This is a genomic window from Clostridium sp. AWRP, from assembly GCF_004006395.2.
Classification (GTDB): domain Bacteria; phylum Bacillota; class Clostridia; order Clostridiales; family Clostridiaceae; genus Clostridium_B.
The window spans coordinates 3,748,646-3,806,316 of sequence record NZ_CP029758.2 but is presented as its reverse complement, the minus strand read 5'-3'; the positions used below and the strand labels follow the sequence as shown (position 1 = coordinate 3,806,316).

The window sequence follows — 57,671 nt, the reverse complement described above, 5'->3', positions numbered from 1 at the left end:
TACTGAAGAAATGAGGAAAAAGCATACTATATTATGTCCTCAGATGTCACCTATACATTTTCAATTTCTGCAGGAAGCTTTTAGGGCATCTGGATATAACCTGGAGGTACTACCTTCTGTAGATAAGAAAGCAGTAGATGAGGGACTTAAGTATGTAAATAACGATGCCTGCTATCCTTCCATAATAGTAGTTGGACAAATGATAGAGGCACTAAAGTCTGGAAAATATGACTTAAATAATACTTCTTTAATAATTTCTCAAACAGGGGGAGGATGCAGGGCTACAAACTATATAGGTTTCTTAAGAAAAGCACTTAGAGAAGCTGGTATGGAAAATATACCTGTAATATCCCTTAACACAGTGGGATTAGAAAAAAATCCAGGATTTAAAATTACCCTTGGACTTGTAAATAAGGCTATGATTGCGCTTTTATATGGAGACTTGTTTATGAGAGTGTTGTACAAAGTAAGGCCTTATGAAAAGATACAGGGATCTGCAAATACTCTTTATAGAAAATGGGTTGATAAATGTAAGGAGAGTGTTAAAAGTGGAAGTCACAGCGAATTTAAAAAAAATATATACAGTATAGTAGAAGACTTCGACAATCTTGAATTAAATAAAGTTAAAAAGCCTAAAGTTGGAGTAGTAGGGGAGATATTAGTTAAGTTCCATCCTACAGCTAACAACAATATTGTAGATGTTTTGGAAAAAGAAGGTGCGGAAGCAGTAGTTCCCGACTTGACAGATTTTCTTTTGTATTGTGCTTATGATGCTGAATTCAAATATAAATATTTGGCTGGAAGTTATAAGGACAATATCGTAAATAAATGGGCAATTAAATGTATTGAATATTTTAGAAGGCATATGCGAAAAGCTCTTGAAAATAGTAAAAGGTTCACTCCACCATCAGATATTGAAGAACTGGCAAAGTATGCTTCTAAAGTACTTTCTATAGGAAATCAAACAGGTGAAGGCTGGTTTTTGACAGCTGAAATGATAGAACTTATAAGAAGTGGAACAAAAAATATCGTATGTATGCAGCCTTTTGCGTGTCTGCCTAACCATGTAACAGGTAAGGGAATGATAAAGGAATTAAAGAGAAGATACAAGGGAAGTAATATTGCTGCTATAGACTATGATCCAGGAGCAAGTGAAGTAAATCAGTTAAATAGATTAAAACTTATGCTGTCTGTGGCATTTAAATCTATGGAAAATGAGACTCCTATTCGGAAACAGAAAGAGAAATTAGCACCTAAAGCAGTGCTTGTACAAAGTGGAACTAAATAATATGGGGTTTCTAAGCAAAAATCAACGTATACTCCACATATTTTTTACAATCCTCAGCTCGATTAAATATTTTGATAAGACTAAGTAAAAAATTCTAAAATCTAAGGGCTTTTGAAAACTCGTACCTCAAACAATTCGAAAGTCCTTAGATTTTCAAAATACCGAGCTTTAGACTTGTCGAAAGTTTTTATGGCGTTGAAATTTGTTATTATATGATTTGTATAAGTTAATTTTCATTTAGAAACTCTATAGAGTTTCTAAACATTTTAACATAATTGTAGTATTTTTCATATTAATAATATAAATATTAATGTTTTTTGGAGGATTTTATGACTAGAAAGAAGTTTTGCATAAGTTGTATTTTACTCTCATTTATATTTATAGTTACTATTTTTACAGGATGCGGTGGTAAGAAAGATAGCAAGGCATTAGTTACAGTAAAATTGAATGAGGTAGCAAGATCTGTATTTTATGCGCCTATGTATGTGGCAATAAATAAGGGAATGTTTAAAGATCAGGGGATAAATATAGATCTAACAACAGGTCAAGGTGCAGAAGCTGCCATATCAAAAACACAAGAAGACGCAATCTGTGAAATTACGTCTTCTTAATATTGGTATCACATCCAATAAGATTTATTTGTAAAATTTCATCTTTACCATACCAAACTATATTTTTTATTAAAGACTTTAAAAGCAATTTTTTACTGTCAATATCCATTGCAGCAAAGAACTTTTTAAAATCCAAAAGCTGATCTTTTATTGAATTTAGAAATTCTTTAGAACAGACAGTTGAATTTATAGAAGTTGATAATTTGGTTATTTTATTTTCCAAATCCACATTTTCTTTTCTTATATCAGACATTTCCTTTTTTATTATTTGCAAAATATCTATATTGTCATCCAGAAGAGAGAATTTTTTAATCAAACCTTTAAGAATTTTGCCATTAGCATCAATCTTTTTTTTAAATCTAAGCATTTGTTTGGAAGATCTATCTCTATTTATCTTATTTGACGAATCTGATTTATAAATACGTAAAAGAGCAGATATATCCAAATGCAAAAGATATTTTTCTACGTATTCTTCTGCCTTATAGGCATTTAACATTTTATTTTTGCATCTGCTGCTTGCTCTATTTTTTAAATTGCACCTGTAATAGCGTTCTAAGAAATCTTTCTTTTTATTGTAATGAGACCAGGAGGACATTCCTGATCCGCATTCACCACAAATAATCATCCCTGAAAGCAAAAATTTTCTGCCAGTGCCACAGCGAGGAGAAGATTTTTTCTTACTTTCCTTTAGTATATTGCGGCACCTTATCCATATATCAGAGCTCACAACGGCTTCATGTTTGCCCACAGATACAATCCATTTATCTATAGGGTTTTCTTTTTTGCCTCCTGTTTTTTTATTATATACCATAAGTCCGTGATTTCCGTCAGGAATTCCACAAGTTAAAGCTCCTTTACTTTTAAACCAGTTAAATATTCTTTCATCTGCTGTACAGTATACAGGATTTAGTATTATTTGCTGTACGGTTCCTCGGGAAAATTCTCCTCCGTTTTTACCTTTGTACTTATTTTTACAAAGATAACTTGCAGTGGAACTGAAATTTTTTTTACTCAAGTATAGGTTATAAATGAACTTTACAAGATTTATTTCAGCTGGTACACTGCTTAACTTAAACATTTTTTTCCCTTTACCGTTAGAGTTGGCATATTTTACAGGTTCAGATTTAAATCCAAGAGGTGAAGTGCCTCCAAGCCATCTACCTGTTTTAGCAAGTTCCAGCATATTATCCCGCACTCTTTCTGCTATGGTTTCTCGTTCCAGTTGGGCAAATACTGCAGCTATGTTCATCATCGCCCTGCCCATGGCGGAAGATGTGTCAAATTGTTCTTTAATGGAAATGAAAGATACATTATATTTATTTAGAATTTCAAGAGTCCCTGCAAAATCAGCTACATTTCTTGATATTCTATCAAGTCTGTAGCATATTAAGTGAGTGAATTTTTTCTTTTTTATATCTGACATCAATTTTTGAAATTGAGGTCTTTTAATATTAGAACCACTAAAGCCCTCATCTTCATATATCTTTATTTCCTCAATATTGTCATACATCCTGTTTAAATATTCCCGGCACATCTCTACCTGGTTTCCTATGGACTCACCTTTGTCTGTGAATTTTGATTTCCTTGAGTATATGGCAGCCTTTATTATGATTAACACCCCCATCTATTTATATAATATTAATCACCTTTTAAAATTAATCTCATATTATGGTAAAAATGCTAAAAGGGGTATGGTTATGACCATAAAAGTTATAGTTAATTATCCAAAAACAGAAGAGGCTGTAGAAAAATTAAAGGCTGTTGAAGCTAAGATAGTTCTGGATTATCTTAAACGTATATTAAGTTTTGAGGATTTAAATAAGCTTATGCGAATGTTTGAAGATGAAGTTTCAAAAATTATAAGTAAATAAGAGAGCCTAGAAATTCCCTACTACGATGTAATAATTGTAGTAGAGAATTTTTTTATAATTTTCTATTGACAGAGCACATATATTGATATATTGTATATATATGATATATACAATATACATGAAATACATAATTTAAGATAAGGGGTGATTAGTTGGATATCATCATAAGCAACTCCAGCGATAAACCAATTTATGAACAAATATCAGCCCAAATAAAAAACATGATTATAAGTGGTTCACTGCCTGAAGGATATGCTCTGCCAAGCATGAGGCTTTTGGCTAAAGAACTGAGGATCAGTGTTATAACTACAAAACGTGCCTACACAGATTTAGAGAGAGATGGCTTTATTGAAACAGTAAAGGGAAAGGGAAGTTTTGTAGCAGGCAAAAATATGGAGATTATAAAAGAAGAACAGCTGCGCCTTGCAGAAGAACATTTACAAAAAGCTGTAGATCTTGCAAAGGTAAGTGGCATTAGATATGAGGAATTAGAAGATATTCTAAAATTATTATATAAAGGAGAATAATTATGGATGAAGCAATAAGTGTTAGGGGATTAAACAAAACTTATAAAAATTTTAGCTTGAAAAATGTTTCATTTTCTGTACCTAAAGGCAGTATTGTAGGATTTATAGGTGAGAATGGTGCGGGAAAAACTACTACATTAAAAGCTATTTTAAATTTGATTAGCAGGGAAAGTGGAGAGATAAAAATACTCGATCGTGACAATATAAAAGATGAAAAGTATATAAAAGAACAGATCGGTGTAGTTTTTGATGAAAGTAATTTTCATGACACTTTAAATGTAAAAAACATTTCAAAAATTATGGCAAAAATTTATAAGCAGTGGGACAGCAATCTCTTTTTTAGCTACCTGGATAAATTTCAAGTACCTAAAGATAAAATTGTAAAAGAATTTTCAAGAGGAATGAAGATGAAATTATGTATTGCTGCTGCACTGGCTCATAAGCCAAAACTTCTGATTTTGGATGAAGCAACAGGAGGCCTTGATCCTGTTGCCAGGGAAGAAATTCTTGATATATTTTTGGATTTTATTCAAGATGAAGAACATTCCATTTTGCTATCATCTCATGTAACCAGCGACCTTGATAAGATAGCAGATTACATTACTTTCATTCACGATGGACAGGTAGTTTTTAGCAAAAGCAAAGATGATTTGAGAGAGAATATGGGTATATTGAAGTGTGGAGCTTCAGATTTTAATAATCTTTCTAAAGAAGAATTTATAAATTATAGAAAAAATCAATTTGGGTATGAGGTTTTAATAAATGACAAATACGATTTTATAGAGAAGCATCCAAAACTTGTGGTGGACAACACTTCCATAGAAGATATCATGTTATTTTATATTAGGGGTGATAAATAATGAATGGGTTAATTTTGAAAGATTTATATAATTTGAAAAACAATGGAAAAAGTATAATTTTTGTGATTGTAGTGTTTAGTTTTGTATTTTTTTCACAGAATAATATAGGGTTTTTAACTGGTTATACAATACTTTTAGCAAGTATGCTTGTTATAAATACTATGTCATACGACAACATAGCAAAGTGGGACAAATATGCACTTACCATGCCAGTTACAAGAAAAGGCGTAGTATTCTCAAAATATATGGTTTCTATTATATCAAGTCTTATAGGGGCAGCAATAGCAGTAGGTTTATGTTTTGCCCAGGGAATTTATAGGCATAATTTAGATGTTATAGAAATATTAACAGTTACTGGAGTTGTACTGGCAATGGGATTTCTATTTATAAGTTTTATGTTACCTATTGTTTATAAGTTTGGAGTGGAAAAATCACGTATTTTTATATTTATAATATTCATTATACCTTTTGCTGTCATAATAGTTGGAAAATCTAAATTTGCAAAATTAAAACTTAGTCCTTTAGCTATACAGTATATGAACGTTATTTTGCAGTACTTGCCTATTATATTACTCTTAATAGCAATCTTAGTTATGGTAGTTTCCTATTCCATATCCGTAAAAGTATATAGTAACAAAGATATGTAACAAGTCTTATGACAGACGGATATCATGTTATTTTACATTAGGGGTGATAAATAATGAATGGGCTGATTTTGAAAGATTTGTATAACTTAAAAAATGGTGGAAGATCTTTGCTTATTGCAATTGTGGTCTTTAGTTTAATATATTTTTTACAGGGCGATAATTATAATATAGAAGTTTGGAATATATTTATAATACTTTTTGGAAGTATACTTATTGTAAACACTATGTCCTACGACAATACAGCAAAGTGGGATAAATATGCACTTACCATGCCGGTTACAAGAAGAGATGTAGTTCTCTCAAAATATATGGTTTCCATCATTGTAATTTTTATCGGAGTAGTACTAGCAACAGCTCTGAGTTTTGCCCAGGGAATTAGTAAACATAATTTAGATGTCATAAAAATATTTACAGTCAATGGAGCAGCCCTAGCAGGTGGGTTTTTCTTTATGAGTGTTACGCTGCCTGTTATTTATAAATTTGGAGTGGAAAAATCACGTATTGTTATATTTTTAGTTTTTTTAGGATCTGGTAGCGTAGCTATTGGCAGCTCTAAATTTGATAAATTAAGGTTTTCTTCTTTAACTGTACAGTATATACATATTATTTTGCAGCATTTGCCTGGTATAGTACTTTTAATAGCAATTTTAGTTATGCTGATTTCCTATTCTATATCCCTTAGGATATATTCTAATAAAGATATGTAAAAAAATCTAATGAAAAGATTACTTTTTAATGGTTTGTATATAGTTAAAAAGTAATCTTTTTTATTATTGAAAAATGTAGAAATTTGCAGAGTAAAGGATTACAATTATACTATAAAAAATGCAAAATTGTCTTATAAAAGATATACTTTGAGAAAAAGGAGAGATTTAAAGATGATTAAGACGAAAATTGGAAGAGGAAAATCTAATAATCTCCAGTCAGCATTAGAAGAAGCTACTCAAGATTTTGTTACTCCTAAGTTGATAGTTTATTATACGAGCAAGGGACGATTTGAACAATTTAGCAAATTACTACATGACAAATTTCCAAATTCCATATTAATTGGTTCTTCTGCATATAGAGAAATTTGCAGGTACGGACTTACGAACGGTGCACTGCTTGCCATGAGTTTTGAAGATGGTATAGAATGCTTTGCAGGTGTAATTGAAGATATAGATAAGTATCCAGTGAAGTATATTCAGAGGGTACAAAATTCCATCAGTAAATTAAAAAATACAGATAATACAGTATGTCTTGAATTTTGTGTTGGGACAACCAATAGTGAAGAAAAGGTATTGTCAACTATTAATTCTTTGTTAGAAGTATATGGAATACCTCTATTTGGAGGAACTTCAGCAGATGACGGAGAATTTCAAACTACTTATGTAGGATTAAATGGAAAGGTATACAGTAATAATTGTGTATTTGTGCTAATCAGAAACTTAGGTGGAAAAATAAAAATATATAAGGAAAATATATTTAAGAAAACAAATCACTCCTTTTTGGTTACTAAAGTAGATCCCAAAAAGAGGATTGTGTATGAACTTAATGAAAGACCCTGTGCTGAAGTCATTGCTGAAAGTTTAAATGTTCCTGTAAGTAGTATTAGAGAACTACTTGATACTCATCCACTGGGAAGAGTTGTAGGTAATGACCTATACATTTCAGCAAATAGGAATCTAATTGATGATAAGGCAATTTCCTATTACAGCAGAATATATAAAAATACCAGTGTGATTTTACTTGAGCCGGATAATTATAAAGAAATATTAAAATCTACCATAGCTAAAATAAATAATGATTTTGACCATATTTCATGCGCAATTATGATCAACTGTGTTGCGAGAACTATGTTTTTTGAACAGGAAGGGTTCGCAGAGAAATTTGCAAAACAATTAGGTGAACTTGGAGATTATATAGGATTTGCAAGCTATGGTGAACAAATGGGGGATTATCATTTTAATCAAACTATGGTAGTTGGTGTTTTTGAATAAATACAAGGGAGGACATGTATGCTTAAAATATTTAAAAGAAATGAAGAAGAGGATATGGTAGATAGCAGCTGCAGTGAAGAAAATAGAGTTAAGTCAAATGTTGATATTGATGAGAATAAATACATTAATTATAGTTTGAATTATATACAAGAAAGAATGTCAAACCTTATGGATAGTGAAATTACAATATCAAAGGCTGTACATGATGTTTCAAATACATTTAATCAAGTTTCTCAAAGTATAAGTAAAATAGAAGATGTACTAAATAACTTCAATGATAATTTCAGTTATTTTACGACAAGTTCAAATAATATAAATGCGGCTGCAGATAATTCCATAAAATCTTTAGATGATGCCAAAGTTATTGTTGGTGATTTAGAGAAAAAAATGAGTAATATTCAAAGCAGTATGAATGAATTTACAGATATGTTTAAAACACTTGAAAGTTCTTTTAATGATATAGGAGAATTATCAAGCAATATTAGTGACATAGCTAATGAGACAAATCTCTTGGCTTTAAACGCTAATATAGAAGCAGCAAGGGCTGGAGAAGCAGGAAAAGGATTTGCAGTTGTTGCTGGAGAAGTTGGAAAACTTGCAGATTCAACTAAAGAATTGGTAGAAGGAATAAATAGAAAGATGGCAGGTATGAATGACAACTTGGTCAAATTATCTGGAGCTATAAAAAATTCTAGTTCAGCTTTAAATGAAGGAATATCCTCCGCAGAAAGTACAGAACAAGTTTTTAAAGAAATTCTTAATTCATCTAAAGAAGTAAAAGAAAGATCGGGAGAAATTAGTGGTTCTATAAATAGCAATGAGAAACAAGTTGAAGAAATATCAAATGATATAAGGAACATAGTTAATTCTTCAAGAATTGTAAAAAATGAAATTGGTGATTTAAATATGCAGTCATCTCAAAAATCAGCAATATTTTCAGATATAATCAATTTTTTAGAACAGCTTGATTCTATTTTTGTAGAAAAGATGAAAGAGAAGTAATACAGATGAAATTAAAAAATACCAGGTGATTCTTACTGGTATTTTTTACATAATGTTATGATTGAATTTGTGATTTCTTGTTTCTATACTCTTCTTCAGTTAATTCTCCTCTGGCATACCTTTCATTAAGTATGTTTAAGGCATTATTGTTTCCAGACGACGGTTGATTATTTGGCTTACTTGATTGATGAAGGTAGCGTATAAGAGCCACAGCAGCTAAAATTGTTAAGGCAATCATACATATCATCATAAAAATTCCCCAGCCGTATCCCATCATTCCATATCCATAATAACCCATTATTAATATCACCTTCACTTTTTATTGAAAAATAGTTATTAATTTAATTATTTGAATCATATATAAAAATTATTCCTATAAATTTTTTGGTATTTTTTATTGACAAGAAAAGAAAAATAAAATATAAAGAGATTAGGAATATAGAATACTAACTATTAAAAACTCAACTTTCACAGCAACTATTAATTCTTCATTCTTAACTATTAATTAAAATTTCATATATCTGAAGATTGAGTTAAAAAAGTAGGTCTTGAAAGGGGTAATAAAATGGAAGTTTTAGAATGCATTAGCAGTAAAAGAAGTGTTCGAGCATATACAGATGAAGTAATATCTAAAGAAACTATAACTAATCTTATAGAGCTTGGAACAAAAGCTTCAACTGGATCAGGTCTTGAACCATGGGGATTTGTAGTTATTCAGGACAAAAAGGAAATAGATTCTTTATCTGAAGCTACTAAACAGTATTTATTGAAACATATTGAAGAATATCCCCACTTAAGTCAGTATGAAAGTTGGCTAAACAATCCTAAATATAATATATTTAATAATGCAGGTACAGTACTAGTTATTTACGGAAATAAAGAATCTCACTGGCATGTTTATGACTGCAGTCTTGCAGCAGGAAATATTATGCTTGCAGCTCACAGCATGGGAATTGGAACTTGCTGGATTGGATTTGCAGAAGTTCTATTAAATACAAAAGAATTTAAAGAAAAACATGGTGTACCTGAAAACTACGAATTGGTTTCTACCATGAGTATGGGATATATGAAAACTAAATTGACTCCACCAGAAAGAAAAAAACCTTTAATATTTTCTAAGTAAAATCTTTATAGAGTTTTCAGATTGAAAGTTAGCTTATATCGAATCATGTAATAACAAATTTTATCACTATAGGTATCAAAGAGATTACAGCTTCAATAATTAGCTGTGAACTCTTTGATTTTTTTCTTAGAACTCCTTTATTGTAAATAGTTTTAAGATTATAATAAAGGAAGAAATAATATATAATACATTATGAAAATGGTGAAATTAGTCTTAAGTTTTTCTTAAGACTTTCTTTAATATTATTTATTGAAATTGCGGTATAATTTAGGTATATAGGAAATTAAATTATACATTGACATATATATCATTAAATGCTTTATTTACAATATATCATTTAATGATATATTGATAAGGGGGGAATTTTATTGAAGGCAAGTCACATTTGTAAAATGCAATCCCTCAATCAAAAATTTGAAGGGATGGATGTGTAAATGATTAAAAAGTGTATATCAGGTCTTCTTGTATCGCTTACCCTTGTTACTTATTCAGCTGTAACGCCTGTAAGTGCACAAGTAATTGTTGCGACAGGAACAGCTATAACTGCATCTAAAACTAGTTCAATTGTAGTAAAGGTAAATGATAAGGTAATTGTATTAGATTCAAAACCATACGTGGATTCAAATTCAAAAATTATGATGCCGCTTATTCCAATACTTCAACAAATCAGAAGTGATGCTGTCTTACAGGTTAAAGGTGGTAATATTACAATAAAAGGTTCTAATTTAAATGTTACATTTAAAAGTGGATATAAGGAAGTAACTGCTGATGGTAAGGCTATTACGCTTTCCACAAAGTCAATGGTAAATAATGGACAAGTTTATGTACCACTTGAGTTTTTTAGTGAAGTATTTAATGAATTAGTTGATTGGGACAGTACTACTCAGATAGTCAAAATATCTGATATGAAAAAAAATACTGAAGATAGCTTCAATAAGCAATTAGTTTATGCAAATGATAAAATAATTGCTGCAAAGTTGGATGATTATTTAACTGCCTTACAAAAATCAGATAACTTTCATGGCAGTGTTTTAGTTGCTAAGGATGGAAATATACTCTTAAATAGAGGGTATGGTATGGCAAACTTCGAACAAAATATTAAAAATACATCTCAGACTAGATTCTTGATAGGATCAATGACAAAACAATTTACAGCAATGGCAATAATGCAGCTTGAACAAAAGGGACTCTTAAGTGAACAAGATAAACTTTCAAAGTATGTACCTGATTTTCCGCGTGGAGATGAAATAACTATCCACAATTTACTTACTCATACATCTGGTATTAAAAGTTTAAATGAGATGCCTGGATTTTTGAATATGAAGCCTGAGGACTTGCAAAATATAAATACTGCAATTAACTTTTTTAAGAATAAACCTCTTGATTTTAAACCAGGTACTCAATTTGAATATTCTAATTCGGGATATTTATTGCTTGGATATATAATTGAAAAAGTAAGTGGAATGAATTATGAAAACTATTTAAATAAAAATATATTTAAACCACTGAATATGAATGATACGGGAATTGGCTATATGGGAAAAGAAAAAATGTATAATTCAAGTGGATATCAAGGATACTTAGATGTAACACCAATAAGTGATGAAATTATAGTTGATGGTGTACATGGAGCAGGTAATTTATATTCTACTACAGAAGACTTATATAGATGGAATATGGCACTTGATACAGAAAAGCTTGTAAGCAAGAAAACTATGGACAAAGTGTTTTCAAAGTATGTTGAAATGGCAAAAGGAAGCGGCATCTACTATGGATATGGCTGGATGATAGCTGACGGAGATAATGGTCATGAGGTTTTTCATGATGGAAATGTACTTGGCTTTACAAGCAATATAGCAAGGTATACAGATAAAGGCTTAAGTATAATAATACTTACAAATTCAGGGTACTATACTATAAATCCGCTTACATACGTGCTTTCAAATATAGCACTTGGAAAAAATAATTATAGTATGCCAAAAGCAAAAAATGTTATAAAACTTGATAATAGTGTATTAAATAAATATGTAGGTAAATATAAATCTAAGGATATGGGAAATATTTCAATAACAAATAAAGGTGGACACCTTTATTATTTAGCAGATGGAACAAATCAAAAATACGAGCTTTTTGCTGAATCTCAAGATAAATTCTTTATGAGAATTTTATATGGAGATACTACATTTGATAAAAATTCAAATGGACAAATTACAGGTATTACCATTAACATGCCTGGTTATGGAATGCAGTATCATGGTGATAAAATTAATTAGAAATTAAACAATATGTTATGAAAATGGGGGAATTAATTGTGAAAGATTTAGAAAGCATACTTGATTATTATAAGAATGAATTGAAATGGGATCCGCCTTTTGCTAAGGCTCTATCTAAATATTGTCCTGATGGATTAAAGGGTTATTTAACCATGCGTGAATCGGTTCAAGAAGGACATTTACCTAAAAAAACAAGAGAATTAATTTTTGCCATATTGGATAGTTTAGATGATGAAGTAAGTGGTGCAAAGTCACATGCTGTTGCTGCCATAGAAGCAGGTTTGACTATGGAAGAATTAGTAGAAGCATTTGTGATTGTAACTATTGTTAAAGGTATTAATGTTTTATGTAAAGCAGGCGTGGAGGCAATAAACGCAGCAGAGAAAAGATTTGAAGAAATAAACTCCTAATGCATATGCTTAAAAGTGGGACTTACTGTGATAAAGTAAGTCCCTATATTTTTAATTAATCATTATTCATTACAGCATTATATAGATGCTGCATAACAGAACTTGGTTCAATTCCCAATTCAGTTTTATATAGTTTCTTTATATGATTATAATGTCTGATAAATGATATTCGGTCTTTCATAATGAAATATAATTTTAGACACATTTCATTTACGTATTCGTCTAAAGAATATATTTTAAAGGCATTGAGAATTGTTTTTTCAGCCTCAATATAATTATTTGTTTTCATATAATAGTCCATTAAAAGTTTTATTAATTTATGATATTTTATTGAATATAATTCTTTCTGAGTAAAAGACCAGACAAAGTCATTTCCTTCCAAATAGCGATTTTTATATAATAAAAATGCTTTTTTATATTTTCCTATTGTATTTTCAGTTATGTTTGTATAGGAATTTACAATATAATCAAATTCTATAATGTCAATATATACATTTGAAAGAGTAAACCAATAGCAGCCGTTTATGAATTCAATATGGAAATTTATATTAGCTGAATTTAAAGTTTGTTTCATCTTATACAGGGTTGTATGTAATCGATTGTTAACTTTATCAGGGCTGCATTCCGCCCAAAGGGTATCACAAATTTCCCATTTAGAAATTTTTTGATTGCGATTCTGTAATAAATATGCAAATAATTCTTCGGATTTTTTTGTACGCCATTTTATAGGAGAATTACTGTTATTTCCGTAAACCAATAATTTTCCAAAGCAATATATGCGGCTTTTATTGGCTAGATTTTCATTATAAGCTACGGGTCTTGATACACCTAGAATGTCAACACTATTTGTTTCCTCATTATGGATAAACTTGGTTGAGATTTCTATTTTTCTTATTGTTCCATCTTTGCAATATTGATCATATATATCTGTAATTTCACGTCTATCTCCAGCCAGAAAATTGGACAACTTATCCAAATGCAAAGATTTTGCCATCTTAAGTGATTCAGGAGTCAAACAATCCTCAAGCTTTTCATTCATTGCTTCCTCTACAGTTAATCCTCTTAAATTAAAAATAGAAGGACTAATATATTTAAATCGCTTATTTGCCCAATCAAATAACCATATACATTCAATTGTGTTCTCCGCAATTAGTTTATATTTTCTTATTAATTTTAAGTATTCTTCTGAACTATCAAAAGTATCCATACTTTTCACCTAATTTTTATTATTTCCTGTTAATCAATGCTTTTATGCAGTTTAAATTTATACTAATCATAAGTCGCATATTTAGAAAATACAAGAATATTGGAATAACATCCAATAAATTTCTAGTAAACACGTAACATTTTTAATGTGCCCAAAAAAGAAGATTTAAATTGCCAGCATGATGACAGTGTTCAGAAAATGTTCAGAATATATCTGTATAATTAAAATAGAAGTATATATGGTGTAATAGATTCAGAGGAGGAAATTTTTGATGAAAAAACTTTCGGAATGTACAGTTTTAATTGTAGACGATACAGAAGAAAATTTAGACATTCTTGTAGAGGCACTTGCCGATGATTATGAAGTTTCAGTAGCAACGGATGGAGAAACTGCACTAGAAAGTGTGAATATGGAAATACCAGATATTATTTTGTTAGATATTATGATGCCAGGAATGGATGGTTATGAGGTGTGCAGGCGGATTAAGGCAAATGAAAATACAAAAGATATTCCTATTATTTTTTTAACAGCCATTACAGATGTAAAGAGCAAAGCAAAGGGATTTGAATTGGGGGCTGTGGATTATATAATAAAACCTTTTGAAATTCTTGAGGTGAAAGCCAGGGTACGTACTCATTTGTCTCTGGAGTTTGTTAAATATGAGCTGTCACAAAAAAATCAAATTCTTCGGAAAAAAACAGTAGAGCTTCAAGCTGCAGTTAATGAACTTGAAGCTTTTTCCTATACTGTATCCCATGATTTGAAATCACCTATAAGAGCCATTCAAACATATAGTAAAATAATTCTTCAAAAGCATCATAAAACACTAGATGATGATACAAATGAAATGGTTAGTGATGTTGAAAATATATGCAGCAATATGATTTGTATGATTGAAAAACTGCTGGAATATTCCAAGATGGCCCATTCAGATGTTTGTAAAGAATCAGTAGATATTGGTAAAATGTTTAATGACGCTTTTCAGCAGTGTAAATCTGTTTGCCCAGAGCGGCTTATTGAGTTTGAATTTGAAACTGGAATTCCTACTGCTTTAGCAGATGCAATTTTGATAAAGCAAGTTATTTACAATGTAATTTCTAATGCCATAAAGTTTACTAGAAATAAGAAAAGAGCACTTATTGTTGCTGGCTGCGAAAGGGGAACAAACGAATATATTTTTTATGTACGGGATAATGGTGCAGGAATCAATATGGAGTTTTCAGGAAAATTATTTGGAATTTTTCAAAGGTTGCATTCACCAGATGAGTTTGAAGGAAATGGGATAGGACTTGCTACAGTGAGAAAAATAATTCAAAAACATGGTGGAAGAACATGGATTGAGGGTAAAGTGAATGAAGGAACAACATTATATTTTACTTTACCAATTAGTAGAGATTAACGTGTGCATTTTAGTGAAAAGAGGTGATATAGGTTGTTTCAAGTTATGATTGTAGATGATATGCAAATTATGAGAAGAGAATTAAAAAGATTAAGAATATGGGGTGAAAAGAGTGGGTTTGTTGTTTCTCAAGAAGCAAAAGATGGACAAGATGCTGTTGGAAAATTGAAGAAGCAAAAAGTCGACCTTGTAATTACAGACATTAAAATGCCAGTTGCAGATGGCATAGATCTTTTAAAAAAGATTATTAATAAAGAACTGTGCTATTGTGTTGTCCTATTAAGTGAATACAGCGAATTTGAATATGCAAGGCAAGGTATTGTATATGGGGCCTTTGATTATATTGTAAAACCCATAGATGATGAAAAAATGGAAAAATTACTTTTAAAGGCTGGTAAGTACATAGAAAAAAAGAAACTTGAAAAAGAAAAGGTAAAAAAATTGGAAACTGAGCTTGAAGAAAAAGTAGAAATCTTTTATTCTCCAGAAGATGTTGAAAAGATAGTAAAGCTATTTAAAAATGTAGATGTAAAAGTAGTAGAAGTCTCATCTAATTTAGTTGAGACAATTGGAGCGGCAGTTAATTATGATTCACTAAAGGTAGCATATGTTCTAAAGAAAATTACATCAACTTTAATAGAATCGTTAAAAGAAATTTATCCCTGGCTGGAGAAACTTGTACTTATATCAAAGTACAGTGATGTTGATTTTACGCATGTTTCCAAGTTTTCAGATATGGAAAGGGCTTTTCTAAAAATAATAAGAGAACTTATTACAACTATCAGCAAGTTTCAATTTAGAAGTGAAATGAATAGTATGATTCGTAACATATGTAAAATAATTCTCCAGCGTATAGATACTGAAGTTTCAGTTAAAATTATAGCAGATCAAATGTTTTTAAACCAATCTTATTTAAGTACGTTGTATAAGGAAAAAACGGGGAAGTCACTTGTAGAATATATAACTATGGTTAAAATGGAAAGGGCAAAGATACTTTTTCATGATAGCAATATAAAAAATTATGAAATTGCCAGTAAATTGGGATATAAAGATGTTGAGTACTTTGGCAAATTATTCAAGAAGTATACAGGGATGACGCCCTCAAAATTTAAAGCCAGCTGCATAGCTATAGAAAATAGTTAAAACTAGTTTTTTTCCTGTTATAAACTTGATATTTTTCATTATCATAATGAGGGTATCTTTGTATAATATATTTAAAGCAAATGTCAAAGGGTTATTCCATAGAAGTTATAAATATTAAAAATTATTGAGGGGTAAAAATTATGGAAGATATTGTTCAAAATTTTCAGGAAGCAAATACCATGATTAAGATGGAGATTTTAGATCAAATTCCAACTACAGTAATGGCTGTAGACAAGGAGTTAAGAATAACTTATATAAATCATGCTGGTTTGAAGATTATAGGTAAGAAATGGAAAAATATTTTAGGTAAGAAATGCTGTGATATTTGGAAATCTTTGCACTGTAATACAGATGAATGCTGCATGCGTAAAGTAATAGAAAGTGGAAAAATGTATTCTGCACAGAATGAAATAACAATAGGTGATTTGAAGAAGCCTGTTGAATATCATATGGTACCTTTAAGGAATGAAAAAGAAGGTGTAATTGGAGGAATTGAATTTTTTATTGATATAACAGAGAGAGTTCGCTACGAAGAAAGATTGAAAGAACAAAGTCGTACTATTAGAGAAATGTCTACACCTACTATAGAATTATGGGATGGAGTGTTGGTTCTTCCAGTAGTAGGTGTTGTAGATTCTATGAGAGCACAGCATATGATGGACAGCATGTTAAACAAGATTGCAGAGACCTATTCAAAGGTGATTATCATGGATATTCAAGGTGTGGCTGCTGTAGATACTGCAGTGGCAAATCATCTTATTAAAATAACAAGAGCTACGAAGCTTATGGGATGTGAATGTATACTTTCAGGTATTACTCCTGCAGTTGCACAAACTATAATTCAGCTTGGAATTAATATGGACAATATAAAAACAAAATCTACTTTAAGTGATGCTCTTTCAGAGGCCTTCACAATACTAAATTTAGAAGTAAAAAATAAAAAAGAATAATAGGAAGAAAATATATGGATGATTTTAATAGTAGTTTAAATACATCTGTTACAGTAGTAGACGGATGCCTTATTGTGACTTTACCAAATGATATTACGGATGATGATATAAAAATAAGCAGCAGCAGTATACTTGTGAGAGCAAATAAATCTTACATAAAGGGAGCAATATTGGATTTTAGCACAGTATATATGCTTGACTTTTATAGCTTTAGAGCCTTTGAAAAAATATCAAAGGCAATTTCACTTATGGGGGTTATGGTTGTGTGGATTGGTCTGAGTCCTGGAATAGTATCTTCTTTAATGGATTTGAATGTGGATATAAGTCATATAAAAGCTGCAGTAAATTTAGAGCAGGGGCTTAAAATGATTTCAAACGATGGTGAGAGTAGGAGTAAAAAGTAATGGATAAATTAGAAGAATTTAGCCTTTTCCATAGAAAAGATATAAATGTATTAGAATCAAAAATAGTAAACTTATCAGAGGTATATGATAACGAGTATGCAATATTTATTACAAGGCAAATGTCGGTAAAAGCAGGTTTTACCTGTGCTGATGAAGTAATGATTGCTACAGCAGCGTCAGAGTTATCCACAAATATTATTCGCTATGCAAAACAAGGATATATTACTATCAGCATTATTTGTGATTTCAACTATGAGAAAAAGGGAATCGAATTGTATGCAAATGATTTTGGACCTGGAATAAGAGACATAGAACTTGCTATGAAGGAAGAATATAGTTCACTGCCCAATAGTTTAGGACTGGGACTTCCGAGTGTAAAAAGGATTATGGATGAGTTTGGTATAGAATCTTTGCCAGAAAGAGGAACTCGTGTTATTGCACGAAAGTGGATGAGATAATGCCAAATGTTGATTTTGGAATGTGTGTTGAAGCTCTGCTTGAATCTGAAGAGGAATGCGGCGATATAGCAGTAATGAAGAAGTATAAGGATCACTGTTTTGTTGCACTTATTGATGTGCTTGGACATGGCTCAGAAGCTAGAAAAGTAGCACTTTTAGCAAAAAAATATTTGGAGTACAGCTTTGAAAATGAAGTTACAGAAATTATGAATGGACTTCATTACTATTTAAAGGGAACAAGAGGTGCTGTGGCAGCAGTATGCCAACTAAATATTTCTACTGGGAAACTAACTTATGCCGGCATAGGTAATATTATTGTAAGAATTTTTGGAGCAAAACCAATGAGGTTTACCCCAAAGGATGGAATAGTTGGATATATAATGGCAAGTCCTGAAAAACATACTGTAAAATTATATCCAAATGATATTCTTATCATGCATTCTGATGGAATTAAGGAACACTTTGATGCACTTGAATGTGCAGATTTATTAAAGAAAAATTCAGAGGATATTGCTTGTGGTATTTTAAAAAAGTTTGGAAAAGAAAACGATGATGCATCCTGTGTGGTATTAAAATATTCAGTTTAGAATTTTAAAAGAGGTAGAGGAACATGATTGAGCTAGGTATTCTTAAAGTTAATAGTGAAGATTCCATAATTGAAGCTAGAAAAAAAATTCGAAGGATTATTATGCTGCTGGAATTCTCTAAAATTAAAGCTGTAAGAATTGAGACGGCAGTATCAGAAATATGCCGCATAGGCTTTAAAAAGGACAGGGAGATATTGATCTCAATTGTTATTACTTATAGGAAGAATCAAAAGGCACTTCTATTTAGATTTATGCAAATTGCAGATGATAAAAATTACCTTTTTGGAAATGAGTTTTTCGATGAATTTTGCTTAAAAAATCTGAAAGATGGGTTATTAGCTGCAGAAGGAATTTCTTATTTAAGTAATTTAAGCTTTTCTTTAACAGATGATCTTATTGAAAAGGTGAAAAAAGAATTGTCTATACTGTCAAGAGCCGAACTTATGAATGAGCTGGAAAAAAAGAATAAGGAATTGATTAATTATGCGGAGGGACTAAGAAAAGCAAAAAATATTGCTGAAAATGCTGCTCAAGCCAAAACTGATTTCCTTGCCAATATGAGCCATGAAATTCGAACTCCCATGAATGCTATTATGGGAATGATTTACTTAATTCAGAAGACAGATCTAAATCCAAAGCAAAGGGATTATGCTAACAAGATACAGGCATCCAGCAAACTCTTACTAGGAATCATCAATGATATATTAGATTTTTCAAAAATAGAGGCAGGCAAATTTGAAATTGAAAAAATAGATTTTAAGCTTGATCAGGTGCTTGACAACCTTGCAGCTCTTATAGGAGAGAAATGTTCATCAAAAGGACTTAAATTGATTTTTCAGGTGGATTCTGGATTGCCAAATAGTTTTAAGGGAGACCCACTAAGAATTGGTCAAATTCTTATAAATTATGCAAACAATGCTGTTAAATTTACAGACAGCGGACAAATTATTGTGAGAATTAGAAAAGAAGAACAATTTAGTAATAAATGTATAGTGAAGTTTGAGGTTCAGGATACAGGTATTGGCATGACAAAAGAACAGAAAAATAAACTTTTTGAACCTTTTCAGCAGGCAGATACTTCTATAACGAGAAAATATGGAGGTACAGGATTGGGACTTGCTATTTCTAAACAGCTGGCATCTTTGATGAATGGTGAAGTAGGAGTTGAAACGGAAATAGGAAAGGGAAGTACTTTTTGGTTCACTGTAAAACTGAACATAAGTGAATTAACTGAAAAAGAATATGTACCTTTTAATATGACAGAAGAATACATTGAAACTATAAGCGGAGCACATATATTGCTTGTGGAAGATAATGAGTTGAATCAGCAGATAGCAGTAGAATTACTGGAAGATAGAGATTTTTATATTGATATTGCGGAAAATGGAGAAATTGCCCTTGAGAAAGTTAGAAAGGGCAATTATGATATTGTACTTATGGATATGCAGATGCCTGTAATGGATGGAGTCACTGCTGCAAAGAAAATTAGAGAAAATTTCAAGTATGCATCACTTCCTATTGTTGCAATGACGGCAAATGTTATGGCAGGGGATAGAGAAAAATGTATGCAGGCGGGAATGAATGATCATGTCGCAAAACCAATTGATCCTAATAAACTGTTTGCAACCCTTTTAAAATGGATACCTGCTAAAAAAACAAAGATACAGCAGGTGGAGCAGCCTTCAGTCAAGTTACAGGAGGATAAATTAGAAATTAATATATCGGGATTGGATTCAGAACTGGGATTAAGAAGGGCACTTGGTAAGAAAAAATTCTATATAAAGTTACTTAGAAAGTATGCGGTAAGTCAAAAAGATGTTTTGATGAAAATGGAAAAGATGTTATCTGAAGGAGACTGGTATTCAGCAGAACGGATTGCTCACACTTTAAAAGGAATATCAGGCAGTATTGGTGCTGTTATTATTCAAAATAAAGCAGTCAGCCTAGAAACAGCCCTTAGAAAACACTCTTCATTTGATGCATTGAAACCTATGATTGAAGAAACAAGTGTAGTGCTTGCAAAAATGATAGGATATTTAGAAAATTGGCTTCCAGAAGAGGAGAGTGTACTGCAGGCTGCAGGTCCTGTTTCTAGACAGGAAAAATTGCTAAAGTTTTTATATGAACTTAGGCCGTTTGTAAAAATGAGAAAGCCTAAAAAGTGTACAGAGGTTATGGAAGAATATAAAAGGTTAATATGGCCGGATGAGTTAAAAGAACAGGCTGCAGATCTTAAAAAGCTTATTTCAAAATATAAGTTTAAGAATGCAATGAACATACTGGAACTATTAATTACAAACTTAAGGGAGATGAAATGACATATTGTAATGAAAATACGATTGCATTTTTCATGCTTTTGAATTGTTGTGATGTTAGTAAATTATAAAATGTGGTCAGAATATAGTCACTGTGTATTGCTATAATAGTGAAGGAAAGAATTTATTAAATTATTTAGAAGGGTGAAATACATATGTTAAAGAAGTTATCCATCTTAAAGAAAATATTACTTTTGTCGCTTATCTGTTCTATTTTAATGTGTGCTGTAGGAGGAAGCAGTATTTATTTTCTGAAAAAATCAAATAATAATATGGGAAATATGTATGAAAATTTAATCAATCATAACGTTAAACTAGCAGATGAAATAAAGATAGAGAATGATAAGAATTATAAAGTATCATTAATTGTGCTCATATCAATATTTGTAATTTCACTGTTGATTTCATTTACCCTGGGATACATTATAGCTTTAGGAATCTCTAAGACACTTAAAATTACTATGGAACATCTAGAAAATGTAAGAAAGGGAGATTTTACTGCTCATATGTCAGAAGATGTGTTGGGATTAAAGGATGAAACTGGATCAATTGCCAGGGTTGTTTATGAAACTCAAAAGTCAATAAAGGCATTGGTAGCAAATGTAATAAACAGTTCAAATTCAACTGTAAGTAATGTAAATGAAATAGACAGCAGTATGGAAGAGTTAAATAATAATGTTATGGAAATATCTGCAGTAACAGAAGAGTTGGCTGCTACTACTCAGGAAACTTCAGCATCCACACAAGAGCTGAATGCTACTGCTTTGGAAGTAGAAAAGGCTGTGGAGAATATTGCTGATGAGGCTGAATCAGGCTCAAATGCAGCAGCCAAAATAAAAGGTAGGGCAGAAAATTTAAAATCCAAAGCAATAGAGTCTAAAGATAATACACTATCAATTTATAGGGATACTGAAATGAAATTATCTGAATCTATTGAAAAGGCAAGGGCTGTAGAAAAAATTTCAGTTTTATCTGAATCTATTTTGGATATAGCATCTCAAACTAATTTATTAGCTTTAAATGCTTCTATAGAAGCTGCAAGAGCAGGAGAAGCAGGAAAAGGTTTTGCTGTAGTTGCAGACGAAATAAGAAAATTGGCAGAAACATCAGAAGCAGCAGTTAATGAGATACAACAGGTAATTAAAGGTGTAATATTATCCGTGGACAATTTAAGTAATAATTCAAAAAACATACTGGAGTTTATAGAAAATAATGTTATTAAGGATTATGAAATATTGGGTGAAACAGCTGAGCAGTATAACAATGATGCTGTATTCGTAGAAAATTTAGTGTCAAATTTTAGTTCGACATCAGAAGAATTACATGCTTCCATACAGAGCATGGTACAGGTAATTGATGGAATAGCAGTTGCAAGTAATGAAACTGCTGAAGGAACTCAAAATATAGCAGAAAAAGCAGGTGAAATTTCAAATAAATCAGAGCTGGTTAAAAGTGATTCTGAAAGAACTATAGAAGAGACGTCTAATCTGTCAGACTTAATTAAGAAATTTAAGATTTAAAATTATTATATTTTGGAGGAAGTATTATGGCTAAAATAACTAAAGATAATGATATTGATTTAAATTTAATAGAGATAAAGGATGTTATTGATATTGATTTACTTCAAAAATTTCAAGATAATTTTGCAGAAAGTATGGATATTGGCAGTGTAACGGTAGATGTCAATGGTAAACCAGTAACTAAGCCAAGTTGTTATACAGATTTTTGTATAAAATTTACTCAATCCACAAAGATTGGCAGTGACAGGTGTGCTGAATCACATAAAAGAGGTGGTGAAGAAGCTGCAAGAACAGGAAGACCATATGTTTATACTTGTCATGCAGGATTAATTGACTTTGCTGCACCTATAATAGTAGAAGGCAGGCAAATTGGAACAATTTTAGGTGGCCAAATATTAAATTCTAATCCTGAGGAATCAAAATATAGAGAAAGTGCAAAGGAGATAGGAATTAATGAAGATGAATATGTACAAGCTGTAAATAAAGTGAAAATTACCACTGAAAAAAGTGTAAAAGCAGCTGCAGAAGTATTATATATCATTGCTAATGCATTATCAAAAATGGGATATGAAGAATTAAAAATTAGAGGTATGTCTCAAGTGCTTTCAGATAATTTTAACCAAATTTCGGCAACTATGGAAGAGTTATCAGCATCTTCAGTTAATGTTACTACTAATCAACATGTTTTAAATGAAGAAGTAAGTAATGTAAAAAATATATCCGTGGAAATTAATACAATACTGGATTCAATAAAAAGTATAGCAGATCAAACGAAAATGCTTGGATTAAATGCAGCTATAGAAGCAGCTAGGGCAGGAGAAGTTGGCAAAGGATTTGGAGTTGTTGCAACGGAAATAAGAAGTCTATCTCAAAGTTCTAAGGAAACAGCTTTAAAAATATCAGAGCTTACAAGTAAGATAGAGGATTCAGTTGGAAAAACTATAGAATCATCTAATTCTACATTGGAAAATGCAGAACAACAATCTGCTGCAATTGAAGAGGTTACTGCAAGTTTACAAGAAATTACAGAATTTACTGATACACTAAATAAGTTAGCAAATTCTCATAAGTAAACAATGAAAAGATTCTTGTTTTGCAAGGCAATCAATAGAAATGAATATCTAATTTGATTAAAGACTAATAAAAATTAAAATACCCAAAACCGTTGAATATCAGCAAACTTGGGTATTTTAAAAAATAAATATGTCTAAAAGTTGAATTGTCTATTTTTAAATAGTTTTTTACCTATAAAATAGGCAGATGTCAAATAGACAATTGATACTGCATTGGCGGTGAGTAAAGAGATTAATGATATATTGTCAGCTCTGAACTTATCCATAAGACCAAGCACTCCTATGGGCGAAAAGTTACTTGTGATTGTAAGTCTGTCTGAAACAGTTAAAAATATTGAACTTACAATACCTATAGCTATACTGATTGTCGTGTTTTTAAAAAACAAAGATATTATTCCTATAATCAATCCAAATGAAGCAACTGGAATTACTGCAGATAAATAAATTAATACAATTCTTCCTAAACCATCAAAACTTAATTTAAAAACAAAGGCACTTATTGTAAATCCTAATATCAATGTCAAAATAACTACTAGTGCTGAATAAAAAATAATACTAAGTGCTTTTGCTCTAAATACATCAACATGATCTGTAGTTAATCTTGCAAAGTATTTCATGTTGCCACTAAAAAAATCTTCACCAAATATGCCAACTGAAAATACAGTCATAAAGAATGCAAAGTAAGGTACCACTGTCCTAAATATGAATTCTGTACTGAATTGTTTTAAAAATATTACACTATTCATATTTAAAATTTCCACTTTAAGCTGGCTGCTGTATTTACGTGTTATAGGTGTATTATTCATTATATGTCCTGTCTCTAAATTTATCAGATAACATATTGCTGCAATCATGAATATCAAGAATCCCATAAGTATATATAAATTTTTAGAATGCAGTATTTTTATAATTTCATTTTTAAAAAGTTTGAGTATCAATGTATCAGCTCCTTTTTGTTGAATAACTTAAAGTTTAAAATTACAAGAACTACAATATATATTGAAAATAATATTATAGAAAATTTATCAGTTTGATTTTTTAAAAGACATTCCCATAGAAATCTTCGTGGAGTTATATTTCCAATTGTCTTAGGAATAAAGTCTGACATTACAATTAAGAGAAACACAAGTAATGATATTATAGTGCTATTCTTAGATAGTATAGAAATTAAAACATATATAAGTAATACTGGCATAAGTGCAGTTAAAAACAATAATCCCATTTTTATATCTAAAAGTAAATCAATATGTACTGAATTCTTGAAAATATAGATTACATTTAAGATAACAAATGTAAAAATTATCATAGTGCCTGTTATTAAAATAAGAGAAACTATTTTGCATAAAAGCACTTTTACTTTGCTTTTATAAATTACAAGAAATTTCATGCAGCCGCATTCATAATCACGTGTAATTATATCGGAAACTATCGGTGCTAAAATTATTGGAAGCATAAATACAAGGGAAGACATATCACTATAAAGCAAAGTATGAAAAGTAACTATGGTGGAGGCTTTATCTGCAAATATTAAATCATTCAATAAGATGAATATAAGTATGATACCTCCATATATTGATATTTTTAAAGGAGTAAAAAGTTTTATAAATTCATTTTTGATCATATTAGAGTCCCACTGCTTTCATAAAATAGTCTTCTAGAGAATTAGCACTTTTAAGCATATTTTCCATAGAGTCTTCAATGATTATCCTGCCTTTATTTATCATTGCTACTCTATTACATATGTTTTGTACTTCATTTAAAATGTGAGAGCAATATATGAAAGTTGTACCATTTTCTCTAGCTAATTTTTTAATTAAATCTCTCATATCTCTTACTCCCTCTGGGTCCAGACCATTAGTTGGCTCGTCTAATATTACAATTCTAGGCTTTGATAAAAATGCTCTTGCCACTGCAAGCCTCTGCTTCATTCCCATAGAATAATTGCTTACTTTTTTATCTTTATCTTCCATCAATTTTACTAATTCTAAAACTTCATAAACTCTCTTTTTGCTGAGATTCAAGACATTTGCATAGAGCATTAAATTTTTATATCCAGATAAGTTGTTGTAAAAGCTAGGATAGTCTATCATGGCTCCTATATCTGAAGGATTGTTTTCTCCATTTTTTAATACATTTTTGCCGCCTATGAAGACTTCACCACTTGAAGGCTTTAGTAAACGCAAAATAGTTTTTATAGTTGTTGTTTTCCCAGCACCATTTGGTCCTATAAAACCATAGATGTCTCCTTTGAATACCTTCATATTGATGTTGTCAATTACTTTTTCATTTTTATAATATTTACTTAAATTTTTTACTTCTAAAATTGGTTCCATTTTTTATCCTTTCTTAAAAGAGTAATTTTTGTTTGCAGCTCCAAACTTCAATTACATATTAACAGGTATTAGTGCATATTTTATGTATTAGTCCAAAGAGACTATCCTGAACTCATAAATAGCAGAAGCTGATACGGTTAAGATTAAAAAATTTACGTTAAAGAAAAAGACATCCTAGTTAGGATGTCCCATGCATATTCTTAATCCATAATTCCTGTATAAACATATTGCCCTCAACAGATGTATCTATAAATACATTATTGTATTTTGTATCTATAATATCTTTTAAGATATATAAGCCAAGGCCTCTTCCATCTCCTTTAGTTGAAAAACCTTTTTCATATATTTTGTGTATCACTGGTTTTGTATTCCCAAAGTTATTGTGAACGGCTATAACCACATAATCCTTTTTTACACAAATGCAGAAATATAGCTTAGACAAATCACATTTCATAGATGCTTCTATTGCATTATCCAAAAGTATTCCAAGTATTCTGCATAAATCCATTATGTTCATAGATATTTGAGATATATCTTCCACTATTTCTACTTTTATATTTATCCTTGAGGATAATGCTTTTATTAGTTTTGTAGAAATCAGGGCCTTTAAAGGCAGTATCTTAATATGTTTTAACTTATCTATATTTGTGTTATTCCACTTTATATCTTTGTCTATGTTGAGTACATTATCATAAAAGAAATCCTTGAGATCATTCACATTAGAAGTATCTATATATTCCTTAAGGGGAATAAGCATATTTATGTAATCGTGTTTAAACTTTCTGGTTTCACTGTACATTTCTTCAACTACATGTGCATATTCTTCTATTCTGTCTTTTTCTTCAATTTCTCTTTTTAAATCAAATTCAATTTTTAAACTCTTGTCATAATTATAAATTATTATAAGTATGAGTATTATTGAAATAAGAGGAATCCCAAGTGGAAGATAGCATTCAATTATAAAATATATTCCAAAGTAATTTGCTGAATCTGCCAGAGGATAAATAAAGAATATACTTAAAGCTATAGGAATACTTATACTTAGAATCATTCTATATCTTATTTGCTGTAGTGAAATTTTTCTCGATTTCTTAAGTTTACATGGAATATGTTTTTTAATTATATATATTAAAAGTATAAAAAATAGAATAATTATGAGTTCAAAAATGCAATTTTTAAAAGATATTGTTTTATAAACATCTAGTTTTAAAATTCCATTATACATGATGTTAATAAAGTATATTGTAAAAATGGTTATGATTATTTCTATAGTACTTTTTATGTCTTTACTATTTTTTAATAAAAATATTATTAGTATTGTAAAGATAGGGAGTATTATGGTATATGAACCAGTTTGAAGCACCACTCCAACTACAAAAGATATGAGAAAGTACTTTTTCATTACATTTAAGGTAACTTTATCTTTAAATAATATGTATATTGAAATACAACACAATAAGCTAATTTGCAGTGAAGGGAAGAACACATCTGTAAAAAGTTTGCTTATGGGAAATTTTTTAATAATCATTTTATAAGACCTCTCTTATATCTAAAAGAAACAAGACATTCTTCGCCATTTACCATAATGATTTTGTTATTTTTCAAATCTATTTCGTCAATCTTGTTTTTATTTACAATATAGGACTTATGACACCTGTAAAAATTTGAAGTTAGTTTTTGTTCTATATCTTTAAGATTTCCATAAAACTCTATTTGTCTATTTTCCTCATGTACTCTTATCTTATGAGGGGTACTGCTTGTATCAATAAATAAGATATCAGATAGCTTTATATTTATTATTCTAGAATCTTCATTTACTTTAATATATCCTTCACTAAGATTCTCTCTAGTATAAATATTATAAGCCTTCATAAGACAACTTGTTACCCGTGCTTTAAAATCATCTTCGTCTTTAGCAACATAGTCCATTGCTTCAACTTTGTATTTAAATACGAGATAGCTCATTTCCATATGGATAGTTGTAAATATTATAAATCCAAAGGGGTCTAAGTCTCTTATTTTTTCACCAAGCTTTATTCCATTCATGCTGCTTTTTAAATCAACATCCAGAAAGTAAATTCCAGTTGCTGCATGATCTTCTACATATTTTAATAGTTCTATTGGGCTGTTAGTGCAGAGGGGTATATGCAAATCTAAAGATTCCCTCAAAATAGTGTTCTCAATAATTTGTTTAATTTTATCTCTATAAGATTTGTTGTCGTCACAAATAAATATTTCCAGCATATTATACCTCACTTATTATCAATGAATCTTACTTGGTGGGAGTGTTACAGTAGGTAGCCACCAGATAAAATGATAATATAATTATATCACTATTTGTGAATTGATTATTGACTGGCTCCTTAGAAGCTGCTTTATACTATGTATAAGTACCTAAGGAAAAATTTTTCTAAGATGACATACAGGTGTCAGCTTTATTTATATATAATGTTTAAGAAAGGATGTGCTTAATAATGAAAAAAGAAATACTTGCATTTATTTTTGATGGATATGCTGATTGGGAGAGTGCTTACATATGTTCTGAACTTAATGCACCAGAAACAGAATATGCTGTTAAAACTTTAAGTTTTGATAAAGAACTTAAGATATCAATGGGAGGCTTTCATACCGTTCCAGACTATTGTATAAAGGACTATCCTAAGGAATTTGTAATGCTTTTATTAATTGGCGGCAATGCATGGACGGAAAAGAAAAATAATAATGTTAAACCTATAGTTGATTATGCACTTGATCATAATATTCCAGTAGCAGCAATTTGTGGTGCCACCTTTTTTATGGGTGAAAATGGTTACTTGGATAATAGAAAACATACAAGTAATACATTAGAATTTTTGAAATCTCAGTCACCTCATTATAAAGGAAAGAGTAATTATGTTGAGAAACAAGCAGTAAGTGATTCCAATGTCATTACTGCAAATGGAACAGCAGCATTAGAATTTGCTAAAGAAATTATGCTATATTTAAAGATTAAACCTGCAGATGAAATTAATAAATGGTATGAATTTCATAAACATGGAATGTATCAAAAGTAAATTACACTTGAGAAAAATAATATAATTATGATTATTTATATCTAGATATATTTTTAAATATATATTTATAATCAAAGGTGTTATAAATGTATATTGCACTCCCAGCCAAGGATAATACCAATAGGCTATATATAATTATAAAAATTATTTTACTATGTTTGTCTAGCTTATAATAAGAATCTGTTTTATATTTAATGGTAAAATTATAGGTTTGATAAGCACCTGCTGCCATAATAAAAAGTAATATTATCTTACTTTTTAAATTATTTACTGATATAAACAGATATATTAAAAATGGAAATCCAATATAACATAGAATAGGAGATATTGATTCAACTATATGTCCGCCATCAAGGGGCTTTACTGGTATTAAATTGCTCAAATTTATTATTATTGAAGTGAAACTTAATACTAAAAATGTGTAATCTCCTATAATATAATAAATTATATAGCAAATAAGCCCACATATCCCTCCTAATAATGGTCCTCCTAGTGCAATAAGTGCATTTTCTTTGCAATTTTTAGGATCTTCATGAGTTATATACGCTCCAATTGGGGTGAACCCTCCAAAAGTGACATTCAGTTTCAAAAACTTTGCTGTAATATAATGTCCCAGTTCATGAACAATAAGAATAGATAGATATCCTACTGCATATTTAAAATTTATAGCAAATCCTAATACTAAAACTGTGAAAGAAATTATTAAAGTATTGGATAATATTTTTTTAATATTTAGCTTTTTATCATTTTCTTTTTCTGTCATCTGCTTATCTCCCTATATAATTTAAGTGAAAAAAGGATTAGAAACATGCTGTTATATCCGCTTAAATTATAGTTTCATATTGATTTATTCTATTTTTTCTTTGACTTTATTATATTATATAATTCTACAAAAATGTTTAAAAATCAGATAAAATATTATTGACTAATATATCGGCAGGTGATATATTAGTATATATCGTATGACGATATAACGGGGGTTGATAGATTTGGACAATAGTACACCTTTAACAGAGGCTTCATTTTATATTTTATTGGCGACACAAAAACCCAACCATGGATATGGAATTATTCAGGATGTGAGCAAAATGACAGATGGAAGGGTAACGCTAGGGCCAGGAACTTTATATGGTGCTATTAATTCAATGCTTAAAAAGAGATGGATTAGTTTATATAGTGAGGATACAAAATCAAGAAAAAAAAAGGAATATCTCATTACAGATATGGGGACAGAAGTATTTAAAGAAGAAGTCAATAGGCTGGAAGAACTTATAAATAACGCGAAAAGATGGATGATTAAGGAGGTATAAATATATGCTAAAATTTAAATTGTATTATGAAAAAGATGAAGAAGAAGCTTGGTTAAAAAAAATGTCTTTAGATGGATGGGAATTCAAAAAATTTTTCCTTGGATTTTATACTTTTGAACCATGTGAACCTGGAGAATATAATTATCAAATGGATTTGTTTGATAATTGGAAAGGTGATACAGTTGATTATTCATCTTTTATGAACGATATAGGAGTACAAGTTGTAGGCCAATGGTGGAGATGGGTATATTTGAAAAAGAAAGCATCAGATGGCCCTTTTGAAATGTATACAGATGTGGAATCAAAAATTGCTCAATACAAAAGAATTGGAAATCTTTTCAAAGTACTTTCCCTTGCAGAAGTTATTTGTTTTTTTGTGGAATTGATAGGAGCGGTTAATACAGGTGACTATATCCTTGTAATATTTACAGTATTACTTGCAGCAATATCTGTAACAATGCTAAGAATCGTATGGAAGTGTAAATTGAAAATTGAGGGATTTAAACGAGAAGGAATGTAGCCAATAATATATCAATTAAAAATTTAATCTTGCATAAAGAATACCTTTTTTAATTGCTTCTGCTAATCCTTTAGGATTTTCCCAAGCCATTGAATGTCCTGCTGATTTTACAATTTCAATATTTATATTGTGTTTTCCAAGCTCAATTTGGTCATCATCAGGAAGAGATTTCTATGTACTCTTTCATAAAATTCTCCATATTTAATAAATATCCAGCCTTAAATCTGCCATATAATGTATGTAGAAATTTCACTTGAAGCTTACGCTGTGTAAGCATTTATACTTATAGATAAGGTTATATTATTTCAAGGAGGGGAAAATATGGAGCTTAAGATTCAATATAATTGTTTAAATATTAATTGGGATGACGTATGTGAGATATTGAAAAAAGCTGGAATGTCATATTTTGAAGGAAAAGTGCATGAGAAAGCTTTTAAAAATAGTCATACTACTATATTTGTTTTTGATAATAATAAATTAATTGGTTTTGGTCGTGCAATTTCAGATGGAACTTACCAGGCTGCAATTTATGATGTAGCAGTATTACCTGAATATCAAGGTAAAAATGTTGGAAGAACAATTGTTAATGGTATTTTAAATCGTATTCCACAGTGCAATTTTATATTGTATGCTTCACCGGGTAAAGAAGCCTTTTATGAAAAATTAAGTTTTAGAAAAATGAAAACAGGAATGGCATTGTTTTGTAATACAGAAAAAATGCAGACAAAAGGCTTTATTGAATAGATCCTGGCAAGTGAAAGTCAGAAGTTTTTCCAACCAATTTGCAAAACACAAGTGCCTTAAGCTGTTTGAATTTAATGGCTGAGGCCACCTTTTTTGCTTCAATGTAGAAAAGTGAAAAACGGTTGGAAAAATTTCAGCAGATTCCTTAAAAATTAATATTAGCGTCCATAAAACTGTAAATATTTCTCAATATTTGATTTTATATATTCCGCACTGTGGTTACCACAAAATACATGATTTTGAGAAGTTACTCTTTTTTCCTTCAATATTTTATGTAATATTGAACAGCCTTCATAAAAACCACCTTCGTCCTTATCTCCAGCGTCAAGATATACATCAATATCGGAAGAAATACTACTGTTTTTGGCAATATGTATGGGATCATATTTTTCCCATATATCCATGTCTTTAAAATATGGTTTGTCTTCATCTTCAAGTTTCAGTTCTAAAGCAGGCATATGTCCTCCAACTTTTGAAAACATAGATTGATGTCTTAGGGCATTGTGAAGGGCTGCATAACCACCGGCAGATATTCCACCTATGTATCTTCCTTTTCTATCTTTTATGGTATTGAAGGTTTTATCTGTCAGAGGTATTATTTCTTTTATAAAATAATCTTCATACATTCCAAGATTTATAGTTCTATTGTTATTCCCGGGATCAGGTACTTCTTTACAGATTAAGGATGAATTCAAGCCGCGGCTGTTTTCATATCTTGGACATACAATTATCATAGGTTTTATTTTTTCGATATTTATCATTTCATCGGCTTTAGTATCCATACCTAGCTGAAGAAGTATATTTTCATTTCCACTTCTTCCATGCAGAAAATATAATACAGGTAGGGGAGCTGAATCATTATAGCCTTCAGGCAAATATACCGACACAGCCATTTCTTTACGAAGTATATTGCTGTAAAAATTTATTCTTTCTACTTTTGATTTTTTCACTTTTTATCACCACTTTAAAAATTTTTATGTTCATTAATAGAAGGTACTTGTATTATAATAATTGTATTGGCGGTATAAAGCAAGAATTGTATTGCTGAAATTTAGCACGATTTTGATATAAGAATATAGGTTCGAAGAATTTATAAACTTATTAGTATAGAAAAATTAGGTATCAAAAAAGAGGTGAAGGTTGTGAAAGTAGATTACGCAGATAACTGCGATTTTCAGAGTTGGATAGATTTGTTAGAGCTTGTTAAAGAAAGCTTTCCTGGACTAGATTTAAAAGAATATAAAAATGTGCTGCACCAAAGTATTTTGAATCAAGAGGCATTAATTGCAAAAAATGATAAAGGAAAATTAGTAGGGGAACTAATATTTTCAAGAAAGAATTGTGAACTTGCATTTCTTGCAACTCATCCAAGGTATCGAAAGAATGGAATTGCGACAAATTTAATACAGCATATGTTTGATTTGTTCCCTAAAGGTACAAATTTAAAAGTGATAACTTACCGTGAAGGTGACGTAAAAGGTATAGCTGCCCGAAAATTGTATCAGAGTATAGGTTTTATTGAAGGAAAATTTATTACAGTTTTTAATTACCCGTGCCAAGAATTAAATTATATTATTTGAGCATTGTCCATGCCTGATGGCCTGGATTCCATTTTGGATGTATGAAAAATTGATTATTGACTGATGCCTTGGGTACTGGTTTATACTATGAATAGTATCTAAGGGGGAATTTTTAATGAAGATAAGTGAAGTTATGGAGATCACATCTCTTACAAAAAAAGCCATAAACTATTATGAGGAAAATGGACTTATTAGTCCTTCAGTAAATAAGGAAAATAATTATAGGGATTATACTAAAGAAGATATTGAAAAATTAAAGCAAATCTCTGTTTTAAGAAACTTTGATATACCAGTAAAAAAGATTAGAGAAATAATAGTGAATCCTAAAGAAATGGAAGAGATATTTACAGAACATTTAAATAAGATAAAGGCACAAATTTTAAATATGGAAAGATCCAAAGACATTTTCCAGCTGTGCATAAATGATATTAATTTTCTAAATTCCGATATAGGAAAAGTTACTGATGACATGATGCTGTTAAAAAGAAGCCTTGACATGAGTGAAAGGGAAAAAGAAGGGTATATGAAAAAAGAGCTGATACGCATCTTTCCTGGATTTTTTGGTAGATACATTTGTTTGAAGTATTCAAATTACCTTGATGAGCCAATTGACAGAAGAGAAAAGGAAAATGCATGGATTCATCTTGTTAAAGTACTTGACGACAGTCATGAGTTAAAAGTTAATAAAGAAATATTAGAAAGCATGGAATCAGATGAAATTGATTGGAATTTGCTTGAAGAAATAATTAAAAACAGAGATAAAGATTTTTATTCAATGAATGAAGAAGACATTCAAAATTATGTAGATAATTTGTATGATGCTGAACTAACTGAAACTGATTTGAAATTATTAGAGCAGTTTATAAGTTATGCAAGTTCTAAGGATAATATAAAATATATGAACGATTTACTTAAATTAATAGATGAAGATTTAAAGGTGCTCAGTTCAAAGTACAAAAAATTTCAAGAAAATCTTTCATCAGTTAATTGTAAGATGAAAAAAGTGTATACAGAGTGTTCCAAGGTTAGTGCTGATGAAATTGAAAATAATATGGGTACAACTACTTTACCTGAGATGACTTTTGTTGGCTGTGAATATAAAAAATTTATTCCCTTTGGAAAAGAATTTAAGCTAGTTGAAAATTTTAGAAGAAGAATTGATGAAATTAGTAATGTGATAAATCCTTGTGATATTTATACAATAGATGGAATTGACAGTCTTCCTCAATATGAAAAGCCTAAAACTTTAATTCACAAATTCAGCTTTTCATTTATAGTAGGGGTACAAGTTTCAAAAGCAGGACAAATACCAAAAGATATGCAAGTATTTACTATACCTTCTCATAAGCATGCCTGGTATATTACTTCAGGAAGTAAAAATTTAAAGAGCTTTATGAAAAATGAAATACCATTAATTACATTCATTTCCCAGGCGTATAAAATTGTTAAGTTTCCTGTGTTGACGTTATACAGCAGTGATTATAAAGGTACCGTGGAGTCAGCTGTTTATAACTATATGCCGATAGAATAGAGGGAACGTACTTGATTTAGGTACGTTCTCAAATTTTTAAGCTTTTTATCCGATGACTACCTGCTCTAATACCCCCACTTCTTCTCCAAGTGGGAGTAAAGAGCAGCTACGTCCCTGGATAACGATTTCTAAGCATCAGGTGGAGTTAAAACTCCATCTGATGCTTAGAAATCTGTTTATATTATTTTAATTCACACTTTATTTTATTTGTTATAGTATTATCAGAAATTGTAAATAAATTATCTATAAGATCAGTCCTAAAGCTTCCTATACCAGTAGTATGCTGAGAAAGTTCCCCGCATATTCCCATAAGTGATACAGCTAAAATAGTACCACCAAATATATCTAAGGAAGAAATATAACTTGCTATGAGTGCAGTAACCATACATCCTGTACCTGTTACCATTGAAAGCATTTCACAGCCGTTTTTTATTAAATATGTTTGGCTGCCGTTAGTTATTACATCTACTGCACCAGTAGCTGCAATAACAGAATTTGTTCTAAGGGATAGTTTTTTCACAATTTCTATATTTTCATCAAAGTTATCATCTGTTATCCTATCACATTCTCCTGCATCTATTCCTTTTGCATTGCTTTCTATACCACAAATTGCTCTTATTTCAGATAAGTTACCTTTGATGACATCTGGATGGCACTGAGAAATAAACTTTTTTGCATAATTAAACCTCAATTTACTGCAGCCAACACCAACAAGATCAATTACTTGGGGAATCCTCTCTTTAAAAGCTGTTTTACCTGAAATCAACATGGATTTCATCCTAACATCAGTTATATTTCCAAGGTTAACACCAAGTGCGTTAGAAGCAGATGTAATTTCAGAAACTTCTAGAGGATGCTCGGCCATAATAGGTTTTGCCCCAATAGCAAGCATTGCATTTGCACAATCATTTATTGAAATTGGATTTGTAATATAATGAATAAGAGGTTTTTTTATTTTAACATTGCGTTTTATTTGCAATAGGTTGTTTATCCCTATCTGTTGATTTTTCATAAACTTTTACCCCCAAGTTTTTCTGAATCTTTATAAGCATTCCATTTTTGCTTAATGCTCCTAAAAAAATAAAGGCAATTGTTCCACCAATAATTGTAGCAGTAAAGAATAAAGGAATATAAAACATAAGTGAAAGTCCTTTTTTGCCCCAGAAATATGTCATAATAGGCGATGAGACAACAGCACCTATAATACCTGTTCCGATAACTTCACCTAAAACTGCAAAAATTAAAGTATTCTTAGATATCCTATATAAAAATCCTGCTAAAAAAGCTCCAAAAACAGCACCTGTCAAAGCTAAAGGTGGAATTCCCATAAGAAACATTCTTATAATTCCAATACAAACAGCACAAAGCAGCGCATACCAAGGTCCAAAAAAAACTGCACATGTAATATTTATAACAGAAGACATAGGACACATTCCTTCTATACGAAGAATTGGCGAAATGACAACTCCCATTGCCACCATCATTGCCAGCATAAGTTTTTTTAATAGTTTTGAGTTTCTTTCCATAATAAAGTACCTCCATAATAATATTTATTTTCTAAATTTATCACATAGGAAATAAACATCATTATCGCAGGCATAATTTTAGAGTAACCAAATAGCAATTCCCTATATGACAAATCATATTGGTCGGTCGAAGCTCAAAAGCTTCCTCTCACCTTGAAACACAAGTTCCCTCGCTATTTAGTTGTATTTTTATTATAAAGCCTCGGGCGCTCCCCCACTGCTTTTTAAATATAAAAATGGAACATACCTTGTAAGGCACATTCCATCTACACTCATAAAACATACAAAAACAGCATAAATTAAATATTTCCTTACGTCGGTATTATCCGAATCAAGTTATAGGTCGAAGCATATACTTCCTCTCAGCATGCTTAAGCATGCTCCCTTTTTATGAAAATCATACCATATGTTTTCCATGTATGCAAATTTATTTCACTTCCTTTATAAAATTTTAAGTTCACATCACGTTATAGTTTAGAATTTTACATTTTTTATTGCTTTTACTGCTGTAAATATTGTTTAAAATGCTTTGAAATAAAATATTATACAGAAATCAATTTTTAAAAATTTTTACCGTGTACATCTGCAGCTGACTGATCTATTTGTGTGATTTTCTTATTGTGCATTCTAAAAGCAGTGAGTAGTGCCCCGAAGGCACATACAATAGTTAGAACAATATATACATATTTCATTCCATATACAAAAATATCATCTCTTCCTGTAACATAATCTGTTACACGATAACCTATCTTAATGCTCATAAAACTATATAAGAGGCTTGTGGAAAGTATAATTCCTATAATTTGTCCTAAGTTTCTCACAAGAGAATTGACACTTCCGGCTATTCCTAGTTCATTTTTAGGAACTGTTGACATTATAAGTGAATTATTTGAAGGTTGAAACAGTGATTGTCCTAAAGCTAATACAACAATATAAAGTATAATCTTTGTTATAGAAGAATATTGATTTAAAAATGATAGGAATATAAAACTTATACTCATAAGCAAGAGTCCTAAAAAACTTAAAAGCTTGGAGCCTATTTTGTCTGACAAGTTTCCTGAAAGCGGAGAAATCACAGCCATGACTAGTGGCTGTACTATCATTATAAGACCTGTTATACTAGAGTTTAGTTTCATTGCATCTTGAAGATAAAAAGGTATTATAATTATTGAAGCATTTAGACAAACAAATGATATAAATGCACAAAACAAGCTTAAAGAAAATACATTGTTCTTAAAAATTTTCATTTGTATGAGAGGTTTTTCTATTTTATTTTCTAATACAATAAATACTGCTATAAATAGAATAGATACAATAAATATTGTAATTATAATAGGATTATTATATCCGACCTTCTGCCCTTGAATCAGGGAGCCAAATAAAAGTACCATTGATAGGAAAATAAAGGTTGATCCTTTTACATCAAGTTTACTATTTATCTCCTTATTTTGGTTTTTACTATGGGGCAATACTTTTAAAGCAGCGATAAATGCAATTACTCCAATAGGTACATTGACGAAAAATATATAATTCCAACTTAGATAGTAGGTAATAAATCCACCAGCAGGTGACCCTATTAAGGTTCCTAGGGCAACAGAGGATGCCAAAATTCCAAGGGCTTTTCCCCTTTCATTTCTTGGAAAAACCTGAGTTATAATACCTTGATTGTTGGCCATGTAAGCTGAAGCACCAATGCCTTGTATGATTCTAAATATAATAAGCTCTGTAAATGAAGTTGAAATGCCGCATGTGAAAGAAGCGATAGTAAAGACAACCATTCCAAATTTAAATACCTTCATTTTGCCTATTATATCACCTAGCCTTCCAAATATTAAAATAGTTGAGCAAATCGAGATGATATAACTTGCTACAACCCATTCTATAGATACCATAGGTACTGAAAGTTTTTTTGACATTACAGGCAGAGCTACATTAACAATATTAGAAACAAGACAAGACATAAAAGTCATAGATATAACAACAAGTAAAATTCCGTATTTATTTTTATATTCCATGTTAGTTAGATAACCCCTTTCTTTTTAAAATAGTAGTATTTTATTGATATTTACTAGTGAAACATCTAGATATATAATAACAATATAAGTATTGAATTTCATTGAATATATTGATTGATATTAGCATTATATTGATATAAGGAGATGCTGCAATTATGAATAAGTCTAAAATTAATTATTATTATAAAGATATGCCCAATAGAAATTTTTTTGTAGATATATTTAAAGTAAAAGTTAATAAGCTAGGAGCTACATTTGAAGAAAATTGGCATGAGCATCTTCAATTTTTTTATTTTATCCAGGGTAGTGCCTTAATCAGGTGCAATTATAAAAGTATTCATGTAAAAGCTGGGGATTTTATAATTGTGAACAGCAATGAACTTCATTACTGTGAAAGCTTATGTGATAATTTAATATATTATATTATAAGGGTTGACCTTTCATTTCTCTTTAGTAGTCAGATGGACTCCTGCCAGACCAAGTTCATGGTACCACTGGCAAAGAACCTCATTTTATTTAAAAATCTAGTTAGGAATGATAAGGAGATACTCAATTGTGCAGATAAAATTATTGAGGAGTATTTTTCAAAAAGGCTTGGATACGAACTGGCTGTAAAAGCATATATATATGAACTTATTGTACTGTTATTTAGAAGATATGTTGAAAAAATTTTAACAGCAAAACAATTTAACTGTCGAGTTGATAATCTAAACAGATTAAAAAATATATTTTTGTACATCAACGAAAATTTTACTGAAAAGATAACTTTAGATGAAATTTCAGAAATGGCTCATATTAGTAAAGAGCATTTTTGCAGGACATTTAAACAAATTACAGGTAGATCTCTAACGAATTATATAAATAACCTTAGAATACAAAAAGCAGATTCACTGCTGCAAAAAACTGATTTAAATATAACAGAAATAGCATTGAATTGTGGATTTAGTGATGTAAATTATTTCAGCCGTATATATAAAAAAGTTAAAAATGTATCGCCGCTGAATTTTAGAAAAAATTTTTGTAGTAATTTATAGTTAAAAAAATTTGAAGGATAAAAGGGGAGATGAGGAAAAGGGTGAATGTGAGTGAATATTTGGAAGCAGGACTTGGAATAAAAATAGAGGAAAGTACTGCTGATATGATTAACAAGGAAGCTTTTTTTATAAAGTTTTCTGCCAAACATATTGTATTGTTGGAAGGAATGAAGTCTACAAGTCTTTATTTTATAATCCATGGGATAGTTAGGGGATATTATATTGATGATCAGGGGAATGATATTACAAAATGTTTTAGCAGCGATAATGAATTCTTTTCTTCTGAAGGTTTACGAGTAGAATGTGTTTCATCATTTACTATTGAATGTCTTGAGGATTGTGAGTGTATTCAACTCCCATATAAATTAATACATAAAATTATAACAAAAGATGAAAAATTGAATAGTATATTTGTAAGGTATTATTTGAGGGAAGTGGGTAAATTGGAAGACAGGGTTAGAAATTTAGCCTTAATGAATGCAGAAGAACGATATATTGATTTTTGCAGACAATATCCTCATTTCAATGATAGAGTTGAATTGAAATATATTGCATCCTATATAGGCATAAGGGCTGCATCTTTAAGCAGGATAAGAAGAAAATTAAAAAATAATTCTTCCAATTAACCTATGTGAATTACTATAATGCTTCTTTTTTCTATAATTTATTTGATGGCTAGCCACTAGATAATTAATTTAAACTTAGTGGGAGAAATAAAACTCTAAAGAGAAAGGAGCGTTTGTGTATGAAATATGTATTGATTACGGGAGGAACAAGTGGAATAGGTTTTGAATTTGCAAAGAATTTTGCTAGGGATGGATATGGAATTGTCATAGTTTCTTCTAATATCAAAAAATTGCAAGAGGTCAAGAAAAAATTGGAAGATAAATTCAAAACATCAGTATTTGTGTATCAACAGGATATGGGAAAATTGGGAGCAGCATCACAACTATACAGCATAACAAAAAAGGATAACTTAAATATTTCTATACTTGTGAATAACGCAGGGATAGGATTGGTTGGTCCAACAGACAAAATTGATTTCAAGCGTGATGAAAGTATGATGATATTAAATGTTATAAATCTTGTAGAACTTTGTAAATTATATATTTCTGATATGTATAGACAGAAATATGGCAAAATTTTAAATATCTCATCTATTGGTGCCTTTCAACCGGGACCGTATACTAGCACTTATTTTGCTAGCAAAGCTTTTGTATTAAGTTATAGTAGGGCAATAAGATATGAGGCAAAAGAAAAGGGAGTGCAAGTTTGTACATTATGTCCTGGTGCTACAACAACAAATTTTTTTACTCTAGAAGGAACGAAAGTTCCCAAAAGTGCAATGACTGCTGAAAGTGTTGCAGGATATGCTTATAGGAGATTTATGAAGAATAAAAATATTACTGTACCTGGAATTACAAACAAAATAAAAAATTGGATACCTATGAGTTTGAAAATGATATTTGTTGCAAAAATGAAAAACAAGAAGGGCACAGCCTAATCCATTTCAATTCAATGTATTGAATATTTGTATAAAATTATACTATGAAATTTGAAAGTTACAAGACTATGTGTACATTTTGCTAATATATAATGTTATGTTAAAATAATTGTTAAGAAGGGAAGTGGATGATATGATTGAAGAGATTTCAGCACGCAGGAGTATAAGAAAATACATAGATAGAGAAGTTGAAAATGAAAAAATACTGCAGTTGATTGAAGGTGCAAGGCTTGCTCCATCAGGAAGTAATACTCAACCGTGGCATTTTATTGTGGTAAAATCAGAATCAAATAGGCAAAAAATATCACGAGTATGTCATAATCAGAAATGGATGCTTTCTGCTCCAGTTTTTATTGCTTGTGTAGCAGACATACGCTGCAGAATAGATGAGAAAATAGCTGTGTCATTGGATGAAAACAGTCCGGAAGAGGAACTTAAACAGATAATTAGAGATACTTCAATTTCTGTAGAACATATATTGCTTGGAGCTAATAACATGGGGTTAGGTACTTGCTGGGTCGGATGGTTTATACAAAATGAAATAAGACCAATTTTAAATATACCTGATGATAAATATGTAATTGGAATTATCACACTTGGTTATGCAGATGAAAAGCCTAAACCTCGTCCACGAAAGAAACTGGAAGAAATTATACATTATGAAAGCTGGAAGTAATTGATTATGAATAATAAAGGTAAAATGATAAAAAATCTTATTTTCATAAATGGAACAATGGGTGTAGGAAAGACAGCAGCAAGTAAAGAGTTACAAAAACTGCTGCCTAAATGTGTCTTTCTTGATGGTGATTGGTGCTGGAATATGTCACCTTTCATTGTTACGGATGAAACTAAAAGGATGGTAATTAATAATATTACATATATGCTAAATAATTTCATTTCATGTTCGGAATATGAAAATATTATATTTTGTTGGGTAATGCATATGCAGAGTATTCTTGATGATGTACTATCTAGAATAAACAAAAGGGGCTGTAAGGTTTACAAGTTTTCTCTTATATGTTCAGAAAAATCATTAATTGAACGAATTACAAAAGATATTGAAAATGGAACCAGAACAGAAGATGTTATTGATAGAAGTGTGCCCAGATTAAACAATTATCTGAAAATGGATACAGATAAAATAGATGTAAATGAAATTTCAGCAAAAGATGCAGCAGAAATAATGTATAAACGCATCATAGCAACATAAAAGTAATAATATGAAATTATTCACCTAATTCCTTTTTTAAATCTGCTATATAAAGTGACTGCTGTTTTTTTAGATACAAACCTGCAAACAAATTCATTATAGGATTATTTACTGATACCTTTTCTGTAAACTCAATCTGGGTACCATTATTAGCAGGACTAAAAGCTCCAATCCAATGACCTTCCATATTTTTGTTAGACATATCAAATTCATATCGCTCATAAGGCTTTTTTAAAGTAATGTTAAATTTAGTAGGAAAATTATTTTTTGTATATTCTGTAAAAGAGTTTCCATCTTCTGAAACATCAATTTTACTTAAATCACTCCGCCATTCATATTTATTGTTATTTGTAACTACTTCCCATACTTTTTTAATATCGGCTTTAAATGTAGTTGTAATAGTTGATTCCTTCATAATACACATTCTCCCTTATAAAATGGTATAATTTATCTGTATATTGTACAAATAGTGCGAGCTGCGAAGCAGCATGCGAGTGCGTGATGTTTCCTCTTGCCAACGGAAGTGATTCGGTTGGCATTAGTAAGTTATTAACATATAGTAGGAAAATCCTATCAGGTAATGCCTAACCAGTAGCCTGTACCGAGTCCTTGGAGTCGAATCGGTAACGTTAGATTTAAGCGTAGGACAGGGAGAAAACGAGCCAAAACGAAAGTGAAGCTATTGAGCCGCGAAATTATTATCTAAATGAAGAGGTCGATACAATTATTTGTGTAGCAGACAACATTATACAAATCAATATGGTAAGATTTATATAACTCTTCCGGGGTCTGAGTGCTTGGCGAGTTTGATGATAAGTATGTTATTAGAACAGCTGAGATCCTATAATGTCTGAGAAATTAGTATGCAAAATCAAGTAAGGGAACGAGCAAGATGAGCAAAAGCATTATAGGAAGTCCGACTAACTCATAGTACTGTAGAAATCTGTGAAAGCAGGCGGAGGGAAGGGGTTAGCACAACATAGCTTCAAGTGAGCTTCAAATTATGCAGACAGGAGAGCTGAAGAACATGATTAATGAGCTACTTGGAATACAATATAATATAGAAAAAGCTAGATTAGATGGAAAGGTTCAAAACCTTGCATATTATATCAATGAAAGTGCTATTATAGCTAGCCATAAAGAAATGGATAGAAAGAAAGCAAAAGGCATTGATGGAGTATCAAAAGATGATTATTCTGTAAATCTAAAAGCTAATGTGGAACGTTTGTTAAAGCAAATGAGAAATGGGAGCTATCAGCCAGAACCTATAAGAAGAACGTATATTCCAAAAGACGGAAGCAAGAAGATGAGACCTCTAGGAATATCTTGCTATGAAGATAAGCTAGTAGAAAACGTAATAGCAAAGATATTAATAGAAGTATATGAACCTAAATTCTTTAATGAATCCTATGGATTTAGACCAAATAGAAACTGCCATCAAGCAATTAGAGAAATCATAGAGGATGTTCAATATCATAAGGTGAGTTACATTGTTGAAGCTGATATAAAAGGATTCTTTAATAATGTTGATCATGAATGGTTAATAAAGTTCCTGGAACATGATATTGCAGATAAGAAATTTATAGAGATAATTAAGAAATTCTTAAAAGCTGGAATAATGGAAAATGGTAAATACCTAGACAGTGAACGAGGAACACCGCAAGGTAATGGAGCATCTCCAGTTCTTGCAAATATATATTTACATTATGTACTGGACTATTGGTTTGCTGTCAAAATCAAAAGGAAATGCAAAGGCGAAGCCTATTTGATAAGATATTGTGATGATTTTGTATGTTGCTTTCAAAATAAATGGGAGGCAGATGGGTTTTATCAAAAGCTAATAGAAAGATTCGATAAATTTGGATTAGAATTTGCTTTAGAGAAAACTAAGATACTAGAGTTTGGTAGATTTGCAAAGAAAAATAGAGCAAATCGAGGATTAAGAAAGCCAGAAACCTTTGACTTTCTTGGATTTACATTCTATTGTAGTGAAGATGGTAAGAAAGGATTCTTTCGATGTAAGGTTAAGACTAGTAAGAAGAAATTCAGAAGTAAAGTTAAGACTATGAAAGAATGGATTAAGAAGAATAGGATAATGCCAGTAGGTGAATTGATTAAGAAAATTAATCAGAAACTAAGAGGACACTATCAGTATTATGGGGTCACTGATAATACAAGAAGTGTGAAGTGCTATCAAAATGTTGTAAAATGGTTGCTCTTTAAATGGTTAAATAGAAGAAGCCAAAGGAAGAGCTATACAATAGAAACATTTTACAATGGTTTATTGAGAACTTTTCCGTTATTAGAACCGAAAATAAGCGTAAGTTTATTCTATAGATGATTAATATGATGTGAAAAGCCGTATGCCTTAATAGGGCACGTACGGTTTTGCAGAGGAACATGGGCGGTGACGCCTATGTTTACTTAAGAATTATACTATTTTATACAATATATTACTATATTTTTTTTACTGGGACTTGTATTTCAGTTAGGTAATCACTAGGATTTGATTCATTACAAGGTCCTTTTAGAGGCAATTCACGGGCACTACTACATATACCATATTCATTTTCTTCAATCCATTGTCCAAGATAATTATATGCAGGAGCAATATTTGAAAATTCACCTGGAACTAAGATGCTTACAACCTGGTCTATTGGTACAGTTTCTTTGAAAGTAAAACCATCAGCATCATTTAATAATTTTTCAACAACAACTGCAACTTCCACGTCAACTGGCCCTTCTTTATAATCTTCATCATGATAGGTGGCATAAGCAATATTAGTACAAGAAATTTTTTTATGTTGGATATATTCACCTAACTTTTGCCAGAGAATTCCTTCTACATCATATGATGGTATAGTATCTCTTAATGAGATTAAGCTTAGTAATTTGCTTAGCTGAATAATATCTATATCCAGTGAAGGTATCTATTTGAGCAGGTTTAAAAAGTCCTGCCTCATCATAATATCGAAGCATCCGTATAGATACCATTGTTAGTTTAGAAAAATCTCCAATTTTAAACATAGAATCAACTCCCTAAAAATATCACTGCTAATTACAATTTAAGAATAATGCCTCATACCATGTTAGAGTCAATATTTTATTTTTATACTTTAATATTAAATAAGGATAATGTGTATTAGTTTGTCTATTTATGCTTTCTGCCAATAAAGTAATACCCATTTGAGTTATTTCCATTCATAGTTGTATACACTACTTGTTTTAAAATCAGTTTTTCAAATGAATTTACACATTGTTCAACCCATTTTATATCATGGTGTCTTACTACTGCACCTTCAGGAAGTTCAAATACACCATATTGATACTTGTCTTTAAATAACTGATAGCGATTTAAGTTTCGCTCATCAGCATTTAATAAAAAGTCGTTAATGTAAATAATTCCATTTGGTTTTAAAACACGTTCTATTTCTTTCAGCAGTGCTATTTGTTCTGCGTTATCAATAATACACGTTAGTACAGCAAATAATATTACTGCATCAAAACAATTATCTTCCATATCTATAGCTTTTCCTTGTTTCAATCTTAAATCAAGATATGGATATTGTTTTTTACCACGTTCTATCATATTTTCAGAAAAATCAATGCCAATTAAATTATGATAACCTTCCCCATATAATTGATTCAACGTCCTCCCATATCCACATCCCACGTCTAAAATAATGTCTTTTTTATCAACAAATTTAGCAAATTCTTTAAAATGAAATGGCGTTGTAAATTCTTTCTTTTCAGCAGCTAGATTCCAATATTCCTTTTGTTCCATAGTTAACCTCCTAATTTTCTTTTATTGTATTATAATTCATGTAAGAATATAATAATATGAGAAATCTCACACTATTTATAATATAGGAGCAGATAAAAATGCAAATAATACAAGATCCAACTGTAATTTCAACTTATATAAATAAATTTCCTATAAATAATATTTTTGATTTTGATATAATGCCCTATATACATCTGGTTCAATTTAACATGGGGGAATTTATTATGAATGAAGGGAGTACACCTAAACAACTGTATTGTCTAATTGACGGAAAAGCAAAGTTATATCTAACACATAAAAATGGTAAAGTATCAATAATTAATTTTATTGAATCTCCCTGTTTCATTGGAGAAATGGAACTTATTAGATCTCAAACTGAATCCAATAGTGTTCAAGCATTAACTATTTGTAATTGTTTTGCAATTTCAGTAATAAACTGTAGGGATAAACTATTGAACGATATTAAATTTTTAAAATATCTATGTGTATTTCTAGGTAAGAAAGCTATCACTAATACAAATAACTACACAAAAAATCAATCATATCCGTTAGAAAATCGTTTAGCAGCCTTTATTCTCTTAACATCCAATAAATTACTATACACGGAAAAACATACTGAGGCATCAGAATTTTTAGGTGTTAGTTACCGCCATCTCTTATATGTATTGGCTGATTTCTGTAAAAGAGGCATATTGCATAAGGAAGATTGTGGTTATAGAATTATGGATTTGAACAGTTTAAATAAGCTAGTGAAAAAAATGAACATATAGTTGAATTACTATAGTAAATATTGTAAAAATGCTTTAAAGTAAAATACTATATTAGGAGACTATTTTATTAAATGAAAGACTTACTAATGTTTTTGATAGTATACAGGTCAGATATTTTCCAACCTCTCTGAAGGTAAAGTGTGCCTAAATACATTGATATGTAATGAATTGAGGCATTTTTTTGGCTGAGTTTATGAAAATTAAAAAACGGTTGGAAAATTTTCAGCTGATGCCTTTATTATTAAGGGTTTTAGGACTATAATGAAAATAAGGAATGGGTATTTTACTGTGGTTGAACCTTAACATGAGATGTATTTAAATGTTGAATAATATCTATACATCTTTAATCCTACCTTCCGTTGAACCTTAACATGAGATGTATTTAAATTTATTGCATCCTGTTATGATTTGGAAAATAGAGTCTGTTGAACCTTAACATGAGATGTATTTAAATCCATTACTATTAAAATTAGCAACACCTTCAGCAACGTTGAACCTTAACATGAGATGTATTTAAATATCCAATCAGAAACCTTATTTCTAACATCCGAATAAGGTTGAACCTTAACATGAGATGTATTTAAATAATATAGCCTGTGCTATCGATGTACTGTCTCCACCAGTTGAACCTTAACATGAGATGTATTTAAATCGATATTTTTGTAAATGGACATAAGGCACAAGGCTAGTTGAACCTTAACATGAGATGTATTTAAATATCTTTAGTAAACAAAATACAAGATGAAAGTGTTAAAGTTGAACCTTAACATGAGATGTATTTAAATACGATAAAGTAGATGGGACACTTGTCACAGAAGTAAGGTTGAACCTTAACATGAGATGTATTTAAATAGCTTTTTACCTAAAAACTTAGAACTAACATACTTCGTTGAACCTTAACATGAGATGTATTTAAATTCAATTAATTTGTCGAATTGTGTTACAAAAATTACAGTTGAACCTTAACATGAGATGTATTTAAATACAGCAGAAAAAGGACTAGAAGGAAGTAACTTTAAGTTGAACCTTAACATGAGATGTATTTAAATCAACCTAGATACTTTATGATTACTGGAGATAGTGAAAGTTGAACCTTAACATGAGATGTATTTAAATGTCTCCTTCTGCAACAGATAGAATTTTTCATATTAAGTTGAACCTTAACATGAGATGTATTTAAATAGAAAAAGATTATAGAACTGGAACATAGCAAAGGAGGTTGAACCTTAACATGAGATGTATTTAAATAGCTATGAAATGGAGAATATAGATGGATTTGTGTAAAATAGATTTGATTTAGTTTTATATAACTGGAAATTTTGATTTTCAGTTATATTTTTTTATATTTGAGTAATACTAATACTGATTAATATTACATTCTTATTGTTTGTATAATATACTTAATTATGCAATAAAATAAGAAAAAATATAAAAATTTTAGCTAAATCTTAGAGTATCTCTTCGCCTAGTTTATCATTAAACACAATAGTTAATTGTGCCAATGTCATTCCCCAATTTTGGGATGGAGAAGTCCATTTTTCCATGACTTTCTCAGTAGCTAGGTAAAGAGATTTTCTAAGTGCTTCATCATTTGGAAATACTGTTCTTATCTTCGTAAACTTTCTAAGCTGTCGGTTGAAACCCTCTAATGCGTTTGTAGTATAAATAATTTTCCTGATTTCCGGTGAGTAATTAAAATATGTTGATAACTTATCCCAGTTATTATACCAGGATTCAATTACTATACTATACTTCTGATCCCATTTTTTCTTTAGATTATCCAGGCCGTTAATTGCAGAATCTTCAGTAGGTGCTTTATATACGCATTTTAAATCTTTTATAAATTCCTTTTTATCTTTGGAAGCTATATACTTAATAGAATTTCTTATTTGGTGTATTATACAATTTTGAATACTAACATCCGGAAATACGGATTTTATTGCATCTGGAAGCCCTTTTAGTCCATCCATACAGGCAATCAGTATTTCTTTTACTCCTCTATTTCTTAAATCATTGCAAACTGACAGCCAGAATTTTGCTCCTTCGGCTTCACCAATCCATATGCCCAAAATATCTTTATATCCTTTCATATCAAGGGCCATACATATATAGGCAGCTTTTGTGACTATTTTATTTTCTTCCCTAACCTTAAAATGTATTGCATCCATATAAACAATAGGATACACGTCATCCAGTGCCCTATTCTGCCATTGTGCAGCTGAATCCATAACTTTATCAGTTATTTTTGATATCATTGTTGGCGATACATCGATGCCATATAATTCTTCCAGTTCTGACTGAATGTCTCTTGTAGACATACCTCTTGCGTATAATCCTATAATTTTCTTATCCAGTTCATTGCATACAGTTTCATATTTTTTTACAACTTTAGGTTCAAAGTCAGCTTTTCTATCTCTTGGTATATCAAGATTTACATCACCAACACTGCTCCTAATACTTTTCTTTGAGTATCCATTTCTATAATTTTTATTTTCTGAATCCTCACTTCTTTGATATTTTTCTCTGCCAAGCAGTTCTTCCATTTCTGCCTCAAGCATATTTTGTATAACATCCTTTAAAAGTCTCTGCAGCAAACCATTTCTGCCAACTACGTCCTCCATAGTTTTGCATTTTTTAACTTCTTCCTTATAATCGATATCTGGTACTTCAATTTCTTTCATTTGAAACTCCTCCTAATTTATTTAAGAATATTGTTCCAAATCTTCCATTCCATTATACAAAAATAATGGGTATAGATTTGGTTTTTACACAAATCCATACCCATTCCCAACCTTAACATGAGATGTATTTAAATCCTGCACTTGAATATATAGTTCCGTTTGTGCCAACCGTTGAACCTTAACATGAGATGTATTTAAATTTGTAAAGAATTATGGTACCTCCATTATTTTCGGGTTGAACCTTAACATGAGATGTATTTAAATCGACTGTAGACCCACTTTTTTTAATTCTTTTGATACGTTGAACCTTAACATGAGATGTATTTAAATGTTTTTTGCTTATAGTAAGCGGTATAAGAATATTTAGTTGAACCTTAACATGAGATGTATTTAAATATCTATACAAGTTGATGCTTTGGCGGCAATTGCTACGTTGAACCTTAACATGAGATGTATTTAAATTCTTAAGAGGGGTGGCTTTTATGAAGACTTTAAATTGTTGAACCTTAACATGAGATGTATTTAAATAGATACAGTATATGCTTCCTTAAAGGAAATCAATGTGTTGAACCTTAACATGAGATGTATTTAAATCGTGAAACATAATTAATCTTCTTATCTAATTTATAGTTGAACCTTAACATGAGATGTACATTTGCAGAAAATTATTTATATAAGTGATGTGTTAGGCTATAATATAATAAAAGTATTATTTGTTGGAGGAATTAATATGGAGAAGACAAATAAACAAAATAACTTATATGAACAATTCTTAAAATATTCGTATTGGGACTTAAAAGAATTATTTAAAAATGCAAAAACTAAAGAAGAACAGGATTTTTATATAACACTATCTAATCTGGTGCTGCAAAAAGAACAAAAAAGAGTAATAAGTGAGTAAAAATGGCTACATATACCATATATAAAACCTAAAGGAAGGAGCATTTTTGTGTTAACATTGATTGTGAGTGCATAGCAGGGGCTATTGCACAAATACAAATAGCCTTTGCACAATCCTAAAAATATATATTAGGAGGAGCACGGAATTGGGCTACAAAAAAGCAGCAGATGTATTGCCATCAGAACTCGTATCTCAAATTCAGGATTATATTGACGGCGAATATATCTATATACCAAGAAAACAATGCAACAGAAAAACCTGGGGAGAGAAAAGCGGCAGCAGGAATATGCTATTTTACAGAAACCTTGAAATTTACAGCAAATACAGAAAGGGAGCGTCTATAGACTACCTGTCCGAAATGTACTATCTATCCCCTAAAACCATACAAAAAATCTTATCAAAAATGAAATAATTAAAATCGTCTTTGGCAGAAAGCTGAAGGCGATTTTTTAATTCTGAAAAGTTTTGGAGGTTATCTGCTTCAGCTGCACATAGTATAATTACAATATATTTAAAGAATTATAAAGAAATTGAGGTTGGCAAAATGAACGTATCAATTAGATTGGAAGAAGAAAAAGATTATAAAACTGTAGAATATATGACAAGGGAAGCATTTTGGAATGTGTACAAACCAGGATGTGACGAACACTTAGTTGTCCATAATATAAAAAAAGTATCTGCATTTATTAAAGAGCTGAGTTTTGTGGCAATAGATGGTGGTAAAATTGTAGGGAGCATAATCTATTCAAAGGCAAAAATAGTGGATGATAAAAATAGAAAATTTGAAATTTTGTGTATGGGGCCAATTTCAGTACGGCCTTCATATCAAGGACTTGGAATTGGTTCTTTGCTCATGAATCACTCTGTTGAAAAAGCAGGGCAGTTAGGATATAAAGCTATAATCATATTTGGAAATCCAAAGTATTATCATCGATTTGGCTTTAAAAATGCAAAAGAATATGGTATTCAAACATCTTCAGGTGAAAATTTTGAAGAATTTATGGTGCTAGAACTTTATAAGGGGGCTCTAGCTGGTATTTCAGGCAAATTCTATGCAGATAAAGTTTTTGAGATAAAAAAGAAGGAACTGGAGGCTTTTGAAAAAGAGTTTCCATATAAAGAAAAACTGATAACAGATACTCAGTTAAATCAAAAACAGTAAATTAAGGAGAATATATAAAATGAAACTGGAAACGGAAAAACAAAATACTGCATCCCAAAAAGTTTTGCAAAAGAGTTGCTTTATAAAATATAATGAAGACAGTAAAAATTATTTTTGGGAGATGAAAAAATGAAGCTAAAAGTTTTAGTAGATAACAACACCTATATAGATAGATATTATTTTGGAGAACCTGCTGTTTCATATTATATTGAAGATGAAGACATTAAGATTCTATTTGACACAGGTTATTCTGATATATTCTTGAAAAATTCAGCTGCATTAGGGGTGGATTTAAATAACATAGATATAATTGCTATTTCACATGGACACAATGACCATACAGGAGGACTTAAATATTACTTTCAAAAAAACTGTAAAAATAAGATTTCAATACTTGCCCACCCCGATGCATTTAAGGAAAAAATAGATGGAGATTTAAAAATTTGTTCTCCTATTTTGGAAGAAGAGCTAAAAGAAAAATGTAATTTGATTCTTTCTAAAGAACCTAAAAAAATTAGCAAACATATAACCTTTTTAGGGGAGATACCAAGAACAAATGATTTTGAAAATAAAAAACCTATAGGAAAGCAGGCTTCAGGGAAAGCTTTGGTTGATGATTATGTAATGGATGATACGGCACTTGTGTATAAAAGTGAAAAAGGTATCTATATCATCACTGGATGTTCTCACAGCGGTATATGCAATATAGTGGAATACGCAAAAAAAGTTTGCAGCGACAACAGGGTACTTGGAATTATAGGTGGATTTCATTTATTTCAAGTTAACTCCGGGGTTAGAAAAACTATTGAATATCTAAGAAAAAACGATGTGAAAGAATTGTATCCCTGCCACTGTACTTCCTTTGCTGTTAAAGCAGAAATACATAAATATTTACCTATAAAGGAAGTAGGAGTAGGGCTGGAAATAAACTGGTAAATTTTGGATTTGTTTGATACATAAAGTATGATATAATTACCACTAGTATTTTATTAAGAAATTATCCAGCCGTATATAAGATGTTATCTCACGTCTAAAGGGAGAGGCAGGGTGGCCATTATTGCAAATAGGAGGATAAACATGATGGATTTAGGTTTAACGGATAAAGTAGCTTTAATAACTGGAGGTATTCGAGGCCTTGGAAGAGCTATTGCAGAGAAATTGGCAGCAGAAAAAGTAAAAATAGTAGTAACGGGAACTAATGAAGAAAGAGCAAGAAAAGCGGCAGATGAAATATCATCAGCTTATGGTGTTGAAGCCCTGGGTTTAAAGCATGATGTGAGTTCAGAAGAATCGACAAAAGAAGTTGTAAAATCTATAATTGCAAAATTTAAAAAGATAGACATATTGATAAATAATGCAGGTGTTACAAGTGATGGCATAGTGATGACCATGAAAAAAGAAAATTGGGATAAAGTAATAAATACAAATCTTACTGGGACATTTAACTGTACTAAGTTTGTATCAAAACAGATGTTAAGACAAAGATCAGGAAGCATAGTAAATATAGCAAGTGTTGTAGGCATAATAGGAAATGTTGGTCAGGCAAATTATGCTGCTTCAAAGGCAGGAGTAATTGGGTTTACAAAGGCAACTGCAAGGGAACTGGCAGGTCGAGGTATAGTTGTAAATGCCGTTGCTCCAGGATATATTTCAACAGACATGACATCTGTACTTTCTGATAAGGTAACTGAAGAGATGTTGTCTAAAATTCCAATGAAAGCTTACGGAAAAGCAGAAAATGTGGCAAATGCAGTTTTATTTCTTGTTTCAAATATGTGCCAATATATTACAGGACAGGTCATCAATGTAGATGGTGGAATGGCTATGTAATAGGATATATGAGGGATAATATGAAAAAAAATTTAATGACATATTTTACAAGAATAATTAACATAGTGTTTCTGACAAGCACTGCGATTTCATTTTTTATTGCCTATAGGGGTATAAGAAATAAATTTGCTGCTAAATTTTTAATGGCATATCTCTTCTTTACATTTTTTTATATAGTATATATGTTATTAGCAGCTGTAATAAATTTAAAAAAATTGAAATGGATTGAGGTAAAAAGGAGAACTTTAAGATTAATTTTACTGTTTGCTTTGTTTTCCGTTTTGGATTGTATTCTTTATTATATATTTGGAATTACAAATAGAAGTTTGCTCAGCGGAATATGGATGTCATTAGCGTTGGCATTTGGAATGTCCTTTATGGATATTGTTTTTAAAAAGAATAATACATAGGATTTTAATGGAGTTTTATTTAAATTCACCTTTAGCAGTTATTGCTTTAAGGTGAATTTTTTTAATAAATAAAATAACTATTGCTAACGTAACAATGTTATGTTACACTGTTTTTGAAAAAGAAATTATTGAGAGGAATGAAAATATGGAAGAGGAAAATCTAATTTCTAAAAAAGAATTGCTTAAAGTAACAGGTATTTCCTATGGCCAATTGTATAGATGGAAGAGAAAAAAATTAATACCTGAGGAATGGTTTATAAAAAGGTCCAGCTTTACAGGTCAGGAGACGTTTTTTCCAAGGGTGGAAATACTGGATAGAGTAGAAAAGATCAAGAATTTTAAAGATGACGTATCCTTAGATGAGCTTGCAAACATATTTTCACCAAATCTTTCGAAAGTGATTTTAAAAGAAAATGACATATCATCACATAACATTGTTTCACAACCTACTTTCACATTATATAAAGATGTCCATAAAGAAAGCAGTGAATTTAATTTTAATGAACTGCTGTTTATGACTGTAGTAGATAGGTTTTTAAAATCTGGCAAGGTGAGTTTGGAGGAAGCTAAATTAGTACTCGATACTCTGGAAAAAAACTATGAGAAATTTTATGGAAGATATTGTGATGTAGTACTTATAAGAAAGCTTGGAGTTGCTGTATGTTTTTTAATGCTGATACCAAATGAAGTATATGTTGAAACTGAAGCCATGCTTGTATTAAAGATAAATGCAGGAGAATGTGTGGAACAATTAAAATCAAAATTAACATTAACATTATAAAATAAAGGAGAGTTTTAAAATGGAAGAAAATTTGAAGGATGTAAAAATTTCTGGAGCTGGAATAATTAGAGGTGGAAGGTATGACGAAGTTAAAATAAGTGGGACTGCTAAAATGAATGGAGATATAGAGTGCAGCTCTTATAAAGTATCAGGATCTTCTAGTGTGAGTGGAAATTTAAAAAGTAAAATAACTAAAATCAGTGGCAGTACTAAAATATGTGGAAATCTTGATTGTGAAGAACTAACAGTAAGTGGATCTTCTCATATAGTAGGTAGTGTTACTGCAAAAAAAGTTAAAATAAGCGGATCTTCCCGTATAGATAGTAATTTGCATACTGAAGAAATATCAATATCAGGTTCAGCATCCATAAGTGGAGATTGTGAAGCAGAAAATTTTAATGCAAGAGGAGGCTTTAATATAGACGGATTATTAAATGCAGGAAATATAAATATAGAGATGTATGGAAAATGCACAGCAAAGGATATAGGCGGTGAAAATATAAGTGTTAAATTGGGAGAAGGCCATTTTTTTATGAAGATGATGAACCTTTTTTCAAATTCAGCAAAACTTGTAACAGGCACAATTGAAGGAGATGATATTTATCTTGAAAATACATGTGCAAAAGTAGTAAGAGGAAATAATGTTACTATAGGAGGTAATTGCGATATCGAGACAGTTGAATATAGAAATAAAGTAGATGTTGGCAAAAATTCTAAGATAGTTTGCAAAAAAATAGCTGATAATTAAAGAAATAATGAAAAGAAGTAAACCAAATAGTATATTATAATTAAAACCTTTATGGATAATTTATATATTAAGATTATCCATAAACAGAGTTCTTGGCATCAGATGGAGTTTTGACTCCACCTGATGCTTAGAAATCGTTATCCAGGGACATAGCTGCTCTTTACTCCCGCTTGGAGAAAAGCAGATGTCCCAAATTCTTTGATTTGGTGACAGTTGCTTTCACAGAGTGCGTGGGAGTATTAGAGCAGGTAGTCATCGGATAAGGGAAATAGTATTGCTTATGTTATGTAATAATTTTGGGATTTTTGTTAATTCATACTTTAGAATTAAAGGCAGTAGAATGAAAAAATGTTGACATACAAATTTTATAATGCTATCATATTACCAATGGTAGTTACCATTGGTAATAAGGACGGTGAATTAGAATGAAGGCTAATAAAAGTCAAATAACTAAAGAGATTATTTTAGAAAAAACTTTGCAGTTAGTAGATGAAAATGAGGGAATTAAAAATGTTACATTGAGAGATATAGCTAAAAATGTAGGATGTACGCATACAAACTTATATAACTATTTTGGCAGTTTAAGCGAAATATTTTGGGAAGCCTTGGGACAAGTATTGATCAAGATGATAAATTATTCAAGAGATAATTTAACTTTTAAAGATGATCCAGAAAAAGATTATTATGTGATCCTATCTAATTTTATTGATTTTTCATTAGATCACATTGGATTGTACAAACTTCTTCGGATGGAATCCATAGATGGAGAGCCTCCTAGTGAAGTAATGAACATAGTGACAAGTGCAAGAAAAGAATTTGATAAAAATATTTTAGAAGCAGCTAGGGGCAAGTTATCAGAAGAAAGGGCAAGCTTTGTAAGTGATGTATTTTTTGCTTACTTACACGGCGAAATTTCCCTATGGATTAACAAGCGGAGACTTAGGGTTAGTAAAGAAGACACTAAAGCTAAAATTTTGTCAAATCTCAAGCAGCTGTTTCAAGAATTAGTTATTAGAAAATAAACAGAGTTCTTGGTTTCAGGTGGAGCTTTTTTCTCCATCTGAAACTTAGAAATTGTTATCCAGGGGCGTAGCAGCCGTTATGCCCCACTTTATAAGAAAAGCAGATATCCCAAATCTTTGATTTGGTGATAGTCGCTTTCGCTGTGTGTGATGGGGGTATTACGGCTGGTAGCCATCGGATAAATTATGTTAAATGGAGGGATTACAATGAAAAAAGTACTGCAGGTTGTATTAATTTTGTTAGTTGTTATTATAGTGGGAACCATTTTATTTTTTAAGTGGGTAGTAAATGCTAATTCAATAGTTCATAAGAGTGATGAGAGAAAATTACTTTTAAGCAGCAGTAGTAAAAAAGCACTGGTTATTTATCAGCCATCAAGAACTAAGTTAACATCAACTATGGCAAGCACTATAGCAGAAACTTTGCAAAAATCAGGCTATGAAGTTACAATTAATTATCCATCTCAAGAATTAAACTATGACATTTCTAAATACGACGTACTTGTTTTTGGAACTCCTATTTATGTCGGAAAGTATTCAACGGTTCTGGAATCCTATATGAAGACAATTAAAGATTTTTCAAATAAAAGAGTGATGATATTTTCAACTGGTGGAGATAATAAGGTAACAAAAGAAATAGATCCCTTAGTACAATTAGCAAAGGGAGCAAACAAAGTTAAAGGTATAAAACTTTTAAAAGGACAAACAACTAAGGCAGCAGATGCAATAAAGAATTTAACTGGAGAGTAGAGATAATGAAAAAATATTTAAGGTATGCAGTTCCTAACTTCATTACTTTGCTAAGGGTAGTTTTAACAGGAATATTTACTTTGTTTTTGAATAAAAAGCTTGCTTTAGATGGAAATGATGAGTTATTTACTTATCTAGTAATGATTTTTTTTGCAATATATGTAACTGACTTTATAGACGGAAAAATTGCCAGGTATTTTAAATCAGTTTCAAGTTTTGGAAGTTTTCTTGATGTTTTAGCAGACTTTTTGTTTATATTGTGTGCTACAGGAATACTGATAAAATATAAACTTATTGCCTGGTGGTTTTTAATTGTAATAATAGCAAAGATCATAGATTTCTTTGTAACTTCTAAAATCATAAATAATTATAAATTAGGGGTAAAGGAAACTTTTGTATTTGATTTTATGGGAAGAGCAGCTGCTATTTCATTTTATATAATGCCTTTTATTGTACTTTGCATGAATGAATATTTAAATGGTAGATGTGTTTTTCAAGTCATGTTTTTAACATATATGAGCACAATCATCGCTCTAATATCCCTATTTCAGAGAATAATATTATGTATTCAAATTAAGAGAAGACAAGCTATGAAGCATGATGGTTCCACAATTTAACCCATGCATATAGGCTGTCCTTCTACCATATCATCTTTTACAACTCTTGTAGATAATGATCCAAAATCAACTTCAATTGTATATTTAATTGTCATTTTAAGGACCACATTTTCGTTTAGTTAATTGCGTTCAAATATGATGAAATATTTATTGTAATAAATGAAAATATAATTCATAGGTATAAATATATAATATATCTTATAATTTA

At 30.5% G+C, this 57,671-nt stretch carries 63 protein-coding genes, 2 CRISPR repeat arrays and 1 riboswitch (1 of these 66 cut by a window edge); of the genes, 45 read left to right on the top strand and 18 right to left on the bottom strand.

The genetic code is table 11. The features are described 5' to 3' along the window. Positions 1–1,288 carry the 3' end of a 2-hydroxyacyl-CoA dehydratase gene (locus DMR38_RS17715; protein WP_127722564.1) on the top strand. The gene continues 3,008 nt to the left of window position 1, outside the view, so only the last 1,288 of its 4,296 coding nucleotides appear in the window; its start codon lies beyond the left edge, outside the window; it ends in the stop codon at positions 1,286–1,288. A 329-nt stretch (positions 1,289–1,617) separates the two neighbouring features. After that, positions 1,618–1,899 (top strand): ABC transporter substrate-binding protein, encoded by a 282-nt coding sequence (locus DMR38_RS17710; protein ID WP_127722562.1) that lies wholly within the window; start codon positions 1,618–1,620, stop codon positions 1,897–1,899. On the opposite strand, the gene DMR38_RS17705 is transcribed toward DMR38_RS17710, so the two are convergent. After that, positions 1,886–3,523, bottom strand: coding sequence for a recombinase family protein (locus DMR38_RS17705; RefSeq protein ID WP_127722560.1), 1,638 nt, complete (start codon positions 3,521–3,523; stop codon positions 1,886–1,888). The two genes, DMR38_RS17710 and DMR38_RS17705, sit on opposite strands and share 14 nt — an antisense overlap. Positions 3,524–3,596: 73 nt before the next feature. On the opposite strand from DMR38_RS17705, the gene DMR38_RS21970 reads away from it, so the two are divergent. From DMR38_RS21970 to DMR38_RS17675, 7 genes are all read left to right on the top strand, one after another. After that, positions 3,597–3,770 (top strand): hypothetical protein, encoded by a 174-nt coding sequence (locus DMR38_RS21970; protein ID WP_175413053.1) that lies wholly within the window; start codon positions 3,597–3,599, stop codon positions 3,768–3,770. A 152-nt stretch (positions 3,771–3,922) separates the two neighbouring features. Beyond that, complete coding sequence (locus tag DMR38_RS17700) at positions 3,923–4,297, top strand: GntR family transcriptional regulator (protein ID WP_013240153.1); 375 nt, start codon at positions 3,923–3,925, stop codon at positions 4,295–4,297. 2 nt (positions 4,298–4,299) lie between these two features. Continuing rightward, positions 4,300–5,157 (top strand): ABC transporter ATP-binding protein, encoded by an 858-nt coding sequence (locus DMR38_RS17695; RefSeq protein WP_127722558.1) that lies wholly within the window; start codon positions 4,300–4,302, stop codon positions 5,155–5,157. Further along, a complete protein-coding gene (locus DMR38_RS17690; protein ID WP_127722556.1) occupies positions 5,157–5,804 on the top strand; it encodes an ABC-2 transporter permease in 648 nt (215 codons plus the stop codon). The genes DMR38_RS17695 and DMR38_RS17690 overlap by 1 nt, the downstream gene beginning before the upstream one ends. A 53-nt stretch (positions 5,805–5,857) precedes the next feature. Beyond that, on the top strand, positions 5,858–6,511 hold the full coding sequence (locus DMR38_RS17685) for an ABC-2 transporter permease (RefSeq protein WP_127722554.1): 654 nt from the start codon (positions 5,858–5,860) through the stop codon (positions 6,509–6,511). A 171-nt stretch (positions 6,512–6,682) separates the two neighbouring features. Further along, positions 6,683–7,783 (top strand): FIST N-terminal domain-containing protein, encoded by a 1,101-nt coding sequence (locus DMR38_RS17680; RefSeq protein ID WP_127722552.1) that lies wholly within the window; start codon positions 6,683–6,685, stop codon positions 7,781–7,783. Positions 7,784–7,801: 18 nt separating this feature from the next. Then, positions 7,802–8,785 (top strand): methyl-accepting chemotaxis protein, encoded by a 984-nt coding sequence (locus DMR38_RS17675; protein ID WP_127722550.1) that lies wholly within the window; start codon positions 7,802–7,804, stop codon positions 8,783–8,785. A 55-nt stretch (positions 8,786–8,840) separates the two neighbouring features. Here the strand turns inward: DMR38_RS17675 and DMR38_RS17670 are convergent, their stop codons facing one another. Continuing rightward, positions 8,841–9,083, bottom strand: a complete 243-nt coding sequence (locus DMR38_RS17670) for an SHOCT domain-containing protein (RefSeq protein WP_207670764.1) — start codon at positions 9,081–9,083, stop codon at positions 8,841–8,843. A 267-nt stretch (positions 9,084–9,350) separates the two neighbouring features. Between DMR38_RS17670 and DMR38_RS17665 the strand changes: the two genes are divergently transcribed. The 3 genes from DMR38_RS17665 to DMR38_RS17655 all read left to right on the top strand — a co-directional run bounded on the left by DMR38_RS17665 (position 9,351) and on the right by DMR38_RS17655 (position 12,591). Further along, positions 9,351–9,908 carry a nitroreductase family protein gene (locus DMR38_RS17665; RefSeq protein ID WP_127722548.1) on the top strand — a complete coding sequence of 186 codons (558 nt, stop codon included), beginning with the start codon at positions 9,351–9,353 and terminating at the stop codon, positions 9,906–9,908. Between the two features lie 434 nt (positions 9,909–10,342). Continuing rightward, positions 10,343–12,181: a serine hydrolase gene (locus DMR38_RS17660; RefSeq protein WP_127722546.1), complete on the top strand. Its 1,839-nt coding sequence runs from the start codon at positions 10,343–10,345 to the stop codon at positions 12,179–12,181. A 38-nt stretch (positions 12,182–12,219) separates the two neighbouring features. Beyond that, positions 12,220–12,591 carry a carboxymuconolactone decarboxylase family protein gene (locus DMR38_RS17655; RefSeq protein WP_127722544.1) on the top strand — a complete coding sequence of 124 codons (372 nt, stop codon included), beginning with the start codon at positions 12,220–12,222 and terminating at the stop codon, positions 12,589–12,591. Between the two features lie 55 nt (positions 12,592–12,646). On the opposite strand, the gene DMR38_RS17650 is transcribed toward DMR38_RS17655, so the two are convergent. Further along, a complete protein-coding gene (locus DMR38_RS17650) occupies positions 12,647–13,798 on the bottom strand; it encodes a PAS domain-containing protein (protein WP_127722542.1) in 1,152 nt (383 codons plus the stop codon). A 271-nt stretch (positions 13,799–14,069) separates the two neighbouring features. Between DMR38_RS17650 and DMR38_RS17645 the strand changes: the two genes are divergently transcribed. The 9 genes from DMR38_RS17645 to DMR38_RS17605 all read left to right on the top strand — a co-directional run bounded on the left by DMR38_RS17645 (position 14,070) and on the right by DMR38_RS17605 (position 23,647). Then, on the top strand, positions 14,070–15,197 hold the full coding sequence (locus DMR38_RS17645; RefSeq protein ID WP_127722541.1) for a response regulator: 1,128 nt from the start codon (positions 14,070–14,072) through the stop codon (positions 15,195–15,197). Positions 15,198–15,230: 33 nt separating this feature from the next. Further along, the gene (locus DMR38_RS17640) at positions 15,231–16,340 is read left to right on the top strand and encodes a response regulator (protein WP_137440580.1); all 1,110 of its coding nucleotides are present in this window, start codon (positions 15,231–15,233) and stop codon (positions 16,338–16,340) included. 140 nt (positions 16,341–16,480) lie between these two features. Beyond that, positions 16,481–17,290 carry an STAS domain-containing protein gene (locus DMR38_RS17635; protein WP_127722539.1) on the top strand — a complete coding sequence of 270 codons (810 nt, stop codon included), beginning with the start codon at positions 16,481–16,483 and terminating at the stop codon, positions 17,288–17,290. A 14-nt stretch (positions 17,291–17,304) separates the two neighbouring features. Beyond that, positions 17,305–17,694, top strand: a complete 390-nt coding sequence (locus tag DMR38_RS17630; protein WP_127722538.1) for an STAS domain-containing protein — start codon at positions 17,305–17,307, stop codon at positions 17,692–17,694. Then, the gene (locus DMR38_RS17625; protein WP_207670763.1) at positions 17,694–18,152 is read left to right on the top strand and encodes an anti-sigma regulatory factor; all 459 of its coding nucleotides are present in this window, start codon (positions 17,694–17,696) and stop codon (positions 18,150–18,152) included. The genes DMR38_RS17630 and DMR38_RS17625 overlap by 1 nt, the downstream gene beginning before the upstream one ends. Continuing rightward, complete coding sequence (locus tag DMR38_RS17620; RefSeq protein ID WP_137440579.1) at positions 18,152–18,739, top strand: SpoIIE family protein phosphatase; 588 nt, start codon at positions 18,152–18,154, stop codon at positions 18,737–18,739. Before DMR38_RS17625 ends, DMR38_RS17620 begins: the two co-directional genes overlap by 1 nt. A 23-nt stretch (positions 18,740–18,762) precedes the next feature. Then, complete coding sequence (locus DMR38_RS17615) at positions 18,763–21,057, top strand: response regulator (RefSeq protein ID WP_127722535.1); 2,295 nt, start codon at positions 18,763–18,765, stop codon at positions 21,055–21,057. A gap of 152 nt (positions 21,058–21,209) precedes the next feature. Beyond that, positions 21,210–22,574, top strand: a complete 1,365-nt coding sequence (locus DMR38_RS17610) for a methyl-accepting chemotaxis protein (RefSeq protein ID WP_127722534.1) — start codon at positions 21,210–21,212, stop codon at positions 22,572–22,574. 26 nt (positions 22,575–22,600) lie between these two features. After that, positions 22,601–23,647: a PocR ligand-binding domain-containing protein gene (locus DMR38_RS17605; protein ID WP_127722533.1), complete on the top strand. Its 1,047-nt coding sequence runs from the start codon at positions 22,601–22,603 to the stop codon at positions 23,645–23,647. A 134-nt stretch (positions 23,648–23,781) separates the two neighbouring features. Here the strand turns inward: DMR38_RS17605 and DMR38_RS17600 are convergent, their stop codons facing one another. The 5 genes from DMR38_RS17600 to DMR38_RS17580 all read right to left on the bottom strand — a co-directional run bounded on the left by DMR38_RS17600 (position 23,782) and on the right by DMR38_RS17580 (position 28,224). Beyond that, the gene (locus DMR38_RS17600; protein WP_127722532.1) at positions 23,782–24,585 is read right to left on the bottom strand and encodes a hypothetical protein; all 804 of its coding nucleotides are present in this window, start codon (positions 24,583–24,585) and stop codon (positions 23,782–23,784) included. After that, positions 24,582–25,268: a hypothetical protein gene (locus DMR38_RS17595; protein WP_127722531.1), complete on the bottom strand. Its 687-nt coding sequence runs from the start codon at positions 25,266–25,268 to the stop codon at positions 24,582–24,584. Before DMR38_RS17595 ends, DMR38_RS17600 begins: the two co-directional genes overlap by 4 nt. 1 nt (position 25,269) lies before the next feature. Further along, positions 25,270–25,980 (bottom strand): ATP-binding cassette domain-containing protein, encoded by a 711-nt coding sequence (locus DMR38_RS17590; RefSeq protein WP_127722530.1) that lies wholly within the window; start codon positions 25,978–25,980, stop codon positions 25,270–25,272. A 178-nt stretch (positions 25,981–26,158) separates the two neighbouring features. Further along, positions 26,159–27,508, bottom strand: a complete 1,350-nt coding sequence (locus DMR38_RS17585) for a GHKL domain-containing protein (RefSeq protein WP_137440578.1) — start codon at positions 27,506–27,508, stop codon at positions 26,159–26,161. After that, a complete protein-coding gene (locus DMR38_RS17580) occupies positions 27,505–28,224 on the bottom strand; it encodes a LytTR family DNA-binding domain-containing protein (RefSeq protein ID WP_127722529.1) in 720 nt (239 codons plus the stop codon). The genes DMR38_RS17585 and DMR38_RS17580 overlap by 4 nt, the downstream gene beginning before the upstream one ends. A gap of 230 nt (positions 28,225–28,454) precedes the next feature. Between DMR38_RS17580 and DMR38_RS17575 the strand changes: the two genes are divergently transcribed. After that, positions 28,455–29,033 carry a type 1 glutamine amidotransferase family protein gene (locus DMR38_RS17575; protein ID WP_127722528.1) on the top strand — a complete coding sequence of 193 codons (579 nt, stop codon included), beginning with the start codon at positions 28,455–28,457 and terminating at the stop codon, positions 29,031–29,033. Between the two features lie 31 nt (positions 29,034–29,064). On the opposite strand, the gene DMR38_RS17570 is transcribed toward DMR38_RS17575, so the two are convergent. Next, positions 29,065–29,796 carry a site-2 protease family protein gene (locus tag DMR38_RS17570; RefSeq protein ID WP_127722527.1) on the bottom strand — a complete coding sequence of 244 codons (732 nt, stop codon included), beginning with the start codon at positions 29,794–29,796 and terminating at the stop codon, positions 29,065–29,067. 226 nt (positions 29,797–30,022) lie between these two features. Between DMR38_RS17570 and DMR38_RS17565 the strand changes: the two genes are divergently transcribed. The 3 genes from DMR38_RS17565 to DMR38_RS17550 all read left to right on the top strand — a co-directional run bounded on the left by DMR38_RS17565 (position 30,023) and on the right by DMR38_RS17550 (position 31,607). Then, positions 30,023–30,343, top strand: a complete 321-nt coding sequence (locus tag DMR38_RS17565) for a PadR family transcriptional regulator (RefSeq protein WP_127722526.1) — start codon at positions 30,023–30,025, stop codon at positions 30,341–30,343. A 4-nt stretch (positions 30,344–30,347) separates the two neighbouring features. After that, complete coding sequence (locus tag DMR38_RS17560; RefSeq protein WP_127722525.1) at positions 30,348–30,863, top strand: DUF2812 domain-containing protein; 516 nt, start codon at positions 30,348–30,350, stop codon at positions 30,861–30,863. A 321-nt stretch (positions 30,864–31,184) separates the two neighbouring features. Continuing rightward, positions 31,185–31,607: a GNAT family N-acetyltransferase gene (locus DMR38_RS17550; protein WP_127722524.1), complete on the top strand. Its 423-nt coding sequence runs from the start codon at positions 31,185–31,187 to the stop codon at positions 31,605–31,607. A 158-nt stretch (positions 31,608–31,765) separates the two neighbouring features. Here DMR38_RS17550 and DMR38_RS17545 read toward each other — a convergent pair whose 3' ends face one another. Then, entirely contained in the window at positions 31,766–32,557 is a 792-nt protein-coding gene (locus tag DMR38_RS17545) for an alpha/beta hydrolase-fold protein (RefSeq protein ID WP_127722523.1), read from the bottom strand. 192 nt (positions 32,558–32,749) lie between these two features. On the opposite strand from DMR38_RS17545, the gene DMR38_RS17540 reads away from it, so the two are divergent. Continuing rightward, positions 32,750–33,187, top strand: coding sequence for a GNAT family N-acetyltransferase (locus DMR38_RS17540; RefSeq protein ID WP_127722522.1), 438 nt, complete (start codon positions 32,750–32,752; stop codon positions 33,185–33,187). 115 nt (positions 33,188–33,302) lie between these two features. Beyond that, positions 33,303–34,718, top strand: coding sequence for a MerR family transcriptional regulator (locus DMR38_RS17535; RefSeq protein ID WP_127722521.1), 1,416 nt, complete (start codon positions 33,303–33,305; stop codon positions 34,716–34,718). A 181-nt stretch (positions 34,719–34,899) separates the two neighbouring features. Here the strand turns inward: DMR38_RS17535 and thiM are convergent, their stop codons facing one another. From thiM to DMR38_RS17515, 3 genes are all read right to left on the bottom strand, one after another. Continuing rightward, positions 34,900–35,697, bottom strand: a complete 798-nt coding sequence (thiM, locus tag DMR38_RS17525; protein WP_175413142.1) for a hydroxyethylthiazole kinase — start codon at positions 35,695–35,697, stop codon at positions 34,900–34,902. Then, on the bottom strand, positions 35,675–36,244 hold the full coding sequence (thiW, locus tag DMR38_RS17520) for an energy coupling factor transporter S component ThiW (RefSeq protein ID WP_127722519.1): 570 nt from the start codon (positions 36,242–36,244) through the stop codon (positions 35,675–35,677). The genes thiM and thiW overlap by 23 nt, the downstream gene beginning before the upstream one ends. A gap of 291 nt (positions 36,245–36,535) precedes the next feature. Beyond that, positions 36,536–36,641: riboswitch (TPP riboswitch) on the bottom strand. A gap of 163 nt (positions 36,642–36,804) precedes the next feature. Further along, a complete protein-coding gene (locus DMR38_RS17515; RefSeq protein WP_127722518.1) occupies positions 36,805–38,259 on the bottom strand; it encodes an MFS transporter in 1,455 nt (484 codons plus the stop codon). Positions 38,260–38,414: 155 nt separating this feature from the next. On the opposite strand from DMR38_RS17515, the gene DMR38_RS17510 reads away from it, so the two are divergent. The 5 genes from DMR38_RS17510 (at position 38,415) to DMR38_RS17490 (ending at position 42,007) form a co-directional block, all read left to right on the top strand. Further along, complete coding sequence (locus DMR38_RS17510; protein ID WP_127722517.1) at positions 38,415–39,293, top strand: AraC family transcriptional regulator; 879 nt, start codon at positions 38,415–38,417, stop codon at positions 39,291–39,293. 41 nt (positions 39,294–39,334) lie between these two features. Further along, positions 39,335–39,919: a Crp/Fnr family transcriptional regulator gene (locus DMR38_RS17505; RefSeq protein ID WP_127722516.1), complete on the top strand. Its 585-nt coding sequence runs from the start codon at positions 39,335–39,337 to the stop codon at positions 39,917–39,919. Positions 39,920–40,038: 119 nt separating this feature from the next. Next, the gene (locus DMR38_RS17500; protein ID WP_127722515.1) at positions 40,039–40,797 is read left to right on the top strand and encodes an SDR family oxidoreductase; all 759 of its coding nucleotides are present in this window, start codon (positions 40,039–40,041) and stop codon (positions 40,795–40,797) included. 133 nt (positions 40,798–40,930) lie between these two features. Beyond that, complete coding sequence (locus DMR38_RS17495) at positions 40,931–41,473, top strand: nitroreductase family protein (RefSeq protein ID WP_127722514.1); 543 nt, start codon at positions 40,931–40,933, stop codon at positions 41,471–41,473. Between the two features lie 27 nt (positions 41,474–41,500). Continuing rightward, positions 41,501–42,007 (top strand): AAA family ATPase, encoded by a 507-nt coding sequence (locus DMR38_RS17490; protein WP_127724143.1) that lies wholly within the window; start codon positions 41,501–41,503, stop codon positions 42,005–42,007. A gap of 16 nt (positions 42,008–42,023) precedes the next feature. Here DMR38_RS17490 and DMR38_RS17485 read toward each other — a convergent pair whose 3' ends face one another. After that, positions 42,024–42,422: an SRPBCC family protein gene (locus DMR38_RS17485; protein WP_127722513.1), complete on the bottom strand. Its 399-nt coding sequence runs from the start codon at positions 42,420–42,422 to the stop codon at positions 42,024–42,026. Positions 42,423–43,034: 612 nt separating this feature from the next. Here DMR38_RS17485 and ltrA point away from each other — a divergent pair. Then, positions 43,035–44,348 (top strand): group II intron reverse transcriptase/maturase, encoded by a 1,314-nt coding sequence (ltrA, locus tag DMR38_RS17480; protein WP_127720849.1) that lies wholly within the window; start codon positions 43,035–43,037, stop codon positions 44,346–44,348. A 115-nt stretch (positions 44,349–44,463) separates the two neighbouring features. Here the strand turns inward: ltrA and DMR38_RS22660 are convergent, their stop codons facing one another. From DMR38_RS22660 to DMR38_RS17470, 3 genes are all read right to left on the bottom strand, one after another. Further along, positions 44,464–44,787: a GyrI-like domain-containing protein gene (locus tag DMR38_RS22660; RefSeq protein ID WP_347562554.1), complete on the bottom strand. Its 324-nt coding sequence runs from the start codon at positions 44,785–44,787 to the stop codon at positions 44,464–44,466. Positions 44,788–44,854: 67 nt separating this feature from the next. Continuing rightward, positions 44,855–45,034 (bottom strand): MerR family DNA-binding transcriptional regulator, encoded by a 180-nt coding sequence (locus DMR38_RS22655; protein ID WP_347562533.1) that lies wholly within the window; start codon positions 45,032–45,034, stop codon positions 44,855–44,857. Between the two features lie 124 nt (positions 45,035–45,158). Then, complete coding sequence (locus tag DMR38_RS17470) at positions 45,159–45,791, bottom strand: class I SAM-dependent methyltransferase (protein WP_127722512.1); 633 nt, start codon at positions 45,789–45,791, stop codon at positions 45,159–45,161. Positions 45,792–45,889: 98 nt separating this feature from the next. Between DMR38_RS17470 and yeiL the strand changes: the two genes are divergently transcribed. Continuing rightward, positions 45,890–46,561, top strand: a complete 672-nt coding sequence (gene yeiL / locus DMR38_RS17465; RefSeq protein ID WP_127722511.1) for a transcriptional regulator YeiL — start codon at positions 45,890–45,892, stop codon at positions 46,559–46,561. A gap of 291 nt (positions 46,562–46,852) precedes the next feature. After that, positions 46,853–47,809: a CRISPR direct-repeat array (repeat unit 30 nt; unit sequence GTTGAACCTTAACATGAGATGTATTTAAAT). A 200-nt stretch (positions 47,810–48,009) separates the two neighbouring features. Here the strand turns inward: yeiL and DMR38_RS17460 are convergent. Beyond that, positions 48,010–49,242 carry an IS256 family transposase gene (locus DMR38_RS17460; protein WP_127722510.1) on the bottom strand — a complete coding sequence of 411 codons (1,233 nt, stop codon included), beginning with the start codon at positions 49,240–49,242 and terminating at the stop codon, positions 48,010–48,012. Between the two features lie 104 nt (positions 49,243–49,346). Beyond that, a CRISPR array of direct repeats spans positions 49,347–49,901; the repeat unit is 30 nt; unit sequence GTTGAACCTTAACATGAGATGTATTTAAAT. 71 nt (positions 49,902–49,972) lie between these two features. Here DMR38_RS17460 and DMR38_RS17455 point away from each other — a divergent pair. From DMR38_RS17455 to DMR38_RS17400, 11 genes are all read left to right on the top strand, one after another. Beyond that, positions 49,973–50,143, top strand: coding sequence for a hypothetical protein (locus DMR38_RS17455; protein WP_127722509.1), 171 nt, complete (start codon positions 49,973–49,975; stop codon positions 50,141–50,143). Positions 50,144–50,288: 145 nt separating this feature from the next. Further along, the gene (locus tag DMR38_RS17450; protein WP_243124341.1) at positions 50,289–50,555 is read left to right on the top strand and encodes a CD3324 family protein; all 267 of its coding nucleotides are present in this window, start codon (positions 50,289–50,291) and stop codon (positions 50,553–50,555) included. Positions 50,556–50,687: 132 nt separating this feature from the next. Next, positions 50,688–51,305 (top strand): N-acetyltransferase, encoded by a 618-nt coding sequence (locus tag DMR38_RS17445; RefSeq protein ID WP_127722508.1) that lies wholly within the window; start codon positions 50,688–50,690, stop codon positions 51,303–51,305. A gap of 129 nt (positions 51,306–51,434) precedes the next feature. Continuing rightward, positions 51,435–52,241 (top strand): MBL fold metallo-hydrolase, encoded by an 807-nt coding sequence (locus tag DMR38_RS17440; RefSeq protein WP_127722507.1) that lies wholly within the window; start codon positions 51,435–51,437, stop codon positions 52,239–52,241. A 141-nt stretch (positions 52,242–52,382) separates the two neighbouring features. Further along, entirely contained in the window at positions 52,383–53,135 is a 753-nt protein-coding gene (gene fabG / locus DMR38_RS17435; RefSeq protein ID WP_127722506.1) for a 3-oxoacyl-[acyl-carrier-protein] reductase, read from the top strand. A gap of 20 nt (positions 53,136–53,155) precedes the next feature. Continuing rightward, positions 53,156–53,545, top strand: a complete 390-nt coding sequence (locus tag DMR38_RS17430) for a hypothetical protein (RefSeq protein ID WP_127722505.1) — start codon at positions 53,156–53,158, stop codon at positions 53,543–53,545. A 145-nt stretch (positions 53,546–53,690) separates the two neighbouring features. Continuing rightward, on the top strand, positions 53,691–54,326 hold the full coding sequence (locus tag DMR38_RS17425; RefSeq protein WP_127722504.1) for a YhbD family protein: 636 nt from the start codon (positions 53,691–53,693) through the stop codon (positions 54,324–54,326). Positions 54,327–54,345: 19 nt separating this feature from the next. Continuing rightward, positions 54,346–55,074 (top strand): polymer-forming cytoskeletal protein, encoded by a 729-nt coding sequence (locus DMR38_RS17420; RefSeq protein WP_127722503.1) that lies wholly within the window; start codon positions 54,346–54,348, stop codon positions 55,072–55,074. A gap of 425 nt (positions 55,075–55,499) precedes the next feature. Beyond that, on the top strand, positions 55,500–56,096 hold the full coding sequence (locus DMR38_RS17410; protein ID WP_175413052.1) for a TetR/AcrR family transcriptional regulator: 597 nt from the start codon (positions 55,500–55,502) through the stop codon (positions 56,094–56,096). A gap of 207 nt (positions 56,097–56,303) precedes the next feature. Continuing rightward, positions 56,304–56,846: a flavodoxin domain-containing protein gene (locus DMR38_RS17405; RefSeq protein ID WP_175413051.1), complete on the top strand. Its 543-nt coding sequence runs from the start codon at positions 56,304–56,306 to the stop codon at positions 56,844–56,846. 5 nt (positions 56,847–56,851) lie between these two features. Continuing rightward, entirely contained in the window at positions 56,852–57,463 is a 612-nt protein-coding gene (locus DMR38_RS17400; RefSeq protein WP_127722501.1) for a CDP-alcohol phosphatidyltransferase family protein, read from the top strand. The last annotated feature ends 208 nt before the right edge of the window (positions 57,464–57,671 follow it).

Excerpts from the sequence above, each read along its gene's own strand:
- DMR38_RS17710 (WP_127722562.1), top strand. The coding sequence starts at position 1,618 with ATGACTAGAAAGAAGTTTTGCATAAGTTGTATTTTACTCTCATTTATA.
- DMR38_RS17705 (WP_127722560.1), bottom strand. The coding sequence starts at position 3,523 with ATGGGGGTGTTAATCATAATAAAGGCTGCCATATACTCAAGGAAATCA.
- DMR38_RS21970 (WP_175413053.1), top strand. The coding sequence starts at position 3,597 with ATGACCATAAAAGTTATAGTTAATTATCCAAAAACAGAAGAGGCTGTA.
- DMR38_RS17695 (WP_127722558.1), top strand. The coding sequence starts at position 4,300 with ATGGATGAAGCAATAAGTGTTAGGGGATTAAACAAAACTTATAAAAAT.
- DMR38_RS17690 (WP_127722556.1), top strand. The coding sequence starts at position 5,157 with ATGAATGGGTTAATTTTGAAAGATTTATATAATTTGAAAAACAATGGA.
- DMR38_RS17685 (WP_127722554.1), top strand. The coding sequence starts at position 5,858 with ATGAATGGGCTGATTTTGAAAGATTTGTATAACTTAAAAAATGGTGGA.
- DMR38_RS17680 (WP_127722552.1), top strand. The coding sequence starts at position 6,683 with ATGATTAAGACGAAAATTGGAAGAGGAAAATCTAATAATCTCCAGTCA.
- DMR38_RS17675 (WP_127722550.1), top strand. The coding sequence starts at position 7,802 with ATGCTTAAAATATTTAAAAGAAATGAAGAAGAGGATATGGTAGATAGC.
- DMR38_RS17670 (WP_207670764.1), bottom strand. The coding sequence starts at position 9,083 with ATGGGTTATTATGGATATGGAATGATGGGATACGGCTGGGGAATTTTT.
- DMR38_RS17665 (WP_127722548.1), top strand. The coding sequence starts at position 9,351 with ATGGAAGTTTTAGAATGCATTAGCAGTAAAAGAAGTGTTCGAGCATAT.
- DMR38_RS17660 (WP_127722546.1), top strand. The coding sequence starts at position 10,343 with ATGATTAAAAAGTGTATATCAGGTCTTCTTGTATCGCTTACCCTTGTT.
- DMR38_RS17650 (WP_127722542.1), bottom strand. The coding sequence starts at position 13,798 with ATGGATACTTTTGATAGTTCAGAAGAATACTTAAAATTAATAAGAAAA.
- DMR38_RS17645 (WP_127722541.1), top strand. The coding sequence starts at position 14,070 with ATGAAAAAACTTTCGGAATGTACAGTTTTAATTGTAGACGATACAGAA.
- DMR38_RS17635 (WP_127722539.1), top strand. The coding sequence starts at position 16,481 with ATGGAAGATATTGTTCAAAATTTTCAGGAAGCAAATACCATGATTAAG.
- DMR38_RS17630 (WP_127722538.1), top strand. The coding sequence starts at position 17,305 with ATGGATGATTTTAATAGTAGTTTAAATACATCTGTTACAGTAGTAGAC.
- DMR38_RS17625 (WP_207670763.1), top strand. The coding sequence starts at position 17,694 with ATGGATAAATTAGAAGAATTTAGCCTTTTCCATAGAAAAGATATAAAT.
- DMR38_RS17620 (WP_137440579.1), top strand. The coding sequence starts at position 18,152 with ATGCCAAATGTTGATTTTGGAATGTGTGTTGAAGCTCTGCTTGAATCT.
- DMR38_RS17615 (WP_127722535.1), top strand. The coding sequence starts at position 18,763 with ATGATTGAGCTAGGTATTCTTAAAGTTAATAGTGAAGATTCCATAATT.
- DMR38_RS17610 (WP_127722534.1), top strand. The coding sequence starts at position 21,210 with ATGTTAAAGAAGTTATCCATCTTAAAGAAAATATTACTTTTGTCGCTT.
- DMR38_RS17605 (WP_127722533.1), top strand. The coding sequence starts at position 22,601 with ATGGCTAAAATAACTAAAGATAATGATATTGATTTAAATTTAATAGAG.
- DMR38_RS17595 (WP_127722531.1), bottom strand. The coding sequence starts at position 25,268 with ATGATCAAAAATGAATTTATAAAACTTTTTACTCCTTTAAAAATATCA.
- DMR38_RS17590 (WP_127722530.1), bottom strand. The coding sequence starts at position 25,980 with ATGGAACCAATTTTAGAAGTAAAAAATTTAAGTAAATATTATAAAAAT.
- DMR38_RS17585 (WP_137440578.1), bottom strand. The coding sequence starts at position 27,508 with ATGATTATTAAAAAATTTCCCATAAGCAAACTTTTTACAGATGTGTTC.
- DMR38_RS17580 (WP_127722529.1), bottom strand. The coding sequence starts at position 28,224 with ATGCTGGAAATATTTATTTGTGACGACAACAAATCTTATAGAGATAAA.
- DMR38_RS17575 (WP_127722528.1), top strand. The coding sequence starts at position 28,455 with ATGAAAAAAGAAATACTTGCATTTATTTTTGATGGATATGCTGATTGG.
- DMR38_RS17570 (WP_127722527.1), bottom strand. The coding sequence starts at position 29,796 with ATGACAGAAAAAGAAAATGATAAAAAGCTAAATATTAAAAAAATATTA.
- DMR38_RS17560 (WP_127722525.1), top strand. The coding sequence starts at position 30,348 with ATGCTAAAATTTAAATTGTATTATGAAAAAGATGAAGAAGAAGCTTGG.
- DMR38_RS17550 (WP_127722524.1), top strand. The coding sequence starts at position 31,185 with ATGGAGCTTAAGATTCAATATAATTGTTTAAATATTAATTGGGATGAC.
- DMR38_RS17535 (WP_127722521.1), top strand. The coding sequence starts at position 33,303 with ATGAAGATAAGTGAAGTTATGGAGATCACATCTCTTACAAAAAAAGCC.
- thiW (WP_127722519.1), bottom strand. The coding sequence starts at position 36,244 with ATGGAAAGAAACTCAAAACTATTAAAAAAACTTATGCTGGCAATGATG.
- DMR38_RS17515 (WP_127722518.1), bottom strand. The coding sequence starts at position 38,259 with ATGGAATATAAAAATAAATACGGAATTTTACTTGTTGTTATATCTATG.
- DMR38_RS17510 (WP_127722517.1), top strand. The coding sequence starts at position 38,415 with ATGAATAAGTCTAAAATTAATTATTATTATAAAGATATGCCCAATAGA.
- DMR38_RS17500 (WP_127722515.1), top strand. The coding sequence starts at position 40,039 with ATGAAATATGTATTGATTACGGGAGGAACAAGTGGAATAGGTTTTGAA.
- DMR38_RS17495 (WP_127722514.1), top strand. The coding sequence starts at position 40,931 with ATGATTGAAGAGATTTCAGCACGCAGGAGTATAAGAAAATACATAGAT.
- DMR38_RS17485 (WP_127722513.1), bottom strand. The coding sequence starts at position 42,422 with ATGAAGGAATCAACTATTACAACTACATTTAAAGCCGATATTAAAAAA.
- ltrA (WP_127720849.1), top strand. The coding sequence starts at position 43,035 with ATGATTAATGAGCTACTTGGAATACAATATAATATAGAAAAAGCTAGA.
- DMR38_RS22655 (WP_347562533.1), bottom strand. The coding sequence starts at position 45,034 with ATGTTTAAAATTGGAGATTTTTCTAAACTAACAATGGTATCTATACGG.
- DMR38_RS17470 (WP_127722512.1), bottom strand. The coding sequence starts at position 45,791 with ATGGAACAAAAGGAATATTGGAATCTAGCTGCTGAAAAGAAAGAATTT.
- yeiL (WP_127722511.1), top strand. The coding sequence starts at position 45,890 with ATGCAAATAATACAAGATCCAACTGTAATTTCAACTTATATAAATAAA.
- DMR38_RS17460 (WP_127722510.1), bottom strand. The coding sequence starts at position 49,242 with ATGAAAGAAATTGAAGTACCAGATATCGATTATAAGGAAGAAGTTAAA.
- DMR38_RS17455 (WP_127722509.1), top strand. The coding sequence starts at position 49,973 with ATGGAGAAGACAAATAAACAAAATAACTTATATGAACAATTCTTAAAA.
- DMR38_RS17445 (WP_127722508.1), top strand. The coding sequence starts at position 50,688 with ATGAACGTATCAATTAGATTGGAAGAAGAAAAAGATTATAAAACTGTA.
- DMR38_RS17440 (WP_127722507.1), top strand. The coding sequence starts at position 51,435 with ATGAAGCTAAAAGTTTTAGTAGATAACAACACCTATATAGATAGATAT.
- fabG (WP_127722506.1), top strand. The coding sequence starts at position 52,383 with ATGATGGATTTAGGTTTAACGGATAAAGTAGCTTTAATAACTGGAGGT.
- DMR38_RS17430 (WP_127722505.1), top strand. The coding sequence starts at position 53,156 with ATGAAAAAAAATTTAATGACATATTTTACAAGAATAATTAACATAGTG.
- DMR38_RS17425 (WP_127722504.1), top strand. The coding sequence starts at position 53,691 with ATGGAAGAGGAAAATCTAATTTCTAAAAAAGAATTGCTTAAAGTAACA.
- DMR38_RS17420 (WP_127722503.1), top strand. The coding sequence starts at position 54,346 with ATGGAAGAAAATTTGAAGGATGTAAAAATTTCTGGAGCTGGAATAATT.
- DMR38_RS17410 (WP_175413052.1), top strand. The coding sequence starts at position 55,500 with ATGAAGGCTAATAAAAGTCAAATAACTAAAGAGATTATTTTAGAAAAA.
- DMR38_RS17405 (WP_175413051.1), top strand. The coding sequence starts at position 56,304 with ATGAAAAAAGTACTGCAGGTTGTATTAATTTTGTTAGTTGTTATTATA.
- DMR38_RS17400 (WP_127722501.1), top strand. The coding sequence starts at position 56,852 with ATGAAAAAATATTTAAGGTATGCAGTTCCTAACTTCATTACTTTGCTA.